The sequence below is a fragment of the Streptomyces sp. NPDC092370 genome (genome assembly GCF_044755265.1).
In the GTDB taxonomy this organism is placed as follows: Bacteria; Actinomycetota; Actinomycetes; order Streptomycetales; family Streptomycetaceae; genus Streptomyces.
On sequence record NZ_JBIVQO010000001.1, the window covers coordinates 837,746 to 892,198 of the forward strand.

Annotated in this window: 52 protein-coding genes, 1 other RNA gene and 2 pseudogenes (2 of these 55 only partly in view); 35 read left to right on the top strand and 20 right to left on the bottom strand. The window is 71.9% G+C overall.

Annotated elements, in window-relative coordinates:
* On the bottom strand, nt 1-392 hold the 5' portion of the coding sequence (locus tag ACIQHQ_RS03735) for a MerR family transcriptional regulator (RefSeq protein ID WP_402609725.1). 364 nt of this gene lie to the left of the window's left edge; only the first 392 of its 756 coding nucleotides appear in the window; the start codon lies at nt 390-392; its stop codon lies beyond the left edge, outside the window.
* Nucleotides 393-556: 164 nt separating this feature from the next.
* Between ACIQHQ_RS03735 and ACIQHQ_RS03740 the strand changes: the two genes are divergently transcribed.
* The 17 genes and pseudogenes from ACIQHQ_RS03740 (at nt 557) to ACIQHQ_RS03820 (ending at nt 17,019) form a co-directional block, all read left to right on the top strand.
* Entirely contained in the window at nt 557-1,135 is a 579-nt protein-coding gene (locus ACIQHQ_RS03740) for a Uma2 family endonuclease (protein ID WP_402609727.1), read from the top strand.
* A 25-nt stretch (nt 1,136-1,160) separates the two neighbouring features.
* Nucleotides 1,161-1,988 carry an AraC family transcriptional regulator gene (locus tag ACIQHQ_RS03745; RefSeq protein ID WP_402609729.1) on the top strand — a complete coding sequence of 276 codons (828 nt, stop codon included), beginning with the start codon at nt 1,161-1,163 and terminating at the stop codon, nt 1,986-1,988.
* A gap of 83 nt (nt 1,989-2,071) precedes the next feature.
* Nucleotides 2,072-2,788: pseudogene (locus ACIQHQ_RS03750) on the top strand (DMT family transporter); the annotation flags it as partial.
* Nucleotides 2,789-2,903: 115 nt separating this feature from the next.
* An RNA gene (gene rnpB, locus ACIQHQ_RS03755) (RNase P RNA component class A) lies at nt 2,904-3,309 on the top strand.
* Between the two features lie 370 nt (nt 3,310-3,679).
* Nucleotides 3,680-4,702, top strand: coding sequence for a lytic transglycosylase domain-containing protein (locus ACIQHQ_RS03760; protein ID WP_402609731.1), 1,023 nt, complete (start codon nt 3,680-3,682; stop codon nt 4,700-4,702).
* A gap of 56 nt (nt 4,703-4,758) precedes the next feature.
* The gene (locus tag ACIQHQ_RS03765; protein WP_402609733.1) at nt 4,759-5,880 is read left to right on the top strand and encodes a sigma-70 family RNA polymerase sigma factor; all 1,122 of its coding nucleotides are present in this window, start codon (nt 4,759-4,761) and stop codon (nt 5,878-5,880) included.
* A gap of 158 nt (nt 5,881-6,038) precedes the next feature.
* Complete coding sequence (locus ACIQHQ_RS03770) at nt 6,039-6,968, top strand: ABC transporter ATP-binding protein (RefSeq protein ID WP_402609735.1); 930 nt, start codon at nt 6,039-6,041, stop codon at nt 6,966-6,968.
* Nucleotides 6,965-7,735: an ABC transporter permease gene (locus ACIQHQ_RS03775; protein ID WP_010036858.1), complete on the top strand. Its 771-nt coding sequence runs from the start codon at nt 6,965-6,967 to the stop codon at nt 7,733-7,735. Before ACIQHQ_RS03770 ends, ACIQHQ_RS03775 begins: the two co-directional genes overlap by 4 nt.
* Before the next feature lie 3 nt (nt 7,736-7,738).
* A complete protein-coding gene (locus tag ACIQHQ_RS03780; RefSeq protein WP_150480530.1) occupies nt 7,739-8,554 on the top strand; it encodes an ABC transporter permease in 816 nt (271 codons plus the stop codon).
* An 8-nt stretch (nt 8,555-8,562) separates the two neighbouring features.
* Entirely contained in the window at nt 8,563-9,804 is a 1,242-nt protein-coding gene (locus ACIQHQ_RS03785; RefSeq protein WP_402609738.1) for an MCE family protein, read from the top strand.
* Nucleotides 9,801-10,838, top strand: coding sequence for an MCE family protein (locus ACIQHQ_RS03790; RefSeq protein ID WP_402609740.1), 1,038 nt, complete (start codon nt 9,801-9,803; stop codon nt 10,836-10,838). The genes ACIQHQ_RS03785 and ACIQHQ_RS03790 overlap by 4 nt, the downstream gene beginning before the upstream one ends.
* Nucleotides 10,835-11,995: an MCE family protein gene (locus ACIQHQ_RS03795; protein WP_402609742.1), complete on the top strand. Its 1,161-nt coding sequence runs from the start codon at nt 10,835-10,837 to the stop codon at nt 11,993-11,995. Before ACIQHQ_RS03790 ends, ACIQHQ_RS03795 begins: the two co-directional genes overlap by 4 nt.
* Nucleotides 11,992-13,107: an MCE family protein gene (locus tag ACIQHQ_RS03800; RefSeq protein ID WP_402609744.1), complete on the top strand. Its 1,116-nt coding sequence runs from the start codon at nt 11,992-11,994 to the stop codon at nt 13,105-13,107. The genes ACIQHQ_RS03795 and ACIQHQ_RS03800 overlap by 4 nt, the downstream gene beginning before the upstream one ends.
* Nucleotides 13,104-14,417, top strand: coding sequence for an MCE family protein (locus tag ACIQHQ_RS03805; RefSeq protein ID WP_402609746.1), 1,314 nt, complete (start codon nt 13,104-13,106; stop codon nt 14,415-14,417). The genes ACIQHQ_RS03800 and ACIQHQ_RS03805 overlap by 4 nt, the downstream gene beginning before the upstream one ends.
* Nucleotides 14,414-15,691, top strand: a complete 1,278-nt coding sequence (locus ACIQHQ_RS03810) for an MCE family protein (RefSeq protein ID WP_402609748.1) — start codon at nt 14,414-14,416, stop codon at nt 15,689-15,691. Before ACIQHQ_RS03805 ends, ACIQHQ_RS03810 begins: the two co-directional genes overlap by 4 nt.
* Nucleotides 15,658-16,176, top strand: a complete 519-nt coding sequence (locus tag ACIQHQ_RS03815) for a hypothetical protein (protein ID WP_402609750.1) — start codon at nt 15,658-15,660, stop codon at nt 16,174-16,176. Before ACIQHQ_RS03810 ends, ACIQHQ_RS03815 begins: the two co-directional genes overlap by 34 nt.
* A 57-nt stretch (nt 16,177-16,233) precedes the next feature.
* Entirely contained in the window at nt 16,234-17,019 is a 786-nt protein-coding gene (locus ACIQHQ_RS03820; protein WP_402609752.1) for a hypothetical protein, read from the top strand.
* 22 nt (nt 17,020-17,041) lie between these two features.
* Here the strand turns inward: ACIQHQ_RS03820 and ACIQHQ_RS03825 are convergent.
* The 3 genes and pseudogenes from ACIQHQ_RS03825 to ACIQHQ_RS03835 form a co-directional block, all read right to left on the bottom strand.
* A pseudogene (locus ACIQHQ_RS03825) lies at nt 17,042-17,588 on the bottom strand (ATP-dependent helicase); the annotation flags it as partial.
* Nucleotides 17,589-17,625: 37 nt separating this feature from the next.
* Nucleotides 17,626-17,982: a MazG-like family protein gene (locus ACIQHQ_RS03830; protein ID WP_402609754.1), complete on the bottom strand. Its 357-nt coding sequence runs from the start codon at nt 17,980-17,982 to the stop codon at nt 17,626-17,628.
* A 45-nt stretch (nt 17,983-18,027) separates the two neighbouring features.
* The gene (locus ACIQHQ_RS03835) at nt 18,028-18,585 is read right to left on the bottom strand and encodes a DoxX family protein (protein WP_402609756.1); all 558 of its coding nucleotides are present in this window, start codon (nt 18,583-18,585) and stop codon (nt 18,028-18,030) included.
* Nucleotides 18,586-18,741: 156 nt separating this feature from the next.
* Between ACIQHQ_RS03835 and ACIQHQ_RS03840 the strand changes: the two genes are divergently transcribed.
* Nucleotides 18,742-19,068: a nuclear transport factor 2 family protein gene (locus tag ACIQHQ_RS03840; RefSeq protein WP_402609758.1), complete on the top strand. Its 327-nt coding sequence runs from the start codon at nt 18,742-18,744 to the stop codon at nt 19,066-19,068.
* A gap of 59 nt (nt 19,069-19,127) precedes the next feature.
* Nucleotides 19,128-20,114: an aldo/keto reductase gene (locus ACIQHQ_RS03845; RefSeq protein WP_402609760.1), complete on the top strand. Its 987-nt coding sequence runs from the start codon at nt 19,128-19,130 to the stop codon at nt 20,112-20,114.
* 295 nt (nt 20,115-20,409) lie between these two features.
* On the opposite strand, the gene ACIQHQ_RS03850 is transcribed toward ACIQHQ_RS03845, so the two are convergent.
* Nucleotides 20,410-21,240, bottom strand: a complete 831-nt coding sequence (locus tag ACIQHQ_RS03850; protein WP_402609762.1) for an SDR family oxidoreductase — start codon at nt 21,238-21,240, stop codon at nt 20,410-20,412.
* A 48-nt stretch (nt 21,241-21,288) separates the two neighbouring features.
* Nucleotides 21,289-22,323 (bottom strand): Gfo/Idh/MocA family protein, encoded by a 1,035-nt coding sequence (locus ACIQHQ_RS03855; RefSeq protein ID WP_402609764.1) that lies wholly within the window; start codon nt 22,321-22,323, stop codon nt 21,289-21,291.
* An 85-nt stretch (nt 22,324-22,408) separates the two neighbouring features.
* Here ACIQHQ_RS03855 and ACIQHQ_RS03860 point away from each other — a divergent pair, with 85 nt between their 5' ends.
* The 3 genes from ACIQHQ_RS03860 to ACIQHQ_RS03870 all read left to right on the top strand — a co-directional run bounded on the left by ACIQHQ_RS03860 (nt 22,409) and on the right by ACIQHQ_RS03870 (nt 26,455).
* A complete protein-coding gene (locus ACIQHQ_RS03860) occupies nt 22,409-23,713 on the top strand; it encodes a multidrug effflux MFS transporter (RefSeq protein ID WP_402609766.1) in 1,305 nt (434 codons plus the stop codon).
* Nucleotides 23,656-24,834 carry a serine hydrolase domain-containing protein gene (locus tag ACIQHQ_RS03865; protein WP_402609768.1) on the top strand — a complete coding sequence of 393 codons (1,179 nt, stop codon included), beginning with the start codon at nt 23,656-23,658 and terminating at the stop codon, nt 24,832-24,834. The genes ACIQHQ_RS03860 and ACIQHQ_RS03865 overlap by 58 nt, the downstream gene beginning before the upstream one ends.
* A gap of 637 nt (nt 24,835-25,471) precedes the next feature.
* Nucleotides 25,472-26,455, top strand: a complete 984-nt coding sequence (locus ACIQHQ_RS03870; protein ID WP_402609770.1) for a small ribosomal subunit Rsm22 family protein — start codon at nt 25,472-25,474, stop codon at nt 26,453-26,455.
* Nucleotides 26,456-26,853: 398 nt separating this feature from the next.
* Here the strand turns inward: ACIQHQ_RS03870 and ACIQHQ_RS03875 are convergent, their stop codons facing one another.
* Nucleotides 26,854-28,224 carry a S28 family serine protease gene (locus ACIQHQ_RS03875; protein ID WP_402609771.1) on the bottom strand — a complete coding sequence of 457 codons (1,371 nt, stop codon included), beginning with the start codon at nt 28,222-28,224 and terminating at the stop codon, nt 26,854-26,856.
* Nucleotides 28,225-28,356: 132 nt separating this feature from the next.
* Nucleotides 28,357-28,563 carry a DUF6243 family protein gene (locus ACIQHQ_RS03880; RefSeq protein ID WP_402609772.1) on the bottom strand — a complete coding sequence of 69 codons (207 nt, stop codon included), beginning with the start codon at nt 28,561-28,563 and terminating at the stop codon, nt 28,357-28,359.
* 105 nt (nt 28,564-28,668) lie between these two features.
* Between ACIQHQ_RS03880 and ACIQHQ_RS03885 the strand changes: the two genes are divergently transcribed.
* The gene (locus ACIQHQ_RS03885; protein WP_402609774.1) at nt 28,669-29,310 is read left to right on the top strand and encodes a TetR/AcrR family transcriptional regulator; all 642 of its coding nucleotides are present in this window, start codon (nt 28,669-28,671) and stop codon (nt 29,308-29,310) included.
* Here ACIQHQ_RS03885 and ACIQHQ_RS03890 read toward each other — a convergent pair.
* Nucleotides 29,289-30,146, bottom strand: a complete 858-nt coding sequence (locus tag ACIQHQ_RS03890; protein WP_402609776.1) for a glycerophosphodiester phosphodiesterase — start codon at nt 30,144-30,146, stop codon at nt 29,289-29,291. The two genes, ACIQHQ_RS03885 and ACIQHQ_RS03890, sit on opposite strands and share 22 nt — an antisense overlap.
* 209 nt (nt 30,147-30,355) lie before the next feature.
* On the opposite strand from ACIQHQ_RS03890, the gene ACIQHQ_RS03895 reads away from it, so the two are divergent.
* Nucleotides 30,356-31,096, top strand: coding sequence for a bifunctional DNA primase/polymerase (locus ACIQHQ_RS03895; RefSeq protein ID WP_402609777.1), 741 nt, complete (start codon nt 30,356-30,358; stop codon nt 31,094-31,096).
* Between the two features lie 33 nt (nt 31,097-31,129).
* Here ACIQHQ_RS03895 and ACIQHQ_RS03900 read toward each other — a convergent pair whose 3' ends face one another.
* The 4 genes from ACIQHQ_RS03900 to efeO form a co-directional block, all read right to left on the bottom strand.
* The gene (locus ACIQHQ_RS03900) at nt 31,130-32,122 is read right to left on the bottom strand and encodes a hypothetical protein (protein ID WP_402609779.1); all 993 of its coding nucleotides are present in this window, start codon (nt 32,120-32,122) and stop codon (nt 31,130-31,132) included.
* 143 nt (nt 32,123-32,265) lie between these two features.
* The gene (efeU, locus tag ACIQHQ_RS03905; RefSeq protein ID WP_402609781.1) at nt 32,266-33,099 is read right to left on the bottom strand and encodes an iron uptake transporter permease EfeU; all 834 of its coding nucleotides are present in this window, start codon (nt 33,097-33,099) and stop codon (nt 32,266-32,268) included.
* A 4-nt stretch (nt 33,100-33,103) separates the two neighbouring features.
* On the bottom strand, nt 33,104-34,339 hold the full coding sequence (efeB, locus tag ACIQHQ_RS03910) for an iron uptake transporter deferrochelatase/peroxidase subunit (protein WP_402609783.1): 1,236 nt from the start codon (nt 34,337-34,339) through the stop codon (nt 33,104-33,106).
* An 11-nt stretch (nt 34,340-34,350) separates the two neighbouring features.
* Nucleotides 34,351-35,499: an iron uptake system protein EfeO gene (gene efeO, locus ACIQHQ_RS03915; RefSeq protein WP_402609785.1), complete on the bottom strand. Its 1,149-nt coding sequence runs from the start codon at nt 35,497-35,499 to the stop codon at nt 34,351-34,353.
* 201 nt (nt 35,500-35,700) lie between these two features.
* Between efeO and ACIQHQ_RS03920 the strand changes: the two genes are divergently transcribed.
* Entirely contained in the window at nt 35,701-36,345 is a 645-nt protein-coding gene (locus ACIQHQ_RS03920) for a PhzF family phenazine biosynthesis protein (RefSeq protein WP_402609787.1), read from the top strand.
* A gap of 373 nt (nt 36,346-36,718) precedes the next feature.
* Here ACIQHQ_RS03920 and ACIQHQ_RS03925 read toward each other — a convergent pair whose 3' ends face one another.
* The gene (locus ACIQHQ_RS03925; RefSeq protein WP_402609789.1) at nt 36,719-37,366 is read right to left on the bottom strand and encodes a heme oxygenase (biliverdin-producing); all 648 of its coding nucleotides are present in this window, start codon (nt 37,364-37,366) and stop codon (nt 36,719-36,721) included.
* A gap of 169 nt (nt 37,367-37,535) precedes the next feature.
* On the bottom strand, nt 37,536-38,393 hold the full coding sequence (map, locus tag ACIQHQ_RS03930; protein ID WP_402609791.1) for a type I methionyl aminopeptidase: 858 nt from the start codon (nt 38,391-38,393) through the stop codon (nt 37,536-37,538).
* A gap of 58 nt (nt 38,394-38,451) precedes the next feature.
* Here map and ACIQHQ_RS03935 point away from each other — a divergent pair, with 58 nt between their 5' ends.
* On the top strand, nt 38,452-38,685 hold the full coding sequence (locus tag ACIQHQ_RS03935) for a hypothetical protein (RefSeq protein WP_402609793.1): 234 nt from the start codon (nt 38,452-38,454) through the stop codon (nt 38,683-38,685).
* A 71-nt stretch (nt 38,686-38,756) separates the two neighbouring features.
* Here ACIQHQ_RS03935 and ACIQHQ_RS03940 read toward each other — a convergent pair whose 3' ends face one another.
* Nucleotides 38,757-39,359 carry a hypothetical protein gene (locus tag ACIQHQ_RS03940; RefSeq protein WP_402609795.1) on the bottom strand — a complete coding sequence of 201 codons (603 nt, stop codon included), beginning with the start codon at nt 39,357-39,359 and terminating at the stop codon, nt 38,757-38,759.
* Nucleotides 39,360-39,477: 118 nt separating this feature from the next.
* Here ACIQHQ_RS03940 and ACIQHQ_RS03945 point away from each other — a divergent pair, with 118 nt between their 5' ends.
* The 3 genes from ACIQHQ_RS03945 (at nt 39,478) to ACIQHQ_RS03955 (ending at nt 41,597) form a co-directional block, all read left to right on the top strand.
* Nucleotides 39,478-40,587 (top strand): exo-alpha-sialidase, encoded by a 1,110-nt coding sequence (locus ACIQHQ_RS03945; protein ID WP_402609798.1) that lies wholly within the window; start codon nt 39,478-39,480, stop codon nt 40,585-40,587.
* 38 nt (nt 40,588-40,625) lie between these two features.
* Nucleotides 40,626-41,345 (top strand): NADPH-dependent F420 reductase, encoded by a 720-nt coding sequence (npdG, locus tag ACIQHQ_RS03950; RefSeq protein WP_402609800.1) that lies wholly within the window; start codon nt 40,626-40,628, stop codon nt 41,343-41,345.
* 72 nt (nt 41,346-41,417) lie between these two features.
* Nucleotides 41,418-41,597 carry a hypothetical protein gene (locus ACIQHQ_RS03955; protein ID WP_402609802.1) on the top strand — a complete coding sequence of 60 codons (180 nt, stop codon included), beginning with the start codon at nt 41,418-41,420 and terminating at the stop codon, nt 41,595-41,597.
* A gap of 10 nt (nt 41,598-41,607) precedes the next feature.
* Here ACIQHQ_RS03955 and ACIQHQ_RS03960 read toward each other — a convergent pair whose 3' ends face one another.
* Complete coding sequence (locus ACIQHQ_RS03960) at nt 41,608-42,408, bottom strand: site-2 protease family protein (RefSeq protein ID WP_402609804.1); 801 nt, start codon at nt 42,406-42,408, stop codon at nt 41,608-41,610.
* 103 nt (nt 42,409-42,511) lie between these two features.
* Between ACIQHQ_RS03960 and ACIQHQ_RS03965 the strand changes: the two genes are divergently transcribed.
* Entirely contained in the window at nt 42,512-43,111 is a 600-nt protein-coding gene (locus ACIQHQ_RS03965; RefSeq protein WP_402609806.1) for a DUF6578 domain-containing protein, read from the top strand.
* Nucleotides 43,112-43,202: 91 nt separating this feature from the next.
* Entirely contained in the window at nt 43,203-46,481 is a 3,279-nt protein-coding gene (locus tag ACIQHQ_RS03970) for a BTAD domain-containing putative transcriptional regulator (protein WP_402609808.1), read from the top strand.
* 20 nt (nt 46,482-46,501) lie between these two features.
* On the opposite strand, the gene ACIQHQ_RS03975 is transcribed toward ACIQHQ_RS03970, so the two are convergent.
* The 3 genes from ACIQHQ_RS03975 to panB all read right to left on the bottom strand — a co-directional run bounded on the left by ACIQHQ_RS03975 (nt 46,502) and on the right by panB (nt 49,349).
* Nucleotides 46,502-47,323 (bottom strand): ABC transporter permease, encoded by an 822-nt coding sequence (locus ACIQHQ_RS03975; protein WP_402609810.1) that lies wholly within the window; start codon nt 47,321-47,323, stop codon nt 46,502-46,504.
* Nucleotides 47,320-48,339 carry an ATP-binding cassette domain-containing protein gene (locus ACIQHQ_RS03980; RefSeq protein ID WP_402609812.1) on the bottom strand — a complete coding sequence of 340 codons (1,020 nt, stop codon included), beginning with the start codon at nt 48,337-48,339 and terminating at the stop codon, nt 47,320-47,322. Before ACIQHQ_RS03980 ends, ACIQHQ_RS03975 begins: the two co-directional genes overlap by 4 nt.
* Nucleotides 48,340-48,473: 134 nt before the next feature.
* Complete coding sequence (panB, locus tag ACIQHQ_RS03985; protein ID WP_402609814.1) at nt 48,474-49,349, bottom strand: 3-methyl-2-oxobutanoate hydroxymethyltransferase; 876 nt, start codon at nt 49,347-49,349, stop codon at nt 48,474-48,476.
* 203 nt (nt 49,350-49,552) lie between these two features.
* Here panB and ACIQHQ_RS03990 point away from each other — a divergent pair, with 203 nt between their 5' ends.
* From ACIQHQ_RS03990 to ACIQHQ_RS04005, 4 genes are all read left to right on the top strand, one after another.
* Nucleotides 49,553-51,154 carry an MFS transporter gene (locus ACIQHQ_RS03990; protein WP_402609816.1) on the top strand — a complete coding sequence of 534 codons (1,602 nt, stop codon included), beginning with the start codon at nt 49,553-49,555 and terminating at the stop codon, nt 51,152-51,154.
* A 69-nt stretch (nt 51,155-51,223) separates the two neighbouring features.
* Nucleotides 51,224-51,874 (top strand): TetR/AcrR family transcriptional regulator, encoded by a 651-nt coding sequence (locus tag ACIQHQ_RS03995; protein WP_402609818.1) that lies wholly within the window; start codon nt 51,224-51,226, stop codon nt 51,872-51,874.
* Between the two features lie 177 nt (nt 51,875-52,051).
* Entirely contained in the window at nt 52,052-53,104 is a 1,053-nt protein-coding gene (locus tag ACIQHQ_RS04000; protein WP_402609820.1) for an endonuclease/exonuclease/phosphatase family protein, read from the top strand.
* 136 nt (nt 53,105-53,240) lie between these two features.
* Nucleotides 53,241-54,453 carry the 5' portion of an MFS transporter gene (locus ACIQHQ_RS04005; RefSeq protein WP_402609821.1) on the top strand. The gene runs 5 nt beyond the window's last position, so the window shows 1,213 of its 1,218 coding nt (coding positions 1-1,213); its start codon is at nt 53,241-53,243; the stop codon falls past the right edge of the window.

Here is a 54,453-nt window from a genome sequence, read left to right on the forward strand (position 1 = left end):
GACAGATGCGCCGTCCCGGCGAACAGCGCGGCCAGCTCGGGCGACACCGGACCCTCGGCGGGCACCCCGCCCTCCGCGTCCAGCAGGGCCCGCAACCGCGCCCGCCGCTCCCGCAGTGCCTCCTCCTGCCGCGCCAGATCCTCGTCCAGCTCGGTCAGCACCTCGACGAGGTCCTTCCCGGCATCGTCCGCGAGCACGTCCCGCACCTCCGCGAGCCCCAGCCCCAGCTCGGTCAGCCGCCGGATCCGCGCCAGCACGACGGCATGCCGCAACCCGTACTCCCGATACCCGTTGGCCCGCCGCTCCGGCTCGGGCAACAGCCCCAGATGGTGGTAATGCCGCACGGCCCGCGTGGTGACGCCGACGACCGTGGCGAGTTCTCCGATCCGCATGCCACCAGTGAAGACGTTGACGCTGCGGCAGGGTCAAGCGAGCCGTCCGGCCTTCTCACGGGGGCCGCGATCGTGTGCCACGATCGAGGGAACGGTTCGCGATCTCACGGACGGGTGGTTCGGCGATGTCCCAGTCTGGCGGGCGACAGAAGGAGGGGCGTGACATGACTGCCATGGCCCACGAGCCGCTCTCGCAGGAAGACGTCCTGCTGGAGGGCTTCCTCGCCCTGGACACGCCGGAGGGCTTCCGGGCCGAGCTGATCGAGGGGGAGATCGTTGTGACGCCGCCGCCGGACGGGGATCACGAGAAGTACATCAGCAGGATCGTGAGGCAGGTGATCAAGCAGTCCCGGACCGACATGGACTTCTCCGGGAACAAAGGGCTGAAGCTGACACGCGGCGGCGTCTGCCCCAAGAACCACTTGGTTCCCGACGTCACCTTCGGCCCCCTCCGGCTCGACTTGTTCGGCGGGGTTGGCTCCTGGATGCCCTGCGACGGCGTCGCCATGGTGATGGAGGTGACCTCCACCAAGCCGCAGGCCGACCGCGAGGCCAAACGTCGTTGCTACGCCCGCGCGGGCATCCCGCTCTATCTGCTCGTCGACCGGGACACGGCGCAAGTCACGGTGTTCAGCGAGCCGAAGGACGACGACTACCGCGAGCACTGCGCCCGCCCCTTCGGCAAGCCCATCGCTCTTCCGGAACCGTTCGCCTTCGACCTGGACACGGCCGACCTCCTCTGATCCCCTGTGGGCGGGGGTGGGCGACATGGGGATACGGGAACAGGCGCGATGGACAAGGGCACGACTCGGCCGCGCCGGCCCGCCCCTCGACCTCCTCACCGCCCACTTCGACCAGCACGTCTACGCGCCCCACGCCCACGACGAGTTCACCATCGGCGTCACGGTCGGCGGCTCGGAGGTCATCGCGTACCGGGGCGGGCACATCCACTCCTACCCCGGCTCGATCGTCGTCCTGGAGCCCGGCGAGATGCACACCGGCGGCCCGGCCGCCTGCGACGGCTACGCCTACCAGGCCCTCTACGCCGAGCCGGCCCTCCTCACCGACGGCACCGTCGGCGGCCTCCCGCACTTCCGAGACCCCGTCCTCGAGGACCCGGAACTGGCGGCGGCCCTGCGCGCCGCCCACACCGACATCAGCGCCTGCCCCGATCCTCTAGAGGCGGAGTCCCGGCTCCCCTGGCTGCTGACGGCCCTGGCTCGCCGCCATTCCACGGCCCGGGCGACGAGCGACACCGTGACCGGCGCCGACGGCATCGCCAGGACCGTACGCGACCGCCTGGCCGACGAACTGCTGGAGCCTCCCTCCCTGGCCTCCCTCGCCACCGACCTGGGCCTCTCCCGCTACCAGCTCCTGCGCGCCTTCCGCACGACCATGGGCGTACCGCCCTACGCCTGGCTCGCCCAGCACCGGGTGGCCAGGGCCCGCCGCCTCCTGGAAGCCGGACTGCGCCCCGCCGAGGTCGCCGTGCTCGTCGGCTTCGCCGACCAGGCGCACCTCACCCGCTGGTTCCGCCGGGTGCTGGGCGTGACCCCGGCGGCGTACCGCAACAGCGTTCAAGACGCCGTGGGGTGAGACGGCCGAGACTCACCCTCATGACTGCACGCGGCTGGTTCCTGTTCTCCCTGATGGGAGTGGTCTGGGGCGTCCCCTACCTGATGATCAAGGTAGCGGTGGAGGACCTGTCCCCGTCCATGGTGGTGTTCACACGCTGCGCCCTCGGCGCCGCACTCCTGCTCCCCTTCGCCCTGCGCCAGGGCGGCCTCGGCCGTACCGTCCGGGCCCACTGGAAGCCGATGCTGGCCTTCGCCGTCATCGAGATCGTCGGCCCCTGGTGGACCCTGACCGACGCCGAACGCCATCTGTCCAGCTCCACCGCCGGACTCCTCATCGCGGGCGTGCCGATCGTCGCCGTCCTCCTGGCCCGCTTCTTCGGCGCGGAGGAGCGGGTGGGCGCCCGCCGCATCACGGGCCTGGCCCTCGGCCTCGCGGGCGTCACCGTCCTGACTCTGCCGCACCTCACCGGCGGCGACGCCCTGTCGATGGCCGAGGTGCTGGTGACGGTCGTCGGTTACGCCACCGCCCCGCTGATAGCCGCCCGGCACCTCAAGGACGTCCCGACCCTCCAGCTGATCACCCCCTGCCTCACGTTCGCCGCCGTCGTCTACGCCCCGGCCGCATACCTCACCCGGCCCGCCGCCATGCCCTCGGCCGACGTCCTGGCCGCCCTCGCCGGCCTCGGCATCGTCTGCACCGCGATCGCGTTCGTTGCCTTCCTGGAGCTGATCAAGGAGATCGGCCCGACCCGGGCCGGAGTGATCACGTACGTCAACCCGGCGGTGGCGGTCGCCGCAGGCGCGCTCTTCCTGGACGAGCAGCTGACCCTGGGGATTGGGGTCGCCTTCACCCTGATCCTGGCGGGCTCGGTGCTGGCGACGGCCGCGGGACCGAAGAGGGACGTCCCCCGGGTACCATGGTCCACACGGCAGACGAGCCGGGCGGACGGCCGCGTGGAGTCCCCCTGACGGGGAGCTTCCCGAGGAACGTCCGGGCTCCACAGGGCAGGGTGGTGGCTAACGGCCACCCGGGGTGACCCGCGGGACAGTGCCACAGAAAGCAGACCGCCGGGGACCTCGGTCCTCGGTAAGGGTGAAACGGTGGTGTAAGAGACCACCAGTGCCCAGGGTGACCTGGGCAGCTAGGTAAACCCCACCCGGAGCAAGGTCAAGAGGAGACACCTCGGTGTCTCTGCGCGGACGATCGAGGGCTGCCCGCCCGAGTCCGCGGGTAGACCGCACGAGGCCGGTGGCAACACCGGTCCTAGATGGATGGCCGTCTCCCCGGCCGCCGCGAGGCGACCGGGTGACAGAACCCGGCGTACAGCCCGACTCGTCTGCCGCTGCCCGCGGCCTTGCGCGCGGGCCTTGTTCACTGGCGGTGAGCTTCTCCACCTTCTCCACCAGCCCGGGCCGCCGCACCGCGTGGTACGGCACACGCGTCCACGGCGACGAGGCGGCCTGCGCGTAGGGATTCCAGCCGTGCTGCCGCAGGGCGAGCCCTTGAACGTGCCGGACCTTTGCGGAGCGGCCCAGCCCCTCGTCACCCGCCTGCGGAAACCTCCGTAGCGGCAACGTGCGCAAAACCCCGCGACGGACCCGCCCCCCACCCCCGTAGAGCTAACGACAGAAAGCTCACAGGGAGGGGAGCAGGACGTGGCAGGGCACAGGGGCAGACGTGTCAGAGGTGCGGCGGCCGCAGTGGTGGCGATGGCGGCGCTCACCGCGTCGCAGGCGCCGGGGGCGGTTCCGGCGCGGGCCGTGGCACCGGCGCCCAGGCAGGCACCCGCCGAGGTCGGACCGAGCGTGTCCGGCGACGCCCCGTACCGGACCGAGCTGCCGCCGCTGCGGACCGGTAAGCGCGCGGGCGGCCCGGCGGCGGAGGAGGAAGTGGGCGGCGCGCTGCCGGCGAGTGTGTTCGCCGCCTATCGGCGGGCCGAGGACCGGCTCGCGCGTGAGGCGCCAAGCTGCCGGCTGCGCTGGCAGTTGCTGGCGGCGATCGGGCAGGTGGAGTCGGGACAGGCGCGGGGCGGCAGGGTCACCTCGGACGGTACGACCGTGGCGCCGATCCTCGGGCCGCGGCTGGACGGCGTGGCCTTCGCGCTGATCCGGGACACCGACGGCGGCGCCCACGACGGGGACACGGCGTACGACCGCGCGGTCGGGCCGATGCAGTTCATTCCGTCGACCTGGGCCCGCTGGGGCGCGGACGGCAACAGCGACGGGCGTAGGGATCCGAACAACGTCTTCGACGCGGCACTCGCCGCCGGACGGTACCTGTGTGCGGGCCGGCGGGATCTTTCCGTTCCCGCCGAGCTGGACCGGGCGATCCTGGGCTACAACCACTCGGCGGCCTACCTGCGCACGGTCCGGGCCTGGTACGCGTACTTCCTGGAAGGGCACCGGGTGGTGCCGGACCGCTCGGCCGGGTCCTCCTCCGCGCGCTCCGAGCCGTCACGATCGCCCTCGAAGCCGGAACGAGCCGCACCCACCCCCTCCGGGCGTCCGACCGCCGTCCCGCCCCGCCCGTCGTCGGCCCCCGCCTCACCGGCCCCCACCCCGTCCCGTCCGGCCACCGAGCCCCCGGAGACGCAGGAGCCGCAACTCCCCGTCCCCGACCCGGACATCGAGCTCCCCGGCGACGACGTGCTGCCCAGCGACGCCCCACTGACCAGTAACAGCGGGGACTCGATGGCCGCCTCCCCCTCCACAACCGCCGATACTCGGCGGTAATGTCGCCCCACCCGCCGGACAGCACGAGACCGGTGGGTGAGCGCGAAGGGGCCCTCATGGCGACGGACATGCCTGCGGACATGCCCGCAGAGACACCTGCGGAGAGGCGCGCCGCCGACGAGCGTTGGCGGCGCATGTGGAGCCACCGCGAGCACTTGCTCAAGGTGGCCCGGCGCAGGTCGATGAGTGCGGAGGACGCCGAGGACGCGGTGCACGAGGCGATGCTGCGCGCCGCGGAGCGCCCCGACCTGGACGACGAGCGGCTGGCGGCCTGGCTGACGACGGTGACGATGCGGCTGTGCGTCGACCGCTACCGGCAGGTGAACCGCGAAGCCGAGGTGCGTATCAGCCCGACGCTCATCGTCCCCGGCCCGGTGCCCGTCGAGGAGGCGGTGTGCGACCGGGCCGAGGCGAAGTGGCTGGCGGTGCGCAGTGGTGAGCTGCCCGTCCGGCAGGCCGAGGCGCTGCGGCTGAAGTCGCAGGACCTGGACGTCGGCCAGGTCGCCGTCCGGATGGGGCTGAGCTACCGGACCGTCGAGTCGCTGCTGGCCCGCGCCCGGCGGACGCTGCGGCAGTCGCTGGCCGCCACGCTCGGGTTCGCGCTGTTCCTGATCGGCTGGGGACGGCCGCGCGGAGTCGGCAGGGGACAGGCCGTGGCGGTCGCCTCGACGGCGGCGTCCCTGGCGGTGGCGGGGTTCGTGCTGCCGTACGCCCTCGACGGCGGCGGAGGTGGGGGCGGTACGGCGCCTCGGCCCGCGGTCGCCTCGCCGGACGCGGAGACGTTGCGGCAGGACGGCGGTGGCGGGAATCGTACGCCTCAGGGGGAGGGGCCCGCGGCTGTGCCGGCCGAGCGCGGCGCGGTCGATGCCCCCGCCGGCGCATCGTTCACCCCGCTGTCCGTGCCGTCGGTGCCGTCGGTGCCGTCGGTGCCGTCCGTGCCGTCGCTGCCGGAGGTCCCGGATGTTCCGGACGTGCCGGGCATCCCCGTGTCGCCGCTCCCCTCGCTGTCCGCGCCCGAGGTCCCTCAGCTGCCCGAGATACCGAGGCCCGACGTTCCCGAGCTGCCGGTGGAGCCCTCCGCCGTGCCGACCGGCCGGGCGGCCATCCCGCAGGCCCCGGAGGCTCCCGCCACACCCTCCGCCTCCCTGTCCGACCCCACCGTGCGCCCACTCCCGTAGCGCTCCCGGAAACCCACTCCCGTAGCGCCCGGAAACCCGCCCGGAAACCCGCTCGAAAAAAATCCGCCACTTGAGCGACGGACGCCCGGCCCCTCCCCGTAGAGCAGATGTCAGAGCTGCTCCAGGGGCACTGCCCCACGGGCTGAAGGGTGGACCGGATGGGTGTCGAGATCTGTGTGGAAGGGCTGACCAAGTCCTTCGGTCACCAGGTCATCTGGCAGGACGTCTCGCTGACGCTGCCCGCCGGGGAGGTCTCGGTCATGCTCGGCCCCTCCGGCACGGGCAAGTCGGTGTTCCTCAAGACGCTCGTCGGTCTGCTCAAGCCGGAGCGTGGCTCCATCACGATCCAGGGCCGGGACATCACCAAGCTCCGCGAGCACGACCTGTACGAGGTGCGCAAGCTCTTCGGCGTGCTGTTCCAGGACGGCGCGCTGTTCGGCTCGATGAACCTGTACGACAACATCGCCTTCCCGCTGCGCGAGCACACCCGCAAGTCCGAGAGCGACATCCGGCGCATCGTGCTGGAGAAGATGGACATGGTCGGGCTGATCGGCGCGGAGGGGAAGCTGCCCGGCGAGATCTCCGGCGGGATGCGCAAGCGCGCCGGGCTGGCCCGGGCCCTCGTCCTCGACCCGGAGATCATCCTCTTCGACGAACCCGACTCGGGCCTCGACCCGGTCCGCGTGGCCTACCTCAACCAGCTCATCGTCGACCTCAACGCCCAGATCGACGCGACCTTCCTGATCGTCACGCACGACATCGCCTCCGCCCGCCAGGTGCCGGACAACATCGGGCTGCTGTTCCGTCGCGAGCTGGTGATGTTCGGGCCGCGCGAGGAGCTGCTGGCCAGCGACGAGCCCGTCGTACGGCAGTTCCTGAACGGCCGGATGCAGGGACCGATCGGCATGGCGGAGGAGAAGGACGCCGCCCAGGTCGAGCAGGAGCTCGCGCAGATCGACGACAGCGCGGGTGTTCAGGCGCCGGCTCCCCGCCTGCTGCCGGGGCCGGGCATCGACCGGCCACCCCGCTGGGAGGCCATCGCCCGGCGTGAGGCGGCGCTCCACCGGAAGGAGGTGGCCGGCGCGTGAGCCTGTCACCGGTGGGAGCGCTGCGGCACTCGGGCAGCCTCTTCGCGATGGCGCTGGACGTCGTCCGGACGATTCCCCGACGGCCTTTCCAGGCACGGGAGTTCATCCAGCAGACGTGGTTCGTCGCGAGTGTCACCATCCTGCCGACGGCCCTGGTCTCCATTCCGTTCGGGGCGGTCATCGCGCTCCAGATCGGCAGCCTCACCCGGCAGTTGGGCGCCCAGTCCTTCTCCGGGGCCGCCTCCGTGCTCGCCGTGCTGCGCGAGGCCTCGCCGATCGTCACCGCGCTGCTGATCGCGGGCGCCGGTGGCACGGCGATCTGCGCCGACCTCGGGGCGCGGAAGATCCGCGACGAGATCGACGCGATGCAGGTGCTGGGCATCGACCCCATCCACCGGCTGGTCGTCCCCCGCGTGCTGGCGTCGATGCTGGTGGCGGTGCTGCTCAACGGCCTGGTGTCGGTGGTCGGCGTGGCGGGCGGCTACTTCTTCAACGTCGTTCTCCAGAACGGCACCCCGGGCGCCTACCTGGCCTCCTTCACCACGCTCGCCCAGCTCTCCGACCTGTGGGCGGCCGAGGTCAAGGCGCTGGTGTTCGGCGCGATCGCCGGGATCGTCGCCTCCTACAAGGGACTGACCGCGAAGGGCGGACCCAAGGGTGTGGGCGACGCGGTGAACCAGTCGGTGGTGATCACCTTCATGTTGCTGTTCGTGACCAACTTCGTGATGACCGCGGTGTACTTCCAGGTCGTCCCCCAAAGGGGTTAGCCGATGAGACTCATCGACCGCCCACTGAAGTCCCTAGAGGCCCTGGGCACCCAGCTCTCCTTCTACGGCCGCTCGCTGGCGTGGACGGGGCGCACCCTGCGCCGCTACAAGAAGGAGATCCTGCGACTGCTCGCGGAGGTGAGCTTCGGCCGGGGCGCGCTCGCCGTCGTGGGCGGCACGGTCGGCGTGATCGCCTTCCTGTCGTTCTTCACCGGCACGGAAGTGGGGTTGCAGGGGTACGCCGCGCTCAACCAGCTCGGCACCTCCAACTTCGTGGCGTTCCTCTCGGCGTACTTCAACACCCGTGAGATCGCCCCGCTGGTGGCCGGGCTCGCGCTCTCCGCGACCGTCGGCGCCGGGTTCACCGCCCAGCTCGGCGCGATGCGGATCAGCGAGGAGACCGACGCGCTGGAGGTCATGGGCGTGCCCTCGCTGCCGTTTCTCGTGACGACGCGGATGATCGCCGGGTTCGTGGCCGTCGTCCCGCTCTACGTGATCGGCCTGCTGTCCTCGTACCTGGCCGCCCGCACCATCACCACCGGCTACTACGGGCAGTCCACGGGCACCTACGACCACTACTTCCAGCAGTACCTGCCCCCGGTGGACGTGCTGTGGTCCTTCGGGAAGGTGCTGGTCTTCGCCGTCCTGATCATCCTGGTGCACTGCTTCTACGGCTACTACGCGAGCGGCGGCCCGGCGGGCGTCGGCGTCGCGGTGGGCCGTGCGGTGCGGACCTCGATCGTGGCGATCAACGTCCTGGACTTCTTCCTGTCGCTGGCGATCTGGGGCGCCAGCACGACCGTACGGATCGCGGGGTGAGCCGCCGTATGAGGGTGCTGAGACTGCGGTTGTACGGCGTCGTCTTCATCGCCGTGCTCGCGTTGCTGCTGTCCCTGTCCGTCGCCGTCTACCGGCAGGTGTTCACGCCGGTCGTGCGGATCACGCTGGAGGCCGACAGCCTCGGCAACCAGCTCGATCCGCGTGCCGACGTCAAGCTGCGCGGGCTGCTGGTCGGCGAGGTGCGCGAGGTGCGGGCCGACGGGACGAAGGCGACGCTCGACATCGCGCTCAAGCCGGAGCACGTCGCCGCGATCCCGTCCGACGTGCACGCCCGCCTGCTGCCCAAGACGCTGTTCGGCGAGAAGTACGTCGACCTGGTCCCGCCCGCCGGCTCGTCCGGCCGACCCATCCGCGCCGGGGACGTCATCACCCAGGACCGGACCCGCGTCGGCATCGAGGTCCAGCAGCTGATGAACGACCTGCTGCCCCTGCTGCGGACGGTCCAGCCCGGCAAGCTCAACGCCACGCTCTCCGCGTTCGCCACCGCCCTGGAGGGACGCGGCGACCGGATCGGCGACAACCTCACGCGAGTGGAGGCCTATCTGCGCCGCCTCAATCCGCACCTGCCGTCCCTGAAAGAGGACATCGCACGCTTCGCCGACGTCGCCGAGGTCTACGGCGACGCCGCGCCCGACCTGATGGAGATCCTGCGCAACACCGTCACCACCAGCCGCACGATCGTCGAGGAGAAGGACCGGCTGGCGGCGGCGCTGACGACCACGGCGACTGTCGCGGGCACCGCCGAGGACTTCCTCGACGCGAACGGCGACCGGCTGATCACCCTCGGCCGGGTCTCCCGCCCCACGCTGGAGCTGTTCGCCCGTTACTCCCCGCAGTACCCCTGTCTGCTGGCCGGCCTGGTCCGGCAGGACAAGGCGTCCGAGGAGGCGTTCCGGGGCGGAAAGATGCACATCACGCTGGAGGTCGTACGGGCGCAGGGCGCGTACGAACCGGGTGAGGAACCACGTTACGGCGAGCGGTCCGGCCCCGACTGCCGTGAGCTGCCGCATCCTCCGGTGCCGGCGCCCGGCGCCCACCTCGACGACGGTTCGAAGAAGGCTAATCCGGCCTCGGGCGGTCCGCTCGGCGTCTCCGCCACCCGGGCCGAGCAGCGGGCCGTCGGCTCGCTCGTGGCGCCGGTGCTGGGCGTGCCCGCGGACGAGGTGCCGCCGGTCGCGACGCTGCTGTTCGGGCCGATGGCGCGCGGGACGGCGGTGAGCGTCGCATGAGCACCGCAGGAGCCCGGCAGACCGCCGCCCCCCTGATCAAGTTCAGTCTCTTCGCGCTGGTGACGATGGTGGCGACGGCGCTGCTCGCCGCCACCATCGTGAACATCTCCTTCACCCCCGAGCACGAGTACCGCGCGGTCTTCAGCGACGTCACCGGCCTGGAGGAGGGCGACGACATCCGGGTGGCCGGAGTGCGGGTCGGCGAGGTCGAGGGCATCCGGATCAAGGACCGGACGCTGGCCGAGGTCACCTTCACGGTCAGCCGGGACCGGCCGCTGCTCACCAGCACCGGCGCCGTCATCCGCTACCGCAACCTGGTCGGTCAGCGCTACGTCGCGCTGACCGAGGGCGCCGGCGACGGCACCCGGCTGCGCCCCGGCGGCACCATCCCGCTCGCCCGCACCCAGCCCGCCCTCGACCTGAACGCGCTGCTGAACGGCTTCAAGCCGCTGTTCGCCGCGCTCAGCCCGAAGGACGTCAACCAGCTCGCCACCGAGATCATCAAGACCCTTCAGGGCGAAGGCGGAACCGTCAACAGCCTGCTGACGCACACGGCGTCGCTCACCACGACGCTGGCCGGCCGCGACAAGCTGATCGGCTCGGTGATCGACAACCTCAACACCGTGCTGAAGACGCTCGACAAGCGTGGCGCCCGCTTCTCCGGACTGCTCAAGCAGCTGCGCCGGGTCATCTCGGGCCTGTCCGCCGACCGCAAGCCCATCGGGGAGTCGCTGGTGAGCATCGGTGATCTGACGGAGGCCACCTCGGGCCTGCTGAAGGACGCGCGTCCGCCGCTGAAGGACGACATCGCGGAGCTGACCGACCTCACCGGGACGCTGAACGACAACGAGAAGACCGTGGAGGGCGTGCTGAAGAGGCTGCCGAACAAGCTCAACGAGCTGACGGGGACGGCGTCCTACGGCTCGTGGTTCAACTTCTACCTGTGCGACTTCGACGGCCGGATCGTGCTGCCGAAGACGAAGCAGGTGCTCACGCCCGAGATGCACGTGGCGAGGGCGAGGTGTGGGGCATGAGCCGCAAGCGCCGCCCGGAGCCGCTGGTCAAGGTGCGGGTGGAACCGCCGAAGCTGCCGCGCGTACGGCTGCCGAGGGTACGGCTCCTGCCGCGCCGCAGGCCGCGTCCGCAGCCGCTGGTCAAGGTCCGGGTCGACCTGCCGAAGCTGCCGGGGATACGGCTGCGCCGTCCGCGCCTCGGCCCCTTCCGGGAGCGGAACCCCGTCGTCATCGGCGCCGTCGGACTCACCGTCCTCGCGCTGCTGACCGTGGCCGCGTTCAACGCCGACCGCCTGCCGGTGATCGGCGACGGCGAGACGTACAGCGCCGCCTTCGCGGAGGCGGGCGGTCTCAAGCCGGGCGACGAGGTGCGGATCGCCGGGGTCAAGGTCGGCAAGGTCGAGGAGGTCGGCCTGGACGGCGACCACGTCAAAGTCACCTTCAAGATCAAGGACGAGCCGGGGTTCGGCACCGAGACCGGCGCGTCGATCCGGGTCAAGACGATCCTCGGCGCGAAGTACCTCGCCCTGCACCCCAAGGGACAAGGCCGCCTGGAGCCCGGCAGCGAGATCCCGCTGCGGCGGACCGTCCCCGCGTACGACGTCGTGCAGGCGTTCAGTGATCTCACCACCACGACGGAGAAAGTCGACACCGAGCGGCTGGCCAAGGCGCTGGACACCATCTCGACGACCTTCGAGGACTCGCCCTCCGAAGTACGGGAGTCCATCAAGGGCCTGTCGCGGATCTCCCGGACGGTGGCCTCGCGCGACAAGGCCCTCGGGGAGCTCCTCGACCACGCGAACGGCGTGACGGGCGTACTCGCCGACCGGTCGGGCGACTTCACCGCCCTGGTCGAGGACGGCGACAAGCTGTTCAAGGAGATCAGCAAGCGGCGTGCGGCGATCCACAAGCTGCTGAAGACCTCCGCCGCGCTCGGCATCCAGCTCTCCGGCCTGGTCCAGGACAACGAGAAGGAGATCGGGCCCGCGCTCAAGGGCCTCAACACCGTGGTGAAGATGCTCGAACGCAACCAAGCCGGCCTGGAGCGGAGCATCAAGCTCCTCGCCCCCTACGTACGAGTCTTCACCAACACCCTCGGCAACGGCCGCTGGTTCGACTCCTACGTCCAGAACCTGGTCGCCGCCCCGGTCGTGCCGCGGACGGGAGGCGAGCGGTGAGCAACCGATGGAAGAAGCCCCTGGCCCTGCTGACCGCCCTGGCCGTGGTCGCCGCGCTGACCTACGTCCTGTGGCCGCGGACCGAGCCGGCCCGCGTCACGGCGTACTTCCCCCGCACCGTCGGCATCTACCCCGGCTCGGACGTCCGCGTGCTGGGCGTGCGGATCGGCGAGGTCAAGAAGATCACGCCGGAGGGCGGCCGGGTGCGGGTGGAGCTGGAGTACGACACCGACCACAAGGTCCCGGCGGACGCGCAGGCCGCGATCATCAACTCCTCGGTGGTCAGCGACCGTTACGTGCAGCTGCTGCCGGTGTACCGGAGCGGCCCGGTGCTGCGGGACGGGGACGAGATCCCCGAGTCGCGTACGGCCGTACCGGTCGAACTGGACCGCGTCTTCGACAGCCTGCACACCACGGCCGAGGCGCTCGGCCCCGAGGGCGCCAACAAGGACGGCGCCCTGTCACGGCTGCTCGGCGTCAGCGCCGACAACCTCGACGGCCAGGGCGAGAACCTCCACCGGATGGTCGGGGACCTCTCGGAGGCGGTCACGACTCTCTCCGACGGCCGCACGGACCTGTTCGGCACGGTCCGCAACCTCCAGGTGTTCACGGCGGCGCTGGCGGCGGACGACAAGAGCGTGCGGTCGTTCAACAGCAGCCTCGCCAAGGTCGCCGAGCAGCTCGCGGGCGAGCGCAAGGACCTGGCGGCGGCGCTGAAACACCTCGCCACGGCCCTCGGTGACGTGTCCGCCTTCGTGAAGAAGAACAAGAAGTCGCTGACGAAGAACGTGGAGGGCCTGAGCAAGGTGACCAAGGTGCTCGTCACCCAGCGTGCGGCGCTGGAGGAGCTGCTGGAGGTCGCGCCGACGGGTATGTCGAACCTGCACAACGCCTACAACCCCGCCGCCGGCACCCTCGACACCCGCAACAACCCCGACCACCCGCAGGATCCGGCCGCTCTGCTGTGCTCGATCCTGAAGACGACCGGGGAGAAGACCGACTGCGGGGACCTGAGGGACCTCTTCGACTCCCTGCCCGAAGTGCCCCGGAGCACCTCGGGCACCGGCACGGTCGACCGCACCCTCGGCGGAATCCTGGGGGCGCGCGCATGAGGCCCCTGCGCAAGGGCGGGACCGTCGCATGGGCGGCCGTCGGGACGCTGCTGCTGTCCGGCTGCGAGATCAACGGCTGGTACGACGTCCCGCTCCCCGGCGGAGCCGCCGCCGACGGTCACGCCTACCACGTCACCGTCGAGTTCCGCGACGTCCTGGACCTGGTGCCGCAGTCGGCGGTCAAGGTCGACAACGTCACCGTGGGCGCGGTGGAGAAGGTGGAGCTGGAGGGCTGGCACGCGAGGGTCCGCCTCCGGGTCGCCGACTCGGTGAAACTGCCCGCCAACGCCGTCGCCGGTCTGCGGCAGACCAGCATGCTCGGCGAGAAGTACGTGGCGCTGGCGGGGCCGCCGGAAGGCACGCCGGTCGGCCGGCTGCGCGACGGTGATGTGATCCCCCTGTCCCGCAGCGGCCGCAACCCGGAGGTCGAGGAGGTGCTGTCCGCGCTGTCCGCCCTCCTCAACGGTGGCGGCGTCGCCCAGCTCAAGACGATCACCACGGAGCTGAACAAGGCCCTGGAGGGCCGGGAGAACAGGGTCAGGTCCCTGCTCAAGGAGCTCGACACCTTCATCGGCGGTCTGGACGACCAGCGCCAGGACATCGTCCGCGCGCTGAAGGCCGTCGACCGGCTGGCCAAACGGCTGGGCAAGGAGAAGACGACGATCGCCGAGGCCGTCGACACGATGCCGCCCGCCCTGAAGGTCCTGGCCGACCAGCGCCGCGACCTGACGAGGATGCTCACCGCCCTGTCCAAGCTCGGCAAGACCGGCACCAAGGTGATCAATGCCTCGCACGAGGACACGGTCGCCAACCTCAAGCAGCTGCGGCCGATCCTGCGACAGCTCAACAAGGCGGGCAGCGACCTGCCCAACTCCCTGGAGTTGCTGACGACGTACCCGTTCCCGCGCAACGTGGTGGACGCCATCAAGGGTGACTACGTCAACCTGCACGTCACGGCGGACCTCGATCTGGCCGGGATCTACGGCAACCTGACGGACGAGCCGGGTGGCGGGAACGGCGGGGACACTCAGGTGCCGGAGCTTCCCGCGCCCCCGGACCTGCCGGACCTGCCGGACGTACCGGATCTCCCGGACGCACCGGATCTCCCGGACGTGCCGAAGCCCACCGCGCTGCCGAGCGGTCCGAGCGTGCCGTCGCGCCCGTCGGCCCCCTCGGGCGGCGACGACCCGCTGTGCCCGCCGGTGTGCACCGCCGGCTACGGCTCCGGCGGCCACCGCGCCGGGGGCGACTGGCCCGAGGGGATCGACCTCGCACTCGCCGAACTGATGCTGAAGGGGGTCCAGCCGTGATCACCCGTACGGTCAAGGCGCAACTGATCGCCTTCACCGCCCTCACCGCCGTAGGCGTGTCGTACGTCGGCGCCGAGTACACGGGCCTGGTGGACGAAGTCCTGGACCGCGGCTACACCGTGCGGGCCGACTTCGCGGACTCCGGGGGCGTCTTCCCCGGCGCCGAGGTCACCTATCGCGGGGTGCCGGTGGGCAAGGTCGGCGCACTGCGCCTGAGCGGCCCGGACGGCGTCTCGGTCGCGCTCGACATCGAGGACGGGGCGCCGCGCATCCCGGCGGACACGCTGGCAGTGGTGGCGAACCGTTCCGCGGTGGGCGAGCAGTACGTCGACCTCCAGCCCCGCACCTCCCGCGGCCCGTACCTGCTGAACGGCAGCACGATCCCGCGCGAGAGCACGCGGGTGCCGCTGTCGACGACGGACATGGTCCTCAGCCTGGACCGCCTGGTGAACTCGGTCGGCAAGGACGATCTGGGCGTCACGATCGACGAGCTGGGCAAGGCGTTCGCCGGTACCGGGCCGAACCTGAGCCGCCTGGTGGACTCGGGCAACACCCTGGTCGAGTCGGCGTCCGAGGCGCTGCCGGAGACGATCGCCCTGATCGAGGACTCACGCAAGGTCCTGAAGACACAGGCCGACCAGGGCTCGTCCATCAAGTCGTTCGCGCGTGATCTGGCGGCGCTCTCGGCCCAGTTGAAAGCCAGCGACGGGGACCTGCGCAAGCTGATCGGCAACGCGCGGCCGGCGGCGCAGGAGCTGAACTCGCTGCTGAAGTCGACCGGGCCGCAGCTGTCGGTCCTGCTGGCCAACCTGATCAGCGGCGGCCAGGTCACGCTGGCCCGCCTCCCTGGAGTGGAACAGGCCCTGGTGACCTTCCCGCTGATGGTCGCGGGCAGCTACACGGTCGTCCCGGGCGACGGCACCACCCACTTCGGCCTGGTCCTGAACGCCGACGACCCGCCGGCCTGCACCCAGGGGTACGGCACGGCCCGCCGGGACCCCGCGGACACCAGCACCCGCGAGGCGAACACCGACGCCCGCTGCACGCTCCCGCGCGGCAGCCAGTCGTCGGTACGAGGCGCGCAGAACGCCCCGGGCGCATCGCCCGCCGGCGGCGGCGCGGACCAGGCGACGTACGTCACCCCGTACGACCCGGAGACCGGTACCACCACCGGCCCGGACGGAACAAACGTCGAGATCGGCTCGACGGGCGGCCAGCAGGCCGTGTTCGGAAAGGAGTCATGGCAATGGCTGCTCGTTGGCCCCGTGGCATGAGGCCGGGGCGACCCGGAGTGCTGACGGCGGGACTCGTCGCGGCGACCGTCGTCACCACAGCACTGACGCTCTGGCTGGCCTTCGGCCTCTACCAGCAGCGCGAGGCGGACCAGCGACGCCAGGGCATCCTGGCCGCCGCCCGCCAGTCGGCGCTGAACTTCACCTCCCTCGACTACCGGCACTACGACCGCGACAGCGCGAACGTACTGGCGGGCGCGACCGGCGAGTTCAAGAAGCAGTTCACCGCGCAGACGGACCAGTTGACGAAGCTGGTGGCCCACAACAAGTCCGTGTCGGAGGGCCAGGTCCTGGAGGCGGGCATCGTCCGCTCCGACGAGGACTCGGCCCGGGTACTGGTGGTCGCCGACAGCAAGGTGACCAACACCGCCGCGCCCGAGGGGGAGGCGCGCACGTACCGGCTTCAGCTCGACCTCGTGCACAAGGACGGCCGCTGGCTGACGTCCGACGTCGAGTTCGTCGGCTGACCCACGGGCCGATCCGCCGACCGACCAGCACCGACGAGCAGTACGAGGAGTACCACCATGCCGAAGACGACCACCGGCCGCGCCCCCGCTCCGGGCACCCGGCGCATCATGACGGCGGCCGCCCGCGCGGCGGCGAAGCGCGCGGAGCGCGGCCACCGTGAAGCGGGCGCGGCGACGGCCGGCGACGAGGAGTCCCCGCGCCGGGCCGAACGGCCACGCGCCGGACGCACCGTCCTCGTCGAGGCCCCGAAGCACGGCTGGGACGACCCGCCGGAGCCGTCACCGGCGTCGTTCGAGGAAGACGCGCCACAGGAACCGGGCGAGGCCCGCCCCGGCGGCCGTCGGAGGCCGCTCACCTTGCTCCTTGCCGTCCTGCTCGTCCTGGGCCTGGTCGCGCTCGCCGCCCTGGGATGGCAGTACCGTGACGGGCGCCTGACGGAGACGGCCCGGGCCGAGGCGCTCGCGGCCGCGCGAAAGGCGGCGCCGATCGTCCTGTCGTACGACTACCGCCGCCTGGACAAGGACTTCTCCAGGGCCCGTGTCCACCTGACCGGCGACTTCCGCGACGAGTACGGCAAGACCACGAAGACCGTGGTCGCCCCGACGGCCCAGAAGTACCACGGCGTGGTGAAGGCCACGGTCGCCGCCCCCGGTTCCTCCGGCGGCACCCCGGCCGCCTCCGTCGTCTCGGCCTCCCCCGACAAGGTCGTGGTCCTGCTCTTCGTCAACCAGGTCACCGAGAGCACTCAGGTCTCCGGGGCCCGCGTGGACCAGAACCGGGTGCGGATGACGATGGACCGCACGGGCGACGGGTGGAAGGTGAGCGCCCTGGACGCGCTGTGAAGGGACCGACCGCCTGATCAACACGGGGGCCGATGACCCCGTCGGTGAGCAGCGCGGGGTCCGTCGTACCGATCTCGGTGCGGCCGGACAGCACGGTGAATTCCGGTGCGGCTGTGAAGACCGCGGTGAGGTCCGTGAAGTGCCGGCAGCCGAAGCGCTTTTCTGCCTCGGAGCCGATGAACAGCATGCGCCCGGCCCGACCCAGGATGCCCTCCTCGACCAAGTGGCGCAGATCGGCTCGGCGGAAGGTCCGAAAGGACCGAGAGCTCCCCACCACTCCTTCCAGAGCCGGTCGCCCACCCGGTGCTCCTGGAGGCAATAGCGCCAGCATCCGTTGCGCGGCGATGTGCCGGGGATCCGGAGGAGCGAAACCGGTTCCACCCAGCCGCGGACCAGAGCGGCAGCAGCGCCGCTGCGGTGAGGATGCCGGAGTCGAGTGGCCGGGAGCAGACAGGTGCGGCCGGCACCGAGCCGCCGGCCGGTGCGGCCGAGACGCTGCAGGAACGAGGCCACACCGAGCCCGGGGCGTCGATCCGGACGCCCCGGTCCAGGTCGCCGACGTCGATGCCGGAGCAGCGGCTCTGAATCAACCGGAGTGCGGAGCGGTCACTGGACCGCCGACCCCAGCGACCGCTCCCGCACCCGCTCCAGATGCCCCTCGAACACCTCCCGGGCCTCCGGCGTCAGCGTCCGCAATGCCACCAACGCCGTGATGACGACATCGCACAACTCCGCCTGCACGTCCTCCCACGTGTGCGTGATGCCCTTGCGCGGATTCTGGCCCGTCGCCCCGATCACCGCCTCGGAGACCTCGCCGACCTCCTCCGACAGTTTCAGGATGCGCAGGAGGATGCCCTCGCGGCCCTCGACGGGGCGGTTGGTGTCGAGCCACTGCGTCAACACGTCGACGGTGGCCCACAGGTCGGATTCGAGGTCGGGTGCGGGTGGCGTCCGGTCGCTCATGGACGCAGCCTGGCACGAGGGTCTGACAACGCCCCGTTGCCGCTGCTACTCCATCTGCTCCTCCTCGAACAACGCCTCCTGCTCTCCTTCCTTCGCCTTCCGCAGGCGCCTCGTCCGGGCGCCCACCACCACCGCCGTGCCTGCCGCCGTCGCCGCGAAGGCCGCCGGGATCATCCAGCCGCGGTTGACCGCGTGGCCGAGCAGGTGGTCCAGGGAGAGGCGGCCCGGGCCGGTGACGGCCAGGCCCGCCGCCGTGAGGCCGAGCGTCGCCGCGTACTCGTAGCCGCCGCCCTGATTGAAGAAGCCGTTCGGGGCGTGCACCGCCGCCGCGCCCGCCATCGCGCCGGCCGCCGCCGCACCCGCGGCCGGGGTGGCCAGGCCCAGGGCCAGCAGGGCACCGCCGCCGGTCTCCGCGAGGCCGGCTGCGGTCGCGCTCGCCTTGCCGGGGGCGTAGCCGACGGACTCCATGAACTGGCCGGTGCCCTCGATGCCGTGCCCGCCGAACCAGCCGAACAGCTTCTGCGCGCCGTGGGCGGCCAGCACACCCCCCGCCCCCAGCCGGAGCAGCAGCAGGCCCAGATCACGTCGGTCGTTACGCGTCACGTCGTCTCCCGGAGCGGACAGCAGAACAGAAGGGCATCCCCCGTCGGGTTCCACCGTCGCACCCGCGACCCCGGGCGACACCCGGCGGAGCCGCCCGGGACGCCGTTCGGGTGGCACGGGTGGCGTGGGGCGGTGGCCGGTACGAGGCTGGCTCGTATGACGATTCAGACCACGCGCCTCAGCGATCCGGCCGTCCGTGCTTTCGTGGCCGCCGTGAACAACCACGACCGCGAGAGCTTCATGGAGCTCCTCGCGCCGGGCGCGACCATGACGGACGACGGCTCCGAGCGGGACCTCGCCGACTGGGTGGAGCGGGAGATCTTCTCCTCCCACGGCCACATGGAGGTCGACAACGAGTCCAACGGCGGCCGTTCCCTCATCGCCCGCTACAGCAACGACACCTGGGGCGAGATGCGCACCCGGTGGAGCTTCACCGTGGACGACGACGGCCGGATCACGCGCTTCGAGACCGGGCAGGCCTGAAACCCCTTTCCCGCAGGGGCTTGTGTTCGTGTGCGCTCCAACTTCTAGCCTCTCCCGGCATGGAGACCACACGGCCGCTGGGACGCGGCGGCATCGAGGTGAGCGCACTCGGCTTCGGCTGCTGGGCGATCGGCGGTGAATGGCAGGCCCTCGACGGGCAGCCGCTCGGCTGGGGCAAGGTCGACGACGAGGAGTCGGTGCGGGCGGTGCGGGGCGCCCTCGACCGGGGCGTCACCTTCTTCGACACCGCCGACACCTACGGGGCCGGGCACAGCGAACGCGTGCTGGGCCGGGCCCTCGGCAAGCGCAGGGCGGATGTCGTCGTCGCCACCAAGTGGGGCAACGTGTTCGACGAGGAGACACGCACCCTCACCGGCGGCGACGACTCCCCGGCCTATCTGCGCCGCGCCCTGACCGCGTCCCTGCGCCGGCTCGGCACCGACTACGTCGACCTCTACCAGTTCCACCTCTCCGACACGGACCCCGAGCGCGCCGCACTGCTCCGGGACACGTGCGAGGAACTGGTCCGCGAGGGACTGATACGGGCCTACGCGTGGAGCACCGACGATCCCGCACGCGCCGCCGTGTTCGCCGAGGGGCCGCACTGCGCCGCCGTCCAGCACGCGCTCAACGTCCTCCAGGACGCGCCCGCGATGCTGCGGCTGTGCGAGGAGGCGGGCCTCGCGAGCATCAACCGCAGTCCGCTCGCCATGGGGCTGCTCACCGGGAAGCGCCGGGAGGGGCAGCGGTTGGAGGCCGGGGACATCCGCAGCAGGCCACCGGCCTGGTTGCCGGGTTTCGGCGACGGGTCCGGCGCCGACCCGGAGTGGCTCGCCCGTGTCGACGCTCTCAGGGAGGTCCTCACCAGCGAGGGCCGCACGCTCGCCCAGGGCGCGCTGGCCTGGCTGTGGGCGAGCAGCCCGCGCACGGTTCCCATCCCCGGCTTCCGCTCGGTCGCCCAGGCGGAGGAGAACGCGGGCGCCCTGGAGAAGGGGGCCTTGACCGGCGCGCAGCTCGCAGAGGTCGACCGGCTGCTCGGGCGGTGATCCTGGTGCGACCTCAGGCCAGTCGTTGAACGCCGGGCGTCCGGTCCTTGGCGTGTGCGGCAGCCGTTCCACGCGCACCGGTGCGTACTTCGCGGTCCCTCGCGAAGTCCACCCCCACCCGGTGCGGTGGAACGACTGCCGCCGCCCCCCTGGATGTGGCCTGCGGAAGCCGTCTGCTCCAACTGTGAAGCTTTCGTGTAGAAGAGTTGAGCATAGGCTCCCTATCGGCCGCAATGGGGCGGACGTTTGTATTCCGGTTGTGCAGGTTGACGAGTTGACGAACTCCGTCGCGTGCTCAGCCGCGTCCGACGTACGGCATCGCCGTCGCCAGTACGGTCGCGAACTGCACGTTCGCCTCCAGCGGCAGCTCCGCCATGTGCCGCACCGTGCGGGCCACGTCCGCGACGTCCATGACCGGTTCCGGGGCGACTTCCCCGTTTGCCTGGAGGGCACCCGTCTGCATACGGGACGTCATGTCGGTGGCCGCGTTGCCGATGTCGATCTGCCCGACGGCGATCCGGTACGGCCGCCCGTCCAGAGAGAGGGCCTTCGTCAGGCCCGTCAGGGCGTGTTTGGTCGCCGTGTAGGCCACCGACAGCGGGCGGGGCGTGTGGGCGGAGATCGAGCCGTTGTTGATGATCCGGCCGCCCTGCGGGTCCTGCTCCTTCATCTGCCGGTACGCCGCCTGCGCACACAGGAACGCCCCGTTGAGGTTGGTGTCCACCACGTGCCGCCACGCCTCATAGGGCAGCTCCTCGACCGGCACGCCACCCGGCCCGAACGTGCCCGCGTTGTTGAACAGCAGGTCGACCCGGCCGAAGCGCTCGACGGTCGCGGCGAAGAGGGCGCTCACATCCTCGGGGCGTGAGACGTCCGTCCGTACGGTGAGAGCGGCGCCCCCGGTCGCCCTCCCGGCCGTGCCCCCGGTCGCCCTCCCGGCCGTGCCCCCGCTCGTGCCGCCGTGTGGGCCCTCGGGCGCCAGGGCCGCCGTCTCCTCCAGCGTCTCGACGCGCCGGCCCGCCAGTGCCACCGACCAGCCCGCGCGCAGCAGTTCCACGGCGACCGCCCGGCCGATGCCGGAACCCGCCCCGGTCACCACCGCGATCGCATTGTGCTTGGCATTCATGCGCCCGCAGCGTACGGGAGCCGCATCCACACGCTGCGGGACCAGGGCTCAAGCCGGCGTGAGCTCCGTCGTGAGGTCCTCGTCCGGGGTCTCGCCCGGGTAGCGGACGCCGACGTGGTTCCGGATCGCGTCGAGCGTCCGCATCACGGCGAGCGTGCCGTCGAGCGGCACCAGCGGGGACTCCGTCTCACCGGCGCGCACGGCCCGCATCACCTCCAGCGCCTCGTGGCGCATGCTGTTGCGGGGGCCGTCCGCCGGGTCGGCGGTGAACTCCTCGGCGTCGCGGCCGTCCCGGTGCAGGACGAAACCCTCCGGGAAGAAGAAACCGTGCGGGATGTCGATCCGGCCCTTCGAGCCGGTGACCGAGGCGGAGGTCGCCGTACCGCCCACGATGGAGCAGTGCACCGAGCCGAGCGCGCCGCTGTCGAAGGAGAGCACCGCCGCCGTCTGGAGGTCGACGCCCTCCTCGGAGAGCACCGCCCGCGCCGCGACGCCCGACGGCTCCCCGAGCAGCAGCTGGGCGAACGACACCGGGTACACGCCCAGGTCGAGCAGCGCGCCGCCGCCCAGCTCCGGGTTCCGCAGCCGGTGCGAGGGCGGGAACGGGCCGGCCAGCCCGAAGTCGGCCTGGACGCTGCGCACCTCGCCGATCGCGCCGTCGTCGACCAGCGCCTTCAGCCGCCGCACCAGCGGGTTGCAGTACATCCACATGGCTTCCATCAGGAAGCGCCCGTGCTCGCGCGCCAGCGCGACGAGTTCCTCCGCCTCGCGCAGGTTCAGCGTGAAGGGCTTCTCGCACAGCACGTGCCGCCCGGCCGCGAGACACAGTCCGGCGGCGGCCCGGTGCGCGGTGTGCGGGGTGGCGACGTAGACGACATCGATGTCCTCGTCCTGCGCGAGCGCGTTCCAGTCACCGTAGGCCCGGGGTATCCCGAACCGTTCCGCGAACGTCTTCGCCGACGCCTCGGACCGCGACGCGACCGCCACGACCTCCGCGTCCGGCAGGTCGATCAGATCCGCGGTGAACGCGCCCGCGATCCCTCCGGTCGCCAGGATCCCCCACCGCACCGTGTCCACCGTCATCGCGTCCCGCCTCCACCTCGTGACCCCGAGCAGTCCGTACGGGCTGAGAGCATAGGGGGCGATCGACATTCAGAGGGAGGGACTCATGCCCGAGGGTGGGGCGTCCATATCGAACACCGCGCAGGAGGCCGCAGGGACGGAGCGGCCCGACCGCACCGCGCACCGCCGCACCGGGCTCCTGGTCACCTTCCTCCTGGGAAGCCTGACCGCCGTGCCTCCGCTGGCGATGGACATGTACCTCCCGTCCCTGCCGGAGGTCACCCGTTCCCTGCACGCGCCGGCCGCGACCGTCCAGCTCACGCTCACCACGTGCCTGGCCGGCATGGCGCTCGGGCAGCTCGTGGTCGGGCCCATGAGCGACCGGTGGGGGCGCCGCCGCCCGCTGCTCGCCGGGCTCGCCGTCTTCGTCGTCGCCACCGTGCTGTGCGCCCTCGCCCCCACCATCGAGCTGCTGGTGGCCTGCCGGCTGGCCCAGGGCCTCGCGGGCGCCGCCGCCATCGTCATCGCCCGGGCCGTCGTGCGCGACCTCTACGACGGCATGGCCATGGCCCGCTTCTTCTCCACCCTCATGCTGATCTCCGGGGTCGCCCCGGTCGTGGCACCGCTGATCGGCGGGCAGGTCCTGCGGGTCACGGACTGGCGGGGCGTATTCGTCGTTCTCACCGTCATCGGCGTGCTGATCGGGGTCCTGGTGTGGGCGCGACTGCCCGAGACGCTGGCGCCCGCGGAGCGCCACAGCGGCGGTGTCGGCGAGGCCCTGCGTGCGATGCGGACCCTGCTCGCCGACCGTTCCTTCACCGGCTACATGCTCACCGGCGGCTTCGCCTTCGCCGCCCTCTTCGCCTACATCTCGGCGTCACCGTTCGTCATCCAGGAGATCTACGGCGCCTCCCCGCAGACGTTCAGCCTGCTGTTCGGTGTGAACTCCGTCGGGCTGGTCGTCGTCGGCCAGATCAACGGCAAGCTCCTCGTCGGCCGGGTCAGTCTCGACCGGGTCCTGGGCATCGGCCTCGCGGTCGTCATCGCCGCCGCGACCGCGCTGCTGCTGATGTCCCTGGGCGTCTTCGGCGAGGTCGGACTGGCGCCCGTCGCCGTCGCGCTGTTCGTGCTGATGTCCGCGATGGGCATCACCCTGCCCAACACCCAGGCCCTCGCCCTGATGCGCACCAAGCACGCCGCCGGCTCCGCGTCGGCCCTGCTCGGTACGTCCTCCTTCCTCATCGGCGCGATCGCCTCCCCGCTCGTCGGTGTCGCCGGGGAGGACACCGCCGTCCCGATGGCCGTCGTCCAACTGGCCGCCGCACTGGTGGCACTGGCCTGCTTCATGGGAATGTGCCGACCCTGGAAGAAGAAGAACGGCCGCCCGAGCGTGGAGGGAGCAGTCAGCTGAGCGCACCCAGACTGCGCGACGGCACGCCCGAGCGGGCCGGCCTCGACCCCGCGGAACTGCGCCACCTCGTGCGGGAGGTCCACGTCCTCACCACGGGGCAGCGCCCCTGGGCCCCCGGCGCCGTCCTGGTCGTCGGGCGCGGCCCGGTGATCGCGGTCGAGGAGGCGGCGGGCTGGGCCGTGCGCTACGCGGCCTACGACCCCGACACCGACGCCGGGGTGGAGCTGCCCTCCGAGGACCGGGTCCCGATGACCGTCGGCACGCCCTTCGATCTGGCGTCCCTCACCAAGCTGTTCACATCCGTGGCCGCCGTGCAGCAGATCGAGCGTGGCACGCTCGGCATCGACGCGAAGGTCGGGGCGTACCTGCCCGACTTCACGGGGGCCGCCCGGCACGGCATCACCGTGCGGCAGCTGCTCACCCACACCTCCGGCCTGCGGCCCGAACTCCCGCTGTACGACTGCGCCGACGACGCCCAGCGGCTGGCTCTGCTGCGGGCGGAGGCGCCGGTCGGGGCGCCGGGCGCGTACTGCTACTCCGACCTGAACATGCTCCTTCTCCAGTACGTCCTGGAGCGCATCACCGGCCGCACCCTCGACGTCCTCGTCCACGACGGCATCACCCGGCCGCTGGGCATGACCTCGACGGACTTCGGGCCGTGCCCGGGCGCCGCGGCGACGGAGGATCAGCGGCGGCCGTGGGCCAAGGCGGACCGGGGGATGCTGCGGGGCGAGGTCCACGACGAGAACGCCTGGGCGCTGGGGGGCGTGGCCGGCCACGCGGGGCTGTTCTCCACCGGCCGGGACCTCGCGGTGTTCTGCCGCACCCTCCTCGCCGGCGGCTCCCACGGCCCCGCCCGCATTCTCGGGCCCGACTTCGTCGAGCTGCTCTTCACCCCGCCGGGTCTCGGGTTCTCCCTCGACCAGCCGTGGTTCATGGGCGACCTGGCGGGCCGCGGCGCGGCGGGCCACACGGGCTTCACGGGCACGTCCCTCGTCCTCGACCCCGCCACGGACACGTTCCTGGTCCTCCTCACCAACGCGGTCCACCCGCGCCGCCGCCGCCCGGACAGCGCCCCGAGGGCCGCGGCGGCGTCCCGGGTGGCGCGGGCGGTGCGGTGACCTCTCCGAGGGTTCCAGCGAGGGATGAGCCGGCGCGTCGGGCGACGGTGACGCCCTGAACCTCACGGCCTCGGCGGCCTCGGCGGCCTCGGGGGTGGGCGGTCGTGGACGGCCCCGGGGCGTGATGCCAGCGGGGTCGGCCGGTGGTCGGGGGCCGGGGGCCGGGGGGGAATGTTTTCGGGCGGGTGTGGTCCCTGCTCCGGGAGGTGTGGTGCCAGCGGGGTCGGCCGGTGGTCGGGGGCCGGGTGGGAATGTTTTCGGGCGGGTGTGGTCCTTGCTCCGGGCAGCACGGCGCCGCCGAAGCTCGCCGTGAGCCACATCATCCGCACGGCCTCCCTGACCGTGCAGGTCAAGGACGTCCGAAAGCCCTGGAGCAGGCCCGCACCGGCACCGTGTGATGCCAGCGGGGTCGGGCCGGTGGCCGCGGGGCCGGGGGGGCGGGGGCCCGGGCGGGAATCTCCCCCGCGGGCGCGGCCCTGCCCCCATGGCGTCGGTGGGTTCGTCCCCCGGGCGGGCGCGCCGCCTGGAGCGGTGGCCTCGACGGGCTCCCGTTCCGGGCCGCGGTGGCCGCCCCGGCCCGGGGTCCCTCCTCCGGGCGGGCGCGGCGGCGGCCCGGCCCGCCTCGTAGAATCGCCGGGTGAACGCCCCCGCGCCCCCGGCCGAAAACCTCCGTGCCGCCCTCGCCGGTCTGCTCGACGGGCTGCCGCCCCGGCAGGCCTCGCAGGCGGTCGAGCGGCTGATCGCCAGCTACCGGGGGACCACCCCGACCGACGCCCCCATCCTGCGGGACCGGGCCGACGTCGCCGCCTACGCCGCCTACCGGATGCCCGCGACCTTCGAGGCGGTGCGCTCCGCGCTGGCGGCCTTCGCGGACGCCGCGCCTGCGTGGGTGCCCGGCGGGCACACCGACCTCGGCGGGGGCACGGGCGCCGCGGCCTGGGCCGTGAGCGCGGTCTGGGGCGGTCAGCGGCCCGTCACCGTGCTCGACTGGGCCGAGCCCGCGCTCGCCCTGGGGCGCGAGATCGCTGCGGCCAACCCGGATCTGAGGGACGTGCGCTGGCAGCGCTCCCGGCTCGGGGCGGCTCTCACCCTCGAGAGCACGGACCTCGTCACCGTCTCCTACGTCCTCAACGAGCTGACCGCCCCCGATCGCACCGCCCTCGTCGACGCCGCCGCGGCGGCGTCGCAGGCCGTCGTGATCGTCGAACCCGGCACCCCCGACGGCTACGCCCGCCTCATCGAGGCCCGCGACCGGCTGATCACCGCCGGCTTCCGCATCGCCGCCCCCTGCCCGCACAGCGCCGCCTGCCCCATCGCGCCCGGCACGGACTGGTGCCACTTCTCCGCCCGGGTCAGCCGCTCCTCCCTGCACCGCCAGGTCAAGGGCGGCTCGCTCGCCTACGAGGACGAGAAGTTCGCCTACGTCGCCGCCGCCCGCTTCCCCGTCGAACCGGCTCCCTCCCGGGTCGTCCGGCGCCCTCAGATCCGCAAGGGCCAGGTCCTCCTGGACCTGTGCGAGAGCGAACCGTCCCTGCGTCGCGGCACCGTCACCAAACGCCACGGCGACCTGTACAAGGCCGCACGGGACGCCGACTGGGGAGACGCCTGGCCGCCCTCCTGAGCTTCTGTCAGGTACGCACAGGATCATTTCGCGCCCTCGGGCGTGAGCAACGCGTACCACCGAAACGGGCGGACCCTCCCGAGAAACTGCTGATCGCTCCGCTGGTGGCGGCAGCTCTGGCCGTGGCCGGACTCGTGCCGGGCGCGGCGGGCACGGCGGCCGTCGGCCGCGACGGCATGTCCACCGTCGCGGCCACGGCGCGGTGCGAGAGCCTCACGGCCCTGTCGGCCGTCGACGTCCGCACGTGGGCCGGCGCCAGGTCCACCAGCCTGTGCCTCTGGCTACCAGGGATCCAAGGGCTTGCGACCTCAAGGGTGTCGACGGCGGTTCGTACAGGAACACCTGCGGGACGGACAGCCACCACTACTGGCGCAAGGTCAACCACCGCGGCACGTAAGTCACGTGCCCGGCGTGTGCGTGACGTACTCCTGACCCGCCCAGCGGACCAGCGCGTCCTGCGCCGCCGTCCGGTCGGCGGGGGACAGGTCCGCGAGGTCGGCGCCGTGGTTGCCGCCCGGCACCCACAGCACCCGTGCGTCGGGACCGCCGGGGTGGAAGTGCTCGGCCACGGCGGGGTCCTGGGTGCCGTAGACGAACAGCAGCCGGCTGCCGCGGCGGCGGACCCAGCGGTCGATGTCGGGCATGGCGGCCCGGTCGAAGCGCAGGGGGATGTCCCGGGGGACGAAACTGCGCGGCTCGGCGGCGCCGGGGTGGCGGAGCAGGTCCGCCAGGTGGGCGGTGGGGACAGTGCCGTACCCGAGCTGGGTGCCGATCTGGTACCAGTACGGGACGTAGTTCCGGGCGGTCGTGTCGGCGTACAGGGCCAGGCCGGCCGTGTCGTCCAGCCAGGTGTACAGCTCGTCGTCCGTCGCCCCGGGGCCGGGGATCGCGGCGACGTCGGCCGGTGTGCCGCGCTGCCAGAACATGAACGGCGCGCGCAGGACGGCGATTTCGAGTGCCCTGTCGGCGCCGCCGACGAGCCGGAAGGTGTCGCCGGTGGCGGCCGCCCAGGCCTCGTAGCGGGCGGCGAGGCCGGCCCGGCGCAGCAGGATCGCCCGCTGGGCCGCCTTCAGGGCCTCCCGGCCGGCGGGGGTGCCGACCGTCTCCAGGAAGCGGAGGTACGCGCAGTCGTCCCGGTCGTCGACGTTGTTCGGCGCCGAGTAGACCACCGTGCCGGCCACGTCATGGGGATGGAAGCGGCGGTGGTAGACGCTCGCCATGCCGCCCTTGCTGCCGCCGGTGGAGATCCACGCGCCCGGGTACAGCCGGCGGAAGAGCCGCACGACGCGGTGGTGGTCGTCGGCGGCCTGCCGGACGGTGAGGTGGGTGTAGAAGGGGTCCGCGGGGCGTGAGGCGCCGAAGTAGCGGTGCTCGACCTGGAGTTGGTTGGCGCCGAGCAGGATCGCCGGTTCGGTCCGCCGTGGGGTGAGGACCGCCTGGTAGCCCGTGCTGAACAGCACGGTGGGGCGTTCGGCGGCGGTGTGGAGCAGGGTGAGGCGCTGCTCGAAGGTGCCGGCGGCGGGGTTCGTGTGGTCGACCGGCTGGCGCAGGCCCAGTATGAAGTGCCGGTACCCCGGTTCGGCGTCCTGCCGCTCCTCGATCAGACGCAGTCCGGGCAGGGCCCGTAGAACGTCGGCCACGTCGACGTCCCCGGGGCGGGCCGGTGCGGCAGACGCCCGCGCGGGTGGGGCCGCCACGGTGGCGAGGCCCGCGGCCGGGACGGCCGTGGCCGCCGAGGTGATCAGCCGTCGTCTGGTCCATGCGCTCATGAGCCGGGTCCTCCCGGGTGTCCGTGGGCGGGTGTCCGCCGGTCGCGGGGTCGCGACCGCCTCAGTACATCCGCCGGACGGCCCGGGAGGATCCCGCGCGAGGGGGGTCGTTCTCCCCTGCACGGGGGAGGCTCACGACGCCGTGCCGGCCGTGCCCTCCTCCTGTGCTTTGCGCTGTCGCTTCTCCTGGAGCGTGCGCAGCAGTTCGCGTTTTTGGGCCTGCGGGTCGACACCGCCGCCGATCCGGTCGCCCCGGCCGTTGCCGCGCAGCGCCCTGCGGCCGAGGTTCCGGCGCGATCCGCCCACGCCCAGCATGTTTCCGGCTCCGCCTCGGGCCATCTCTGCTCCTCTCGTGACCATCTACCGTGACGAGACGGTTCGTCTCGTGAACACACTCCACTGTCCGCGAGACGCTCCGTCTTGTCAACCTGATAAATTCGGGCCATGGCCGTCCAGAAGTCCACCCAGCCCGCTCCGGGCAAGCCCGCACCCGACTCCACCCGGCGCAGCGAGAAGTCCCGCCGCGCCATCTACGACGCCGCCCTCGCGCTGGTCGTCGAGGTCGGCTACCCGAAGACCACCATCGAGGGCATCGCCGCCCGCGCCGGTGTCGGCAAGCAGACGATCTACCGCTGGTGGTCGTCCAAGGCGGACGTCCTGATGGAGGCGTTCCTCGACCTCGCCGAACCCTCCGTGCCGGAGGCCGGGCCCGCGCCGCACACCTTCCCGGACACCGGCGACCTCGCCGCCGATCTCAAGGCCGTCCTGCGGGCCACCGTCGACGAACTGCGCGACCCGAGGTTCGAGGCGCCCTCGCGCGCGCTGGCCGCCGAAGGTGTGGTCAACGAGCAGCTCGGACGCGAGCTCGTGGCCAAGCTGATGCAGCCCTCACTCGACCTCTACATCACCCGGCTGCGCGCCGCGCAGGACGCCGGGCAGGTGCGGCCCGAGATCGACCCGCGCATCGCCCTGGAGCTCTTCGTCTCCCCGCTCGCCCAGCGCTGGCTCCAGCACACCGGCCCGATCTCCCACGAGTACACCGACACCCTCGTCGACTACGCCCTTCACGGCCTGGCCCCGCGCTGAGCGGTCCGGGCGAGGCGTCCCGGCGCGTCCGTGATCACACCCCCGCAGCCCAGGGCCAGCACCCGGTCCCGCTGCGCGTCCGTCACCACGGTGTGCGCCCACACCCGGGCGATCCCCGAGTTCACCGCGCGCGCCAAATCCGTGTCGCGCGCACGGTGGTCCACGTCCAGCAGGTCCACGTACGACCGCCAGCGCTCCGGGCGGTCCGTGCGCAGCTGCTGCGCCGAGCGCCACAACTGCGAGAGCAGCCCGAGGCGGTGGACGCGCCGGGCCACCTCGGGGTCGTTGGAGTTGACGAAGACCGAGCGGGTCAGGCCGCGGGCCCGGATCAGCTCGGCCAGCCGGTCCAGACCGCGCGGGTCCTTCGCCTCCAGCATCAGCACGATCCGCCCGCCGAAACGATCCAGCACCTCGGCGACCGTCGGCGGCCGCTCCGACCGCCAGCTCCCGGGCAGCCTGTCCTTCGGGCGCAGCCGTACGCCCTGCCACTCCCGGGCGTCCATGGCGCGCACCTCGCCGCCCAGGTAGGTGGTGCGGTTCAGGGTCTCGTCGTGGAACACCACCGGTGTGCCGTCGCGCAGCACCCGGGTGTCGAAGTCGAGCACCTGCGCCGTCCCGCGTTCGTAGGCGGCGGACAGCCCCGCCATGCTGTTCTCGGGGACCTCACGGGCGCCGCCGCGGTGCGCGACATACGTGATCCGGGGCAGGGCCGCCACGGTCAGCGGCCCCGCGCCCCACTCCAGCGGGGTCGGGGCGCGGCCGCCGGGTCCCGTGAGGGTCAGCGAGACCACGGAAGCCACGGAGGCAAGACCCGTCAGCGCGATCCTTGTGACCATGGCGACCACGGTAGGGCGCCATGTCATGGCAAAGCAGGCAATGACACCCGATCGTGGGGGAGAGCGGGGCTCGCCGGTTCTCCTCCCATCGGGTGCCCGGTGTACGTTGCGTTCCCTCCTGTCCCGGATGTGGGCACTGGCCCCCCGGTGCGCGGGAAGATGGGACCATGAGGCATGCTGTTCCGCACGACGGCGAGGCGAGGGGATAGATGAGCGCGGAGTTCGGCGGCCGGACCGGCCTGCAGGGCAAATTCACCCAGTGGCTGCGCGCCGGGCGCCGGCCGAAGGAGGCCGCCGGGGACGGCGGCCGTGAGGCCCTGCTGCTCGCCGCCGCCGACGCGGGACTGCCTCTCGCGCCCGCCGCCCACCCGTCCGGGTACCGCTGCTCCTGCGACCGGGTCGGCTGTCCCACCCCCGCCCGGCACCCGGTGTCCTTCGCCTGGCAGACGCAGTCCACCACCGACCCCGCCCAGATCGAGCGCTGGGCCCGCCATCAGCCGCAGGCCAACTTCATCACCGCGACCGGCATGGTGCACGACGTACTCGACGTGCCCCTCGATGCCGGTCGCGACGCGTTGGAGCGGCTGCTCGCCGCCGGCGTCGAGGTCGGGCCGGTCGCCGAGAGCGACGACGGCCGTCTCCTCTTCTTCACCCTCACGCGCGGTACGCCGGAGGACGAGGACGAGTGGTGGCCGTGCGAACTGGACTGCCATCCCGAGACGATGGACGAGCACCCCGGGCTGCGCTGGCACTGCCGGGGCTCCTACGTCCTCGTGCCGCCCGCGCGGCTGCCCGGTGAGGGGCGGGCGGTGCGGTGGGTGCGCGGGCCCGAGCACCCGCTGCCGGATCCGCTGAGCCTACTGGAGGTGCTCACGGAGGTCGGCGGACGGTACGCCGGTGAGGACTCCGACCACGCCAGCGGGGCTGCCTGGCCCACACGGCGGCACTGAAGCCGGTCGGCGACCGTGCCGTGAGGGCCCGAGCTACGAGCCCTCCGCCGACGTCAGGCCCTGGATCCGGCCCAGGACGGTCACCTTGCCCCGGCCCTTGGGATCCAGTGCCACCTCGTTGGAGACGAACTCCATCGTGAGGGACTGCTTGATCTCGCCCTTCGTCAGGGCGAGTACGTCCTTGCCCGGGGCGGGCACGGACGTGCCCGTGTGGGCGGTCTGCTTCTCGTAGTGGCGCGTGGTGAAGAACACCAGCGCCCCGCCGTCCGTCGTGCGCAGCGCCAGCGGTGCGTAGTCACCGTTCGTCAGCGGCTCGTCGATGTACTGGGTGACCATGCCCGGCTTCTTGGAGTTCTTCTGGCGCAGAGCACGCCACTGGCTGGTGTGGGGGCCGTCCGTGAAGGTCTTCCCGCCGCCCTTCAGGTACGTCGCGTACGCCCGGCTCAGGTCGCCGGGGCCGGTGGCCAGGTCGGTCGACTCGGCGGGGACGGGCTCGGCCCAGCCGTCGGCGTCCTTCTCGAACTGCGGGACCTTGTCCGGGGCGACGAGCGTCAGGTACGCCACCTGGAACGGGTCGTCGAGGCTGCTGCGGGTGAACACCAGCAGCCAGCGGGCGCTGCCGCCCTTGTTGCCGGCCGCGTCGACGACGAACCAGCGGGGCCAGCCGGCCTTCTTGGGGATGGTGAACTTCGCGTCGGTCAGCTTCAGCGGGGTGTGGTTCGGGTTGCCGGCCGGATTGTTGGCCTTCCCGGCCTTCAGGCGGGCCGAGTCGATGTCGGCGAGGGCACCGGTGGTGTGGTCGGCGTCCAGGGTGCCGTCGTAGGCCTTGTCTGCCTCGTTGTACGCGGCCGTGAACTCCTGGAGGGCCTCGGCGGCTTCGGCGCGGGTCGTGGCCGGGAGGATCTCCCGTTCGCCGTGCACCACGACACATCCACTGGCCGTCAGTGCCAAAGCGGTCACCGAGGTTGCTATGAGGGCGCTCCGGGCGGGCCTGCGGAGCGTACGAGGGTCGCGATCCCTGCTCATCGGGTACCTTCACCTTCCCCTTTCCGGAGGCGAACCCTACCGGGTGCCTCCGGCGGCCGGGCCGGGGGTGGCGTGAGGGCCGGGGGCTTCGGCTGCCGCCGGGTGCGGGCCCGCCCGGCCTCAGGGCCGGTGGCGGTGCGTCATCACGCCTTGTCCGGTGCCGGTGCCGGCGCCGTGGTCCGGGCCGGTGCGAGGAACAGGGCCAGGGTCGGCACCAAGTAGAGGAGCCAGACGGCTACTTGGAGCGTGGTGGGGTCCGGCTGGAAGTTGAAGACGCCCTTGAGGAGTGTGCCGTACCAGCTGTCCGGGGGAATCGCGCCGGAGATGTCGAAGGCCTTGTCGGTGAGGCCGGGCAGGAAGTCGGCCTCCTGGAGGTCGTGGAAGCCGTAGGCCAGGACGCCGGCCGCGACGACCACGAGCATGCCGCCGGTCCAGGTGAAGAACTTGGCCAGGTTGATGCGCAGCGCGCCCCGGTAGAACAGCCAGCCCAGGAGGATCGCCGTCAGGAGACCGAGGGCGACGCCGAGCAGGGGGCGGGGCGTGCCGTCGCTCGCCGCGTGGACCGAGGCCCAGACGAACAGGGCCGTTTCCAGGCCCTCGCGGCCCACCGCGAGGAAGGCCGTCGCGACCAGCGCGCCGGTGCCCATCGCCAGCGCCGCGTCCAGCCTGCCGTGCAGCTCCGACTTGAGGTGACGGGCCGTGCGGCGCATCCAGAACACCATCCACGTCACCAGGCAGACCGCGAGGATCGACAGCGAACCGCCGAGCGCCTCCTGCGCCTGGAACGTCAGCTCCTGGGAGCCGAATTCGAGGGCGCAGCCGAAGCCGAACGCGAGGGCCACCGCCACACCGATGCCCGCCCAGATGGGCTTCAGGGCGTCCCTGCGGTCCGTCTTGACCAGGTAGGCGATGAGGATGCAGACGACGAGGCTCGCCTCCAGGCCCTCGCGCAGACCGATCAGGTAGTTGGAGAACACGGGCTCAGGCCTCCTTGGAGAACAGCGTCCGGCCCCACCAGTCGTCCTTGTCGCGAACGCCCGGCGGGATGGCGAAGAGGGCCGAACCCACGTGCTGGATGTACTCGTTGAGCGCGTCCGTGGCCAGGCTGCGCTGGATCGGGATGAAGCCCTTGCGGACGTCCCGCTGGTAGGCCAGGAAGAACAGGCCCGCGTCCAGGCGGCCGAGGCCGTCCGTGCCGTCGGTGAAGGAGTAGCCGCGGCGCAGGATCGTCGCACCCTGGTTGGTGTCGGGGTGGGCGAGCCGGACGTGCGCGTCGGGCTTCATCGCCTTCAGGAACGGCTCGTCGCGCTCCTTGGCCTTGCCGACCGGGGCACCCTCGCCCTTGTCCCGGCCGAAGATGTCCTCCTGCTCCTGGAGCGAGGTGCGGTCCCAGGTCTCGATGTGCATGCGGATGCGGCGGGCGACGAGGTAGGAGCCGCCCCGCATCCACGCCGGACCGTCCTTGTCGTCCACCCAGACGAACTTCTTCAGACGGTCCGTCTCGGTGCCCGCGATGTTGCGGGTGCCGTCCTTGAAACCCATCAGGTTGCGCGGTGTCTGCGCCTCGGGCGTCGTCGAGGACGTCTTGCCGAAGCCGAGCTGCGACCAGCGGATGACGACCTTGCCGAAGCCGATGCGGGCCAGGTTGCGGACGGCGTGGACCGCGACCTGGGGGTCGTCGGCGCAGGCCTGGATGCACAGGTCGCCGCCGCTGCGGGCCTTGTCGAGGTTGTCGCCCGCGAACTTCGGCAGGTCGACCAGGGCCTTTGGGCGGCGGTCCGCGAGGTCGAACTTCTCGAACAGGGACGGGCCGAAGCCGATGGTGAGGGTCAGGCGGGAGGGCTTCAGGCCCAGTGCCTCGCCGGTGTCGTCCGGGGGCGCCTCGGCCAGGCCGCCGTAGGCGCCCTCGCCGACGGCGTGCCCGGCCGTCATGCGCCGGGCGGCCGCCGTCCAGTCCTTCAGCAACCGGACGAAGGCCTCACGGTCGTCGGTCGTCACGTCGAACGCGGCGAAGTGCAGGCGGTCCTGTACCGGGGTGGCGATGCCCGCCTGGTGCGGTCCGTGGAAGGCGATCGCCGAACCGGCCGGTTCGATGTCGTCCTCGCTGCGGGCCATCGCCACCGCGCCGCCTGCCGCGGCCGCGCCGAGCGCCAGGCCGGCGCCGCCCCAGCCGAGCAGGGAACGGCGGCTGGGGGAGGGCATGGTCTCGTCCGTCATCGTGGCCCCGACTACTTCACCACGGCCGCGGCGAGCTTCGACAGCGGCTCCGCCAGGGCGTTGACCGCGTCCGAGAGCTCCTTGCGGTCGGCCTTGCCGACCTTGTCGTAGGAGGTGAAGTCGTACGACGTCGTGTTCGGGCGGTACCGGTCGAGCAGCTTGTCCAGGGCCGCGAACTGCTCGTCGAGTTCGGTGACGAGAGCCGCGTCGTTCTCCTCGGCGACCGGCTTCAGCAGGTCGTACGACTTCTGCGCGCCCTCGACGTTGGCCTTGAAGTCGACCAGGTCGGTGTGCGAGTAGCGCTCCTCCTCGCCGGTGACCTTGCCGGTGGCGACCTCGTCGAGGAGTTCCTTGGCGCCGTTGGCCATGGAGGTCGGGGTGATCTCGGCCTTGCCGACCCGGCTCTGCCAGTCCTTCAGGTCGCTGATGAGCTGATCGGCGAGTTCCTTCTCGCGGTCGCCGATCTTCTTGTCCTGCCAGAGGGCCTTCTCCAGGCGGTGCCAGCCCGTCCAGTCGGTGGCGGGGTCCTGGCCGTCCTCCAGACCGTCCTCGCGGACGTCGACCTTGGGGTCGATGTCGCCGAACGACTCGGCGACCGGCTCGGTGCGCTCCCAGCCGATGCGGGAGGGCGCGTACGCCTTCTTCGCCGCTTCGAGGTCGCCGTCCTTGACGGCCTCGGCGAACGCCCCGGCCTTCGGCAGCGTCTCGTCGGCCTGGGCTTGCGCATAGGCGCGGTAGGCCGCCACGGCCTTGTCCAGACGCGGGTCGCGCTTGACGGCCTTGCCGCCGGTGGCCTTGACGGCCTGGCGGATGCCGTCGCCCTTCATGCCCGGCTTGCAGGCGATCTGGTAGTCACCGGCCTTCACCTCGGCGGTGACCCGCTGCTTGGTGCCGGGGCCTATGTTCTCCCGCTCGGTGACCACACGGTCGTCGGGGAAGAGGACGTAGACCTCGGTGACCTTGGAGCCCTTGTTCTCGACGGCCAGCTCGACGTGCCCGGCCGGGAACTCCTTCTTCGACACCTCGCACTTGTCGTCCGTCGCCGTCACGTTGATGACGTGGTCGCCGTCCTTCGCGTCGCTCTTCTCGGTGCAGCCGGTGACGGCGGCCAGGGCCGCCGCGGCGGCGATGACGGCGGAAGCGGGACGGGCGGGTCGCATATGGGCTCCAGGAGGCAGGAAGGTGAGGCTCACCTAAGACGGCACATAAGGATTACCTAAGTGGCTCAAAGTCGCTCTCACGATTGGGTCAAGGGAGGGTCAAAGGTCGACTGCGCTCCTGCGTCACCGGTGTGCGCCCCTGCCCGGCGGTGCTGCCACCTGGGGCGACCCGGCTGCTCCGGCGATGTGAGAATTCCCCTCGTGACTGACTACGACGTGCTGCGCGTCTTCTGTGGACCGAACGGTGGGTACGGCAACGAGCTCGGGGTCGTGCGCGAAGGGTCCGTGATGCCTGAGCGGGACGAGCGGCAGGCGTTCGCCGCGAAAGTCGGGTTCAGCGAGACCGTGTTCGTCGACGACCCCGAGCGCGGACTGATCGACATCTACACGCCGACGCTGCGGCTGCCCTTCGCCGGGCATCCCTGCGTGGGAGCGGCATGGCTGCTGGACGTGCCCGAGCTGGTCACGCCCGCCGGAGTGGTCGGTGCCCGCCAGGACGGGGAGTTCTGCTGGATCGAGGCCCGCGCGGAGTGGGTGCCGGCGCGGACGCTGCGGCAGTACCGCACGGCCGCCGAGGTCGACGACCTGGCCGTGCCGCCGCCCGGGGAGTGGGTGTACGCCTGGGCGTGGGAGGACGAGCCCGCCGGACGGATCCGGGCCCGGGCCTTCCCCGGCCGGGGCGACGGCATCGACGAGGACGAGGCGACCGGGGCCGCGGCCCTGCTGCTCACCGACCGGCTCGGCCGGGCCCTCAACATCACCCAGGGCGCGGGCTCGCAGATCCTGACCGCGCCCCAGCCGGGCGGGTGGACCGAGGTCGGCGGCCGGGTCCACCTGGAACGCTGACCCGGGCGGACCGCGTCCGTACGGGTGGCACAGCGTGTGTGCGAGGCGGCGCACGCGGACCTCTGGGCGTGACCTGGCGCCACCGCGAGGGGACTCTCAGGTGCATTCGATCCGATCTGGCCCTCGTCACCCTCACCGCCGCCGGTGCGGCGGCGGCCTCCGCCGTCGACGAAGGTCAGGAGTACCGCAAGGACCTGGCCCGTACTCCGGCGCGCTCGAGGCCGAGACCGCCGGGATCGAGCGGGGCGGGGCCGTCTGCCACAACGGCCCGTTCGGCATCTGAGCGGCACAGGACATCGAGCGGCACAGGACCGGCTGAGACCCGGGCCGGCATCCGGGACCCCCCGCCGCGCGCGGGTGGGGCCCCGCCCGTTCACGCCGTCAGGGGGAACTCCTCGGCCAGCGCTTCGAACATCTCGTTGTTCAGCCCGTACGCCCGCTTGCACTCGGCCACGATCCGCTGCCGCTCCAGTTCGTCACCGGGCACCGCGTCCAGCAGTGCGCAGTAAGTCCGCTTGAAGGCGGCCGGGTTGGGGATCTCCTCGAAGACGTAGAAGCGGACCCCGTCGCCCTTCTTCGAAAAGCCCCACGTCTTCTCGGCCGTGTCGCGGATGATCTGCCCGCCGGAGAGGTCGCCGAGGTAGCGGGTGTAGTGGTGGGCGATGTAGCCGGCCGGCCAGGTGCGGGCGCATGCGGTGATCCGCTCCGCGTACTTCAGCGTGGCAGGCAGCGCGTCGGCCGTCCCGCGCCAGCCGGGGCCGCGCAGATGCTCGAGGTCCCGCTCCAGCTCCGTCACGCGGAACAGCTCCGGGCGGACGAAGGGGCCGGCCACCGGGTCACCGGCCAGCTGCCGGGCGCCGGACTCCAGCGCGCCGTACACGAACCACAGCTGCTCCGTGTAGCGCGCGTACGCGTCGACCCCCAGTCTGTGCGCCAGCAGGTCGCTGATGAAGGTCGAGCTGCTGACCTCCTCGTGCTGCTCGCGGGAGGCGGTCCGAAGGAGCGTCGAGAAGGGTTCCATGGGCCCGCTTTCCGAGGTTGGGGTCACCTGAGCCGATCCTCTTGCCGACCGGATGTCGGTAAACTTCCCGACGGGGCGTCGGTAAAAACCCGGACGGCGGACCCGGTGCGAGCAAAAACGGCCCGCTCTCCGGGGAGAGCGGGCCGGGCGGTGGTCTGCGGGGGATGGTCTATGGCAGCGTGAGGATCTCCGCGCCCGTGTCCGTCACCACCAGCGTGTGCTCGAACTGGGCCGTCCGCTTGCGGTCCTTCGTCACGACCGTCCAGCCGTCGTCCCACATGTCGTACTCGTGCGTCCCCAGGGTCAGCATCGGCTCGATCGTGAACGTCATACCGGGCTGGATGACCGTCGTCGCGTGCGGGCTGTCGTAGTGCGGGATGATCAGGCCCGAGTGGAACGACGAGTTGATGCCGTGCCCGGTGAAGTCCCGGACCACGCCGTAGCCGAAGCGCTTGGCGTACGACTCGATGACCCGGCCGATGATGTTGATCTGCCGGCCCGGCCTGACCGCCTTGATGGCCCGATCCAGGGACTCCCGGGTCCGCTCCACCAGCAGCCGCGATTGCTCGTCGACGTCACCCACCAGGTACGTGGCGTTGTTGTCGCCGTGCACCCCGCCGATGTACGCCGTCACGTCGAGGTTGACGATGTCGCCGTCGCGCAGCACGGTCGAGTCCGGGATGCCGTGGCAGATGACCTCGTTGACGCTCGTGCACAGCGACTTCGGGAAGCCGCGGTAACCCAGCGTCGAGGGGTAGGCGCCGTGGTCGCACATGTACTCGTGCGCCACCTTGTCGAGTTCGTCGGTCGTCACCCCGGGGGCGATGAGCTTCGCGGCCTCCGCCATCGCCCGGGCGGCGATCCGGCCGGCCACGCGCATCGCCTCGATCGTCTCGGGCGTCTGCACCTCCGGTCCGGTGTACGGCGTCGGCGCGGGCTTGCCGACGTACTCGGGACGGCGGATGTTTCCGGGCACGGAACGGGTGGGGGACAGCTCCCCTGGTACGAGCAGCGACTGGCCAGACATGCCAGCGAGTCTAACCAGCGGCCATGGGGGAACATGTCGAAGGCGAGAGGAGCTGGTCATGGCCCTGTTCAAGAAGCGGACGGTCGGCAAGCCGGGTGAGTGGTACTACTGCCTGGAGCACAAGAAGGTCGAGGAGGGGCCGGAGTGCCCCAACAAGGACCGGTTCGGGCCGTACGCCTCCCGCGCGGAGGCCGAGCACGCGATGGCGACCGCCCGTGAGCGCAACCTCCAGTGGGAGAACGACCCCAAGTGGCACGACGCCCCGGCGGGCAGCCGGGACGACGAGAACTGATCCCACCCGCGCCCGGGGGCCGCGGCTGCCGCGGCCCCCGGGCGCCCGTGACGTCCGGGGCCGCTCCCGGGTCACCAGCGGGCCGGTGGCGGTGCCGTCAGGTGTTCCGCCAGCCGCGCCATCCGGTCCCGGAAACGGTGTCGCCCCCGCGGGGTCGGCAGGGCGTTCTCCCCGGCCGCGGCGCTCACCAGGTGCTGCACCGTGTCGAGGTCCAGCTCCGAGCCGTCGGGGACGGGCAGGGTTTCGTGCGCCACGGACGGAAGATCCCCCCGGCCCGGGCCGAGGGCCAGGACCGTCGCACCGGCGCGGCGTGCGTCGGACACCCGTTCGAGGAGTGGTGCGGCGGGACTCCCGGGGGCGACCACCAGCAGGGTCTCGCCCCGCCGGGCCGCCTCCAGCCGGCCCAGACCGACCGCCAGATGCGCCGGATCCGAAGGGCGGGCGGCGTGCCGTACCAGCGTCGGGGCCAGCTCCGGCGTGCCCGACCAGGCGGCCTCGTCCACCAGATGAGCGGCGAGATGCCAGGGCTCGTACTCCGGGGTGCCGACGAGCAGCAGCGCGCCCCCGTGCGACACCACCGAGCCGCGCAGCGCCCCCGCGAACCGCCGAGTGGCCACCAGCCACTCCGTCCCGGCGAGCACTTCCCGCAGCAGCGCGACCCGTACCGCATCCATGGGACCGCATCCTGCCCCGGCCGGTCACTCGTGACGTGGAGTTCACCGCGCATTCGCCCGGCCTGGGTAGACCGACCGGTCACGCGTACCCCTGTCGAACGACCGGAGGAACCCGCCGATGACCGAGACCAGCGTCCCCTTCCGCGCCGGACAGGAGGGGTACGCCAGTTTCCGTATCCCCGCCGTCGTCGTCACCGTCCCCCGCTCTCGGCTCCGCTCGAGCGGGGGCACCCCCATCGGTGACCTGCTCGCCTTCTGCGAGGGCCGCGTCGGCTCCCGGGAGGACTTCGGGAACATCGACGTCGTACTCAAACGCTCCTCGGACGGCGGCCGCACCTGGGGCCCGCTCCAGGTCGCCGCGCGCAACGGCGACGCCCTCGCCGGCAACCCGGCCCCGGTCGTCCTCGACACCGGCCGCGTCCTTCTCGTGCACGTGCGCAACGCGGCCGCCGCCACCGAGGACGCCATCCGGCGCGGCACGGTGAGCGCGGTGAACGGTCGCCGGGTCTGGGTGCGGCACAGCGACGACGAGGGCCGCACCTGGTCGGCGCCGAGGGAGATCACCCGGGAGACCAAGCGGCCCGAGTGGCGCTGGTACGCCACCACCCCCGGCCACGCCATCCAGCTGAGCACCGGCAGGGTCGTCGTCCCCGCCAACCACTCCCTGCCGCCCACCGGCACGGACAACGGCACCGAGGGCCGGTACAACGGCGGCCACTGCCTGCTCAGCGACGACCGGGGAGCGACCTGGCGCATCGGCTACGTCGACGACAACACCGACGGCTACATCAACGCCAACGAGACCACCGCCGCCGAACTGCCCGACGGCCGCGTCTACTTCAACACCCGCAACGACTCGCCTTCTCCCGGCACGCGGGCCGACGCCCACTCGGCCGACGGCGGACAGACCCTGGTGAAGCCCTTCCGCCCGCAGGCCGGACTCGTCGCCCCCGTCTGCCAGGCCGCCGTCCTCCAGCTCCACGACCCCGGCCTGCTGCTCTGCTCCGGCCCCGCCGACCCGGGTTTCCGCGCCCTGATGACGATCCGCGTCTCCACCGACGGCGGCACCACCTGGCGCCCGGCGTACACGGTGGACGGCCTGCCCGCCGCCTACTCGGATCTCGTGCACATCGACGCGGACACCGTGGGCCTGCTCTACGAGACCGGCGATTTCGGCGCCTACGAGACGATCACCTTCCGGCGGGTGCCCGTGACGGAGCTGACCTGAGCCGAGGGAGGCGGCGGCACGGTCGTAGAGTCGGGGCCATGACCTCTACCGACAGTGCTGCCACCGACACCCCCCAGAAGGCGCCCGCCAAGGACCCCTGGGACCTGCCCGACGTCTCCGGACTCGTGGTCGGGGTGCTCGGCGGAACCGGGCCGCAGGGCAAGGGCCTGGCCTACCGGCTCGCCAAGGCCGGACAGAAGGTGATCATCGGCTCGCGGGCGGCCGAGCGCGCCCGGGACGCCGCGGAGGAGCTCGGCCACGGAGTCGAGGGCGCGGACAACGCCGAGACCGCGCGCCGCAGCGACATCGTGATCGTCGCCGTGCCGTGGGACGGCCACGGCGAGACCCTCGCGTCCCTGCGCGAGGAACTGGCCGGCAAGCTCGTCGTCGACTGCGTCAACCCGCTCGGCTTCGACAAGAAGGGCGCCTACGCGCTCAAGCCCGAGGAGGGCAGCGCCGCCGAGCAGGCCGCCGCCCTGCTCCCGGACTCCCGGGTCACGGCCGCCTTCCACCACCTGTCCGCGGTCCTGCTCCAGGACCCGGAGATCGACGAGATCGACACCGACGTGATGGTGCTCGGCGAGGTGCGGGCGGACGTCGAGACCGTCCAGGCCCTGGCCGGGCGGATCCCCGGGATGCGCGGGATCTTCGCCGGGCGGCTGCGCAACGCCCACCAGGTGGAGTCGCTGGTGGCGAACCTGATCTCCGTCAACCGCCGGTACAAGGCGCACGCGGGGCTGCGCGTCACCGACGTGTGAGCCGGTGAGGTCCATGGGGGACACTGGACGGCAGCAGCAGTGCCGCAGTGTCCCCCGACAGGAGTCGACCCCATGCCCCGCCTCGCCCTCTACGCGTTGATCGTCTGCGTCCTCTCCGTGGCCGCCGCCGTCGTCTCCTTCACACGGGGCAGCTTCCTGGGGATCGTGTGGGTGCTGCTGGCGGGCCTGTCGTCCAACATGTGCTGGTACTACGCCAGGCGCGCCAAGCAGCGGAAGTCCGTCACCGGCTGACGCGCGCCCGTCAGGGGGCCGCCGAGCAGAACTCGTTCGAGCCCTGCCAGAAGCGGTACAGCTCCTGACCGCAGTACGTCTCGAAGTCGCTGATCCCGAGAGACTTCAGGATCGTGTCGACCACGTCGAAGAAGACGCCGTTCACCGCCGGCAGCCACAGCAGCGCGAACACGAAGAGCAGACCGAACGGCGCGAACGGCTCCACCTGGCGCCGGATGCCGTACGACAGCCAGGGCTCGATCACGCCGTAGCCGTCCAGGCCCGGCACCGGCAGGAAGTTCAGCAGCGCGGCCGTCACCTGGAGCAGAGCCAGGAAGGCCAGCGCGAAGCGGAAGTCGTTCGGCACACCGTCCAGCGCGTCCAGCCAGAACGGGGCGGTGCACACGACGGCGAACAGCACGTTCGTCAGCGGGCCCGCCGCCGAGATCAGGCTGTGCTTCCAGCGCCCCCGGATCCGCCCCCGCTCGATGAACACGGCGCCGCCGGGCAGTCCGATCCCGCCCATGATCACGAAGATCACGGGGAGCACGATGCTGAGCAGCGCGTGTGTGTACTTGAGCGGGTTCAGGGTCAGATAGCCCTTCGCGCCGACCGAGATGTCGCCGCTGTGCAGGGCGGTGCGCGCGTGCGCGTACTCGTGCAGGCACAGCGAGACGATCCATGCCGCCGTCACGAACAGGAACACGGCGACGCCGGGCTGCTCGGCGAACCCGGTCCAGGTCGCCCATCCCGTGACCGCCGTCACGGCGAGGATCCCGACGAAGACGGGACTGATCCGCCGCTCGCTGTGGCGGGTGATGGCGGTGGTCATGGGGCTCCCTGCACTCATCGACACGGGGTGGGACGGCCCGACAGTACTGGGCGCAGGTGAAAAACGTCTCGCGCGGGCGGTCGGTTCCGGGGAGGGTGGGCGCATGGGGCTCTGGCACGTGTACTACGAGGACTGGCAGATGGAGTGCTGCGGCACGCCGTTCTCGGTGGGGGACGAGGTGAGCTGGCCCTTGCTGCTCCTGGCCCCGGACACCGTGCTGGGCGGCGGCTGGCGCGACCAGCTCACGAAGATCGCAGGGCCCGTGGAACACGTGGGTGGGGTGCGGATGGTCCGGGAGGAGACGGGCCTCCCGGTGGCCCTGGGAGCGGACCCGGACGCCGAGGAGGACCGGCGCCCGGAACCGGGGGGCGGGACCCGGGCGGTCGGGCTGCTGTGCGTGGAGCGGCATGGCGCGAACTGGCCCGAGGCCCGCGGCCGCGTGCGGGCCGTGCAGGTGCTGACCCAGACCTGGGCCGAGACGGCGCCGGGCTCGCGCTCCTACGAGCCCGTGCGGGGGGAGCGCGGGCTGCGGACGGTGGACCGGTGCCCGAAGCGGTTCGCGGAGACCGAGACGGAGCCGTCGGCGGACGGGAGGGGACGGTACTCGCGTGAATCGGGGGTGGTGGTGACCTTGAACGTGCCGGGCACGGACTCCCGGCTCTCCCCTCCGGCCGGCCGGGCCCGGCGCCGCCGAGGATCCTGACGCCGCGCCTGCTTCCGGCACCGCCCCCTGAACGCCCGCCGCGCCGTCAACCGCCGTGACCCGCCCCCGTATCCCCGGAGACAATGAACCCGTGCACTACCGCATCCTCGGCACCACGCAGGCGCTCCGCACCGACGGGACGGTCGTTTCGGTCGGTGGGGCGCGGTTGCGTGCGCTGCTGACCGTGCTCGCGTTATGGGCGGGACGCACCGTGCCTACGGGGGTGCTCGTCGACGAGGTGTGGGGCGCGGACCCGCCCACCGACGCGCCGGGCGCGCTGCAGGCACTGGTGGGGCGGTTGCGGCGGACGCTCGGGCCGGACGCCGTGGCCTCCGCGGAGGGCGGGTACCGGCTCACGGCCGCGCCCGACGACGTCGACCTGCACCGGTTCGAGCGGCTGGCCGGCGAAGGGCGGCGGGCGCTGGCCGACGGCGACCCCGCCAAGGCCGCCGTGGTCCTCGACGACGCCCTCGCCTTGTGGCACGGCCCGGCCCTCGCCGACCTGCCCGACCGCACCGCTGAGGCGGCCCGCTGGGACACCCGCCGCCTGGACGTGCTGCGCGCCCGTCACACCGCCGCCCTCGCCCTCGGCCTGGCCGAGCAGTCCCTGCCGGAGCTGACCGCGCTGTGCGACGGCCACCCCCTGGACGAGCCCCTCCAGGCCCTGCGCCTGCGCGCCCTGCGGGAGTCCGGCCGCACGGCGGAGGCACTGGACGCCTACGAGGACGTGCGGCGTCTGCTCGCCGACCGTCTCGGAGCCGACCCGGGGCCGGAACTGCGATCCCTGCACGCCCAGTTGCTCCGCCTGGAGGACACGCCCGCATCCGCACCCGCCGCCGAGGGGCCGGGCAGGTCCGCCGGGAATCTCCGGGCCCGCCTCACCTCGTTCATCGGCCGGGAGACCGACATCGAGGCCATCCGCGGGGATCTCGCCGCGGCCCGGCTGGTCACCCTGCTCGGGCCCGGCGGCGCGGGGAAGACCCGGCTGTCGCAGGAGGCCGCCGAGACCGTACGGCAGGCCATGCCCGGGGGCGTGTGGCTCGCCGAACTCGCCCCGGTCGACGACCCCGCCGCCGTGCCCGAGGCCGTGCTCACCGCCGTCGGGGCCCGCGAGACCGTGCTCTACGGAGCCGGCGCCGAGGGCATCCGGGCGGCCGTCGCCGACCGGCTCGACGACCCCGTCGAGCGGCTCGCCGAACACTGTTCCCGACCGCACACGCTGCTGATCCTCGACAACTGCGAGCACGTGGCCGACGCCGCCGCCCGGCTCACCGAAGAGCTGCTGGCGCGCTGCCCGGACCTCACCGTCCTGGCCACCAGCCGTGAACCGCTCGGGGTGCCGGGGGAGTTGCTGCGCCCGGTGGAGCCGCTGCCCGAGCCGGTCGCGCTGCGGCTGCTCGCCGACCGGGGCGCGGCGGCCCGGCCCGGCTTCCGGATCGAGGACGATCCCGAGGCGTGTGCCGAGATCTGCCGGCGTCTCGACGGACTGCCGCTGGCCATCGAACTCGCCGCCGCCCGGCTGCGGATGCTCACTCCCCGCCAGATCGCCGACCGGCTCGACGACCGCTTCCGCCTCCTCACCTCCGGCAGTCGCACCGTGCTGCCCCGCCAGCAGACCCTCAGAGCCGTCGTCGACTGGTCCTGGGATCTGCTCGACGAGGACGAACGGGACGTCCTGCGGCGGCTGTCGGTGTTCGCCGGCGGCTGTGACCTGCCCGCGGCCGAGGCGGTGTGCGGACCGGTCGCGCTGGAGGCGCTCGGCTCTCTCGTCGACCGCTCCCTGGTCGTCGCCGCCCCGCCCGGCGGGCCCGCCGACGGGGAGATGCGTTACCGGCTGCTGGAGACCGTCGCGGAATACGCCGCCGAACGGCTGGACGAGTCCGGGCAGCGCGCCGACGTCGAGCGCGCCCACCTGACGTACTTCCGTGAACTCGCCCGCACGACCGACCCGTTGCTGCGCGGCTCCGGCCAGCTCGCCGCCATCCACCGGCTGGAGCGGGAGTACGAGAACCTGCGCACCGCCCTGCGTCACGCCGTCGCCCTGCGCGACGAGCAGGAGGCGCTGTGCCTGGCGCTGTCCCTCGTCTGGTACTGGCACATGCGCGACCTGCGCATCGAGGCCCGCAACTGGTACGGCGAGGTCATGGCGCTCGGCCCCGACCCCTTCACGGAGCCGGTCCGTCCCGCCACCGCGGTCTGGAAGCGCTGCACCGACGCCCCGCCCCCGATGACCGGCGAAATCTTGTGGGAGGCCCGGCGCGGGATCCACCTGGCCCATCTCGCCTGCATGGACACCGAACTGGACGCCTGGCAGAACCCGCGGTCCCAGCAGAAGCTGCGGACCATCGCCCGGACCTACGAACCCGGCCTCCCGCAGAACTGCCGGCTTCCCGGCCTGCTCTGGTTCTTCGCCGTGATGCTGACCGGCGACATGGACCGGCTGCGCGTCATCATCGACGCCTCCATCCGCACCTGCCGGGAGACCCCCGGCTTTGAATGGGAGCTGGCCTCCGGCCTCCAGATGCGGGCCAACTTCCTCGCCAACCGCGCCGACTGGGAGGGGGACGCCGCCCGTGACGCCGACGAGTCGCTGGAGATCTACCGGCGCCTCGGCGACGCCTGGGGCACCGCCGAGGCCCTCTCCGCGCGCGCCGAGGCCCGCGAACGCAAGGGCGATTACGTGAGGGCGGCCGCCGACTACGAGGCGGCCGTCGGGCACGCCGAGCACCTCGGCGCCCGCGCCCAGGCGGCCGTCCTCGGCGCCCGGCTGGGCAGCGCGCTGCTGGAGGCGGGCGAGGGCGAACGCGGCGAGCGGCTGCTGCGCGAGGTGATCGCCCAGCACGAGGACTCGCACAACGAGGCCATGCCCGCCGCCCGCCTCTTCCTGGCCGGCCGGCTCGGCGTGACGGGCCGCGTCCCGGAGGCGCGTGAGCATCTGCGGCGCCTGCGGCAGGACTTCCGGATCGCCCACTTCATCGTCTTCGACGCCTACATCCTCGGCGCGGAGGCGTGGCTGGACGCCACGGAGGGACGGTACGAGGAGTGCCTGGACCGGATCCGCAAGGCGCTGGAGCGGGCCGCCGACCCGCTGTCCGAGGCCATCACGCCCCATATGCGCTCGGGGTACCTGATCATCGGTGCCTGGGCCCTGGCCGGCCTCGACGGCGGGCCGCGCGCCGTGGACGCGGCCCGTTGCCTGGGTGCCTTCGACGCGCTGCTGCCACCCTGCCACGTCGCCCAGCGGCAGGAGCGCGAGGCCCGCGAGCGGGCGGAACGACGCGCGCGTGCGGTCCTCGGCGACCCGGCGTACGAGGCCGCGTACGCCGAGGGCGGCGGCCTCTCCCTGGAGGAGGCCGCCGCCCTCGTCTGACGCGGTCAGGGCGCGTTCGGTCAGCTCTTGGTCCGGAACTTGTGGATGGCGACCGGCGCCATCACAGCCGTGATCGCCACGGACCAGCCGAGCGTCACCCACAGGTCGTGCGCGACCGGCCCGCCCACCATCAGACCGCGCGAGGCGTCCGCGAGCGTGGACAGCGGGTTGTAGTCGGTGAACGCCTTGAGCCAGCCCGGCATCGACGTCGTCGGCGCGAAGATCGACGAGCCGAACTGCAGCGGGAACAGCACCAGGAAGCCCATCGCCTGCACGGACTGCGCGCTCTTCATGATCACGCCGAGGGTGAGGAACACCCACATGATCGACGAGGCGAAGGCCGTGGACAGGGCCACGGTCGCGAACAGCCCGGGCCAGTTCGTGATCTCGAATCCGACGGCGACGGCGACGATCATCAGCACGGCGGTCGCGAACATCATCCGCAGCAGTTCCACCGAGATCTTCGCGAACAGCACCGAGCCCCGGCCGATGGGCAGGGACCGGAAGCGGTCCATGACACCGGAGTTGAAGTCCTGGCTGAAGCCGGTGCCGACGCCCTGGGAGAGCGTCATGCTCATCATCGCGATCATGCCGGGGATGACGTACTGGACGTACTGGTCCTGCCCGCCGCCGAGCGCCTGCCCGATCGAGCCGCCGAACACGAACACGAACAGCAGGGTGAAGATGACCGGCATCAGCAGCGCGTCGGCCATCGACTCCGGGTCCTGGCGGATCCACAGCAGGTTGCGGCGGACGAGGGCACTGGTGTGCCGCAGGTGCCCGCGCAGGGTGATCCGGGCGTCGTCGGTCGTCGAGGGGTGGGAAACGGTGGCGGCACTCATACGGCGACCTCTTCGCGGTCCTCGGTGGGCACGGTGTCCTGCGGTGCGCTGGCGCGGTGGCCGGTGAGGGACAGGAACACCTCGTCCAGGCTGGGAAGTTCAGTGGTGACGGCGGCGAGCGTGACGCCGCGGGTTGTGACGGCACCGACGACGGCCGTCAGCTGCTCGTCGCTGAGGATCGGTACGAGGAGGGTCCCGGAGGCGCTGTCCACGGTGGTGGTCGCGAGCCCGGTGATGCCGAGGTCGTCCAGGTGCGCGGCGAGCGGCCGCAGGTGCAGGGCGTCGGCCGGCCGGATCCGCAGGGTCCGCCCGCCGACCTTGGCCTTGAGTTCCTCGATGCCCCCGCCCGCGACGACCTTGCCCTTGTCCACGACGGTCAGCTCGGAGGCGAGCTGCTCGGCCTCCTCCATGTACTGCGTGGTCAGCAGCACCGTCACGCCGTCGCCGACCATGGCCTTCACCTCGTCCCACACCTCGTTTCGGGTGCGCGGGTCGAGCCCGGTGGTCGGTTCGTCGAGGAAGAGGACGGCGGGCCGCCCGATCATCGAGGCGGCCAGGTCGAGCCGCCGCCGCATACCGCCGGAGTAGGTGCTCGCGGGCCGCTTGGCGGCCTCCGTCAGCGAGAACCGCTCCAGCAGTTCGTCGGCACGCGCGCGTGCCTCCTTGCGGGGCAGGTCGAGCAGCCGCCCGATCATGTACAGGTTCTCCCAGCCGGGGAGCTTCTCGTCGACGGAGGCGTACTGCCCGGTGAGGCCGATCACCCGGCGCAGCTGCCGCGGCTGCCGTACGACGTCGTACCCGGCCACCGTGGCCTGCCCCGAGTCGGGCGCGAGCAGCGTGGAAAGGATCCTCACGAGGGTCGTCTTGCCGGCCCCGTTCGGCCCGAGCACCCCCATCACGGTGCCCTCCCGCACCTCCAGGTCGACCCCGTCCAGAGCCTTGGTCTCCCCGTAGTGCTTCACCAGCCCCCGCACGGTCACAGCGGCGCCGCTGGTCTGATTGTCGATTCGCGTCATGGGACAGACGGTCTCAGGCGCCACCGACAAAGCGCCGACAGATCACCGATAGCCCGCCGCCGGTGGTTTCCGGAAAGGGGGACAGCCCGTCGACGGGGGACGATCGACGGGCTGTCCGTGGTACCGCTGTGGCTCTAGTGGACGGAGTGCTCGTCCTGCGGGAACGTTCCGCCGACGACCTCGTCCGCGAACGCCTTCACGGCGTCACCCATGACCTCGCGCAGGTTGGCGTACTGCTTCACGAACTTCGGCATCCGCCCGCCGGTCAGACCCAGCATGTCCGTCCAGACCAGCACCTGCGCGTCGGTCTCGGGGCCCGCCCCGATGCCGACGGTCGGGATGTGCAGCACCCGCGTCACCTCGGCGGCCAGCTCCGCGGGTACCAGCTCCAGCACCACCGCGAACGCGCCCGCGTCCTGTACGGCCTTCGCGTCCCGCAGCAACTGCTGGGCCGCCTCCTCGCCGCGCCCCTGCACGCGGTAGCCCATCGCGTTGACCGACTGGGGGGTCAGCCCGATGTGCGCCATGACCGGGATGCCGGACTCGACGAGCAGCCGGATCTGCTCGTGCGACCGCTCGCCCCCCTCCAGCTTCACGGCCTGCACGCCCGCCTCCTTCACCAGCCGGGTCGCCGAGCGCAGCGCCTGCACCGGACCCTCCTGGTAGGACCCGAAGGGCAGGTCGCCGACGATCAGGGCGCGCGAGGTGCCCCGGACGACCGCCGCCGACAGCATCGTCATCTCGTCGAGGGTGACGGGCACGGTCGTCTCGTACCCGAGGTGGCAGTTGCCCGCCGAGTCGCCGACGAGCATCACCGGGATGCCGGCCTCGTCGAAGACGGACGCCGTCATCGCGTCGTACGCGGTGAGCATCGGCCACTTCTCGCCGCGCTCCTTGGCGGCGGCGATGTCGCGCACGGTGATACGGCGGGTGCCCTTGCCCCCGTACAGCGCCTTGCCGCTGTCGGAGGACTTCGCCCGAGCAGTCTGGGCAGCCGGAAGCTGCGTCATTACACGGCTCCTAACACGTCATCTCGAGGCGCCCTGACGGCGTCCCCGGACCACGTCCATGGTGGCACCTCGTGCCACCGAGGGCTAGGGGAGCCCCTGTGAGTTCCTCCCCGGGTTCCCCAAGCGGGTGCTGTATGAAGAGACGGGTGGGAGTATTCCGATACGAGACGGTATCGTATCGGAATGGTTCTAGGCTCGACCGCATGACTACCTCTGCCGACCCGGCCGCCCCCACCGGCCCCCGCGTACCGGAAGCGGTGCACCGGCGCCGCTGGGCGATCCTCGGCGTGCTGATGCTGAGCCTGCTGATCGTCGTGCTCGACAACTCGATCCTGAACGTCGCCATCAAGACGATCTCCACCCCGGCCCCCACCGGCTTGGGCGCCACGCAGAGCCAGCTGGAGTGGGCGATCAACGCCTACACCCTCGTTTTCGCGGGCCTGCTGTTCACCGCGGGGCTGCTCGGTGACCGGCTCGGACGCAAGAAGGTGCTGCTCGGCGGTCTCGCGGTGTTCGGCATCGGCTCCGCGTTCGCCGCGTTCTCCGGCTCGCCGGGCGAGCTGATCACCTTCCGGGCCGTGATGGGACTGGGCGCCGCGTTCGTCATGCCCGCCACCCTCGCCGTCCTCATGAACGTCTTCGAGCGCGAGGAGCAGCCGAAGGCCATCGGCATCTGGGCGGGCGGCGTCGGCCTCGCCGTCGCCATCGGCCCGATCACCGGCGGCGTGCTGCTGGAGCACTTCTGGTGGGGCTCGGTCTTCCTCGTCAACGTGCCGATCGTGCTGCTCGCGCTCGCGCTGATGCTCTGGCTGGTGCCCGACTCGCGTGACCCGAACCCCGGCCGGGTCGACCCCGTCGGCGTGGTGCTGTCCGTTGTCGGCCTGGTCCTGCTCGTCTACGGCATCATCGAGGGCGGCCAGCACGCCGACTTCACCGACGTCACCGTGCTGTCCTCCATCGGGGCCGGTCTCGCCGTGCTCGTCGCGTTCGTCGTGTTCGAAAAGCGCAGCGACCATCCGTCGATAGACGTCACGTACTTCCGGAGCAAGGCCTTCTCGGCCGCCATCGCCGCCATCGCGCTGGTCTTCTTCGCGCTGATGGGCGTGACCTTCTTCTCCGTCTTCTACACGCAGAGCGTGCGCGGCTACTCGCCGCTGCAGACCGGTCTGCTGATGCTGCCGCTGGCCGCCTCCCAGCTGATCTTCGCGCCGCGCGCCCGGCTGGTGGTCGACCGCTTCGGCAACAAGGCCACGACCGCGGGAGGACTGCTCGTCATCGCCGCCATGCTGGCCGCCTTCGCCACCCTGGACGGTGACACGCCCATCTGGATCCTGGAAGTGATCTTCTTCCTGATGGGTGCCGGCATGGCGCACATCATGACGCCGGTCAGCGTCGTCATCATGCAGGCCCTGCCCCGCGAGAAGGCCGGCTCCGCCTCCGCGCTCAGCAACACCTTCCGGCAGGTCGGCGGCGCCCTCGGCGTCGCGGTCCTCGGCTCGGTGCTGTCCACGGCGTACCGCACGAGCATCGAGGACGAACTCGGCGCGCTGCCCCCGGCCCTGCGCCACACCGCGGGGGAGTCCATCGAAGCCACCCTCGGTGTCGCGGCCGGGCTGGGCCCGCGGGGCGAGTCCCTGGTCGCCCCGGCCTACGACGCGTTCCTGCACGCGATGCACATCACCGCCCTGTGGGGCGCGGGCGTCGCCCTGGCCGGCGCGGTCGTCGTGGCGCTGTTCCTGCCGGGCAAGCCGTCGGCGTCCCAGGGGACGGAGGGGGAAGAGGAGTTTTCGCACACCAGGTCGTAGGCCTGCGGGAGAATTCACTCCCGCGCAGCAAGGAACGGTCTCCACCCGGTCAGGAAAGGACGCAGCGACGTGAGCCTCGCCGAACGGCACCCCCCGCACGACGGCCCCGGGAGGGGCCGCCCCAGAAGCGAGGCCGTCGAGGGCGCCATCATCGAGGCCGTGATGAAGCTCCTGGAGGAGGGCGTGCCCCTGGCGGAGCTGTCCATCGAGCGCATCGCCCGCACCGCCGGGGTCGGCAAGGCCACCATCTACCGCCGCTGGAGCGGCAAGGAGGAACTCTTCGTCGACGTCGTGCGCACCGCCGAGCCGCCGGACCCGCCGCTGCCCGGCACCTCGCTGCGCGACGACCTCGTGGTCCTGCTGGAGCAGGTGCGCCGGCGCGGCCTGGCCAACCGCTCCTCGGCGATCCTGCACAGCGTCCAGGCCCAGATGAAGAGCAGTCCGAAGCTCTGGGCGGCGTACCACGCCACCGTCATCGCCCCGCGCCGCCGGCTCGGCCTGGAGGTCCTGAGGCGCGGTCAGGAGAACGGTGAACTGCGCGCGGACCTCGATCTCGAACTGCTGAACGACCTGTTCGTCGGCCCGATGCTCGTGCGCGCCGTGCTGCGCCCGGACTCCGACCTCCCCGACGACCTCGCCGAGCAGATAGTCGACACCCTGCTCGAAGGGCTGCGGCCCGACAGCTCACCACCCGTCAGTTCGGTCTCCAGCAGGCCCTAGTGTGCGCGTTTCGTCACAGTGGCGCTTTCAGCGGGCGTGAGCGGAACTCGCCGCGGGGACTCGAACGTCATCGCCCCCGTACGGCCGTCGAGGGACGGCGGGAACGGAACGGATCATCCCCTAGGGTCGTAAGGACACGGGGGCGATGGTGTGCACGGCAGGCAGTGAGGCGACGGTATGGCGCAGCAGGCGTACATGACGGAGACGGACAACGGCGGCTCGGGTCCCGAGCACCAGGGAACCCGGCTTCGGCGCCTGTTCGACCGGCTGGCGGGCCCCTGGCGCGGCGATCCGCGGATCTGGCGCCGCGGGCTGATCGTGGCCGGGTGCGCGGTGCTGCTGGCCCTGGTCATGGGGCTGCACTCGCGCATCCCGAACAGGATCGGCAACCTGGGCAGCCTCATCGAGACGTTCCTGCCCTGGCTGGGTATCCCGGTCGCCCTGCTGTTCGTCCTCGCGCTGGTGCGCAGGTCCGCGACCGCGCTGATCGCGGTGGTGCTGCCGTGCGTGGTCTGGCTGAACCTCTTCGGCGGCCAGCTCAGCGACAAGACCGCGACCGGCGGTGACCTCACCGTGGTCACCCACAACGTCAACGCCGACAACCCGGATCCGTCGGGCACCGCACGTGACGTGGCGGCCTCCGGCGCCGACGTGCTGGCGCTGGAGGAGCTGTCGCCGGCCGCGGTCCCGACGTACGAGAAGGCGCTGGCGTCGACGTACCGCTACCACTCGGTGCAGGGCACGGTCGGCGTGTGGAGCAAGTACCCGCTGACCGGCGTCCGGGACGTCGACCTCGACATGGGCTGGACCCGCGCGATGCGCGCCACCGTGACCGCCCCGGCCGGGCAGGTCGCGGTCTACGTCGCCCATCTGCCGTCGGTGCGGGTGAAGATGGAGGCCGGCTTCACGGCCCGGCAGCGTGACCGCAGCGCCGACTACCTCGGCGAGGCCATCGCCCACGAACCGCTGAAGAACGTGGTCCTGCTCGGCGACCTGAACGGCACCATGAACGACCGGGCGCTCAACGCCGTCACCTCCCAGATGCGCTCCACGCAGGGCGCGGCCGGCAACGGGTTCGGTTTCAGCTGGCCCGCGTCGTTCCCGATGGCACGCATCGACCAGATCATGGTCCGGGGCCTGACGCCGGAGAGCTCGTGGACCCTCCCGCGGACGGGCAGCGACCATCTGCCGGTCGCGGCCCGTGTGAGGGTCGCCACAAGCGGTTCCTGAAAACCGCTGGTCAGGGCTCTTTCAGCAGATATCGGCAGCTGCGGCGTCGCCGCGTGGAACAGTGCGCCTGCGAGACTTTGTTCCGTACTTGAACATACGCGTACGGATCTCCAAGCAAGTCTCGAAAGGCTCCTTCATGCCCCTGGCCCTGCTCGCCCTCGCCGTGGGCGCCTTCGGCATCGGTACGACCGAGTTCGTGATGATGGGGCTGCTGCCCGATGTCGCGGACGACCTGAACATCTCGATACCCAGCGCCGGCCACCTGGTGTCGGCGTACGCGCTGGGCGTCGTCATCGGCGCCCCGCTGCTGGCCGCGGTCACCGCGAAGATGTCCCGTCGCACGGTCCTGATCGGCCTGATGGGTCTGTTCGTGGTGGGCAACGCCCTGTCGGCCCTCGCGCCCGACAACGGCTGGCTGCTGGCCGCCCGCTTCCTGAGCGGCCTGCCGCACGGCGCCTTCTTCGGCGTGGGCGCCGTCGTCGCGACGAACATGGTCGCCCCCGAGCGCAAGGCGCGCTCGGTCTCGCTGATGTTCCTCGGCCTGACGGTCGCGAACGTCGTCGGCGTGCCGGTCGCGACCCTCATGGGCCAGCACCTCGGCTGGAGGGCGACCTTCCTCGGCGTCAGCGCCATCGGCCTGGCGGCGATCGCCGCGCTCGCTTTCCTCGTCCCGCAGGACCACCAGCACACCACCGCCGCGGGCCTGCGCGGCGAACTCGCCGCCCTGCGCTCCCTGCCGGTCTGGCTGTCGCTCGGCACCACCGTGGCGGGCTTCGGCGCCCTCTTCGCGGCCTACAGCTACATCACGCCGATGCTCACGGACGCCGCCGGTTACGCCGACGCCAGCGTCACCCTGCTGCTGGCGCTGTTCGGCGTCGGCGCGACCGCCGGCAACCTGCTGGGCGGCCGCCTGGCCGACCATTCCCTGCGGGGCACCCTGTTCGGCGGTCTCACCTCGCTGGTGGCGGTCCTTGCGCTGTTCCCGCTGCTGATGCGCACGGAGCTCACAGCCGCCGTGGCCGTGATCCTGCTCGGCATGGCGGCCTTCGCCACCGGCTCCCCGCTCCAGCTGATGGTCATGGAGAAGGCCTCCTCGGCCCCGTCCCTGGCCTCCTCGGCCAACCAGGCCGCCTTCAACCTGGCCAACGCCGGCGGCGCCTGGATCGGCGGCCTCGCCCTGGCCGCGGGCTTCGGCGTCACCTCCCCGGCCACGGCCGGCGTGGCCCTGGCCGTCCTCGGTCTGGTCGTGGCGTCCCTGGCCTGGGCGGTGGACCGCCGCCGGGCGCCGGTCGCCGGACGCGAGCGGATCGTGGCGAGCCACGTCCCGCAGAAGGCGGAAGCGGTACACC

Excerpts from the sequence above, each read along its gene's own strand:
- panB (WP_402609814.1), bottom strand. The coding sequence starts at position 49,349 with ATGACGCAGCTTCCGGCTGCCCAGACTGCTCGGGCGAAGTCCTCCGAC.
- ACIQHQ_RS03805 (WP_402609746.1), top strand. The coding sequence starts at position 13,104 with ATGAGGCCCCTGCGCAAGGGCGGGACCGTCGCATGGGCGGCCGTCGGG.
- ACIQHQ_RS03855 (WP_402609764.1), bottom strand. The coding sequence starts at position 22,323 with ATGACGGTGGACACGGTGCGGTGGGGGATCCTGGCGACCGGAGGGATC.
- ACIQHQ_RS03875 (WP_402609771.1), bottom strand. The coding sequence starts at position 28,224 with ATGAGCGCATGGACCAGACGACGGCTGATCACCTCGGCGGCCACGGCC.
- ACIQHQ_RS03945 (WP_402609798.1), top strand. The coding sequence starts at position 39,478 with ATGACCGAGACCAGCGTCCCCTTCCGCGCCGGACAGGAGGGGTACGCC.
- npdG (WP_402609800.1), top strand. The coding sequence starts at position 40,626 with ATGACCTCTACCGACAGTGCTGCCACCGACACCCCCCAGAAGGCGCCC.
- efeO (WP_402609785.1), bottom strand. The coding sequence starts at position 35,499 with ATGCGACCCGCCCGTCCCGCTTCCGCCGTCATCGCCGCCGCGGCGGCC.
- ACIQHQ_RS03980 (WP_402609812.1), bottom strand. The coding sequence starts at position 48,339 with ATGACGCGAATCGACAATCAGACCAGCGGCGCCGCTGTGACCGTGCGG.
- ACIQHQ_RS03740 (WP_402609727.1), top strand. The coding sequence starts at position 557 with ATGACTGCCATGGCCCACGAGCCGCTCTCGCAGGAAGACGTCCTGCTG.
- ACIQHQ_RS03860 (WP_402609766.1), top strand. The coding sequence starts at position 22,409 with ATGCCCGAGGGTGGGGCGTCCATATCGAACACCGCGCAGGAGGCCGCA.
- ACIQHQ_RS03900 (WP_402609779.1), bottom strand. The coding sequence starts at position 32,122 with ATGAGCAGGGATCGCGACCCTCGTACGCTCCGCAGGCCCGCCCGGAGC.
- ACIQHQ_RS03830 (WP_402609754.1), bottom strand. The coding sequence starts at position 17,982 with ATGAGCGACCGGACGCCACCCGCACCCGACCTCGAATCCGACCTGTGG.
- ACIQHQ_RS03880 (WP_402609772.1), bottom strand. The coding sequence starts at position 28,563 with ATGGCCCGAGGCGGAGCCGGAAACATGCTGGGCGTGGGCGGATCGCGC.
- ACIQHQ_RS03925 (WP_402609789.1), bottom strand. The coding sequence starts at position 37,366 with ATGGAACCCTTCTCGACGCTCCTTCGGACCGCCTCCCGCGAGCAGCAC.
- ACIQHQ_RS03790 (WP_402609740.1), top strand. The coding sequence starts at position 9,801 with ATGAGCACCGCAGGAGCCCGGCAGACCGCCGCCCCCCTGATCAAGTTC.
- efeB (WP_402609783.1), bottom strand. The coding sequence starts at position 34,339 with ATGACGGACGAGACCATGCCCTCCCCCAGCCGCCGTTCCCTGCTCGGC.
- ACIQHQ_RS03760 (WP_402609731.1), top strand. The coding sequence starts at position 3,680 with ATGGCGGCGCTCACCGCGTCGCAGGCGCCGGGGGCGGTTCCGGCGCGG.
- ACIQHQ_RS03840 (WP_402609758.1), top strand. The coding sequence starts at position 18,742 with ATGACGATTCAGACCACGCGCCTCAGCGATCCGGCCGTCCGTGCTTTC.
- ACIQHQ_RS03845 (WP_402609760.1), top strand. The coding sequence starts at position 19,128 with ATGGAGACCACACGGCCGCTGGGACGCGGCGGCATCGAGGTGAGCGCA.
- ACIQHQ_RS03820 (WP_402609752.1), top strand. The coding sequence starts at position 16,234 with ATGCCGAAGACGACCACCGGCCGCGCCCCCGCTCCGGGCACCCGGCGC.
- ACIQHQ_RS03850 (WP_402609762.1), bottom strand. The coding sequence starts at position 21,240 with ATGAATGCCAAGCACAATGCGATCGCGGTGGTGACCGGGGCGGGTTCC.
- ACIQHQ_RS04000 (WP_402609820.1), top strand. The coding sequence starts at position 52,052 with ATGGCGCAGCAGGCGTACATGACGGAGACGGACAACGGCGGCTCGGGT.
- ACIQHQ_RS03890 (WP_402609776.1), bottom strand. The coding sequence starts at position 30,146 with ATGGTCACAAGGATCGCGCTGACGGGTCTTGCCTCCGTGGCTTCCGTG.
- ACIQHQ_RS03885 (WP_402609774.1), top strand. The coding sequence starts at position 28,669 with ATGGCCGTCCAGAAGTCCACCCAGCCCGCTCCGGGCAAGCCCGCACCC.
- ACIQHQ_RS03765 (WP_402609733.1), top strand. The coding sequence starts at position 4,759 with ATGGCGACGGACATGCCTGCGGACATGCCCGCAGAGACACCTGCGGAG.
- ACIQHQ_RS03940 (WP_402609795.1), bottom strand. The coding sequence starts at position 39,359 with ATGGATGCGGTACGGGTCGCGCTGCTGCGGGAAGTGCTCGCCGGGACG.
- ACIQHQ_RS03960 (WP_402609804.1), bottom strand. The coding sequence starts at position 42,408 with ATGACCACCGCCATCACCCGCCACAGCGAGCGGCGGATCAGTCCCGTC.
- ACIQHQ_RS03975 (WP_402609810.1), bottom strand. The coding sequence starts at position 47,323 with ATGAGTGCCGCCACCGTTTCCCACCCCTCGACGACCGACGACGCCCGG.
- ACIQHQ_RS03785 (WP_402609738.1), top strand. The coding sequence starts at position 8,563 with ATGAGGGTGCTGAGACTGCGGTTGTACGGCGTCGTCTTCATCGCCGTG.
- ACIQHQ_RS03955 (WP_402609802.1), top strand. The coding sequence starts at position 41,418 with ATGCCCCGCCTCGCCCTCTACGCGTTGATCGTCTGCGTCCTCTCCGTG.
- map (WP_402609791.1), bottom strand. The coding sequence starts at position 38,393 with ATGTCTGGCCAGTCGCTGCTCGTACCAGGGGAGCTGTCCCCCACCCGT.
- ACIQHQ_RS03795 (WP_402609742.1), top strand. The coding sequence starts at position 10,835 with ATGAGCCGCAAGCGCCGCCCGGAGCCGCTGGTCAAGGTGCGGGTGGAA.
- ACIQHQ_RS03770 (WP_402609735.1), top strand. The coding sequence starts at position 6,039 with ATGGGTGTCGAGATCTGTGTGGAAGGGCTGACCAAGTCCTTCGGTCAC.
- ACIQHQ_RS03895 (WP_402609777.1), top strand. The coding sequence starts at position 30,356 with ATGAGCGCGGAGTTCGGCGGCCGGACCGGCCTGCAGGGCAAATTCACC.
- ACIQHQ_RS03990 (WP_402609816.1), top strand. The coding sequence starts at position 49,553 with ATGACTACCTCTGCCGACCCGGCCGCCCCCACCGGCCCCCGCGTACCG.
- ACIQHQ_RS03935 (WP_402609793.1), top strand. The coding sequence starts at position 38,452 with ATGGCCCTGTTCAAGAAGCGGACGGTCGGCAAGCCGGGTGAGTGGTAC.
- ACIQHQ_RS03965 (WP_402609806.1), top strand. The coding sequence starts at position 42,512 with ATGGGGCTCTGGCACGTGTACTACGAGGACTGGCAGATGGAGTGCTGC.
- ACIQHQ_RS03815 (WP_402609750.1), top strand. The coding sequence starts at position 15,658 with ATGGCAATGGCTGCTCGTTGGCCCCGTGGCATGAGGCCGGGGCGACCC.
- ACIQHQ_RS03745 (WP_402609729.1), top strand. The coding sequence starts at position 1,161 with ATGGGGATACGGGAACAGGCGCGATGGACAAGGGCACGACTCGGCCGC.
- ACIQHQ_RS03780 (WP_150480530.1), top strand. The coding sequence starts at position 7,739 with ATGAGACTCATCGACCGCCCACTGAAGTCCCTAGAGGCCCTGGGCACC.